We start from the raw sequence: 57,099 nt of genomic DNA on the forward strand, positions 1-57,099 counted from the left end.
AAGGCTTTCGTCGCATCTTCTCCCGGTTCGACAAGCTGGACGTGATGTTCATCGCCTTCATCAATTTTGCGCTCATCGTCGACGGGCTCAGATAGTGTGAACAGGCCCTAGTAACCCAGGCAAAAGGTGTGCATCAAGCCCTCTGCACTCCAGGGGTTCGCCGTGTCTATCACGTTGTACCTCAATACCGATGGGGTTCTCCACCCGCGCACGGTAACGTTCGAGAACGGTCACACACCATGTCTGCGCTGTCCTGGCCATAAACTCTTCGAAAACGCCGAACACCTTGACCGGCTGCTCCTGGCGTACCCCGACATGCGTATCGTGCTCCATAGCTGGTGGCCGCTTGTAGTCGGCTATAAGCACGCCGTTCACTGCATGCCGCCCTTGATACGGTCGCGAGTAATCGGTTCAACCGTTCCCGGAAATCGATTGCACACCTTGCATTCCAAGTCGCTGTCTTCGCGCAGGGAATGGCTGCGTCGAGATTTGAGAAGACGCATGCCGCCCTATCCAGTCGTCCTGGATTCCGACTGGGCACAGGTCCTGCCCGAAACCGCGGAAGTCAGCTTGATAGTAACTGGCGGCAACGGGATAGCAGACCCAATGGTCCTTGACCGGTTAGCTCGACTGCTGTGCGCCGCCGACTCAACGGGCGTCACTTATTCACCACTGTAACTCAAAGCATTTTTTCGGTGGGCATCATGGACAAAAATCAACGCATCCACGTCTTTATCAATTTCGAAGGTGTACTGGTTCCACGGGGCGCGGGCTTCCCGCCCGACTCTTCGTCTGATGAGGAAGGAAAAGCCTATTGGTGTTGGGCCGGGCAGTTTACGAAGCTCGCGCAGCAGTATGATGCCTCGCTCGTTCTACGGAGCAGTTGGACTTTACGCTGGCCAGTGGACGAAATCATCGGCAGGATGCCACGTGAGTTGATGGAGAGAGTAGAAGGTGCAACAGAACCCATCGCGGAAATTCAAACGTCCGGACTCAGGCGGATTGCCACGCAGTATGAGGTCGTTGCTCGATATGTCCGCGCGAAGAGGTTGAAACTGTGGTGCGTTGTAGATGATAGAGCAGAGGGTTGGCCAGATGCTGAGTTGTGGCGTTTGGTATGTCCAAAACCAAGAGATGGGTTGCGAGACGAGAAGGTTATGCAAGTATTAGCGAGTCTGCTCGAAGCCATTTCCAAGAAGAGCTAAAACTACTCATTGGAGTTGTAAATAGCATTTAAATGCTCGACACCCATTTCCAGTGACTTGATTGTGAGAGGGAGCAAGTCGCAATGAGCCAATATTTCTTCAAGACGTAAACCGGCACGTATCGCCAACGTTCCACAGGAAATCCAATTGCGAATCGTCGGTTCAATTTCCTCTTCTTGCACCGATATGTTGATTCTAGTGCTCCATTCAATATCACGTTCGTGTGTGAATGGAGTGGCGCGCGCGCGCAAGAAGGTGCGTCCAGATACATTTTTTGGTCTTCTATTGAATGAAATTAGCCAATCACGAGCATGCAAGTTAAGAGTTTCAAACAAGTAGGAATTATTCAGGCGGGCCTTAGTTACTGAATTCCCAGCTGCTGCGAGAGTACGTTCCCATTCGTTTTTTAAATCTTCTAGTCTCCGCTCGTCGATAGCGAGATGAAGTGGGCTTGATTGATAAATAATTCGTTCAATCACCAGTGGTGAAATCGAAAAATATTCTGATAATTGTTCGATGCTATAGCCTTCGTCACGCAAACTACGAATGTCATTTATCCAACTTTGGCTGAATATTTTGATGACCGGGTTTTCTGGTTTAAATCTATCATGAGATGAAACATCGGAAAAGTCGAAAACGAAGCCGCAAGAGCATTTTGCAGTCATGACGACTGTTGACGCTTTTCGGCGTGCGGATATTACGCGCGCCGTCCCGTGGTCCGGATTTCGACAACTTTCATTGATGCAATGATATAGAACATCAAAATTCTGCGATGCGATAGAGTTTCGATGCTCGATAGTGTCAAACAGGAATCGTAGCAAAGCATGGTAGAGGGGGTGCGTTTGGCGAGCAGTCCCCAATCTTTGCCAGATATATTCTAAATTTATGCTTCGAGATGACGATATACCCATAGCCGTGAGAAGATTTTCAGAATAAAAATCAAAAAAAACTTCAGAAACTCTTTGCAGGGGAAAGAAGTTCGTTGATGTGGAAAGGCCTAGTTCGAAAGCTCGAAAGAGGTAGTATTCTCCGAAAGGGATGTTCGGCGGTTGAAGTTCTCCAGTCAGCATGCCGGAAAGCAATTTAGAGATTGCCGTTGCTTGCATGAATTCAATCTCGGTGAATTCTTGTGAAATTGAGGTGATGTTTATTTTCACATCGGTAGCGTCATTCCAAACATAAGTGCTGTGATTGTGGTAATACGCGCTTGTGTTGTGCAGTGCGGTATCATGTATGGGGCAGATGAGCAACCCCGGAAGTTGATGTGTGCGATGCCAGTATGCTTCGCCGTATTCACGTATTTCCTTTGCGTAGCATTCTAGGCATATTCTTAAATACACGGGGTGCGCGACTGAGCTTATAGCCTTCAATCCGGAATGAACGGATGTAGACTCATTGCTTAACATTCGTTCTAAATATTTATTCTTTCTACTATCTGATAATGGCCAGGAAAAGAATGGAAATAAAGTAAGTTGCTGTGCAAGCTCGGTGCCGCTCAATGCCCAAATATCGAACGTGGCCGCGCTAGTATGGTTTAGGTACCTGGGGAGGTCGGTGACTGCGAGTCCACTTCGACCCGTCAGCATTTTCATTAGAGCCGTTCTGCTTATCGGGTGGAGATAGCTGACATAACGAGCGATGACGCTGTACAACAACTCGTCCGGGTAGGGCTTCGGTGGGGCTAACGTCATGACCGTTGCCCACGCGGTCCATGCCATGTCCTCGAGCCTTGGGTGGCGTCCGAGCTCCGTCCTTCTCTTGCGCGCTTTTGCCTGGCAAGCATAAGCTTATGTACCTTGTGAACGAGCGTCGACGAACGGAGGTTCGGGTCCTGCGTATATATCGTTTGCAAGTCAATTATGGCCTGTTTGTCAGAGTTTAGGTTTTTTTCTATAAATAATTTGGCGTCTTCGTATTGCGCTTTGCTGTGGCATTTTGCGCGATACTCTTCTCCCGCATCGGGAATGTCCGGTGTGCTCCGACTGCTTTTATGCAGCCCAGTCTGGCCTTGGTCCAATAGGTCCGTATATTTTGCCATTGCTACCGTGTCATTGGTGCGAAGTGCTTGAAGTGCCGGCGCAACCATAAATAATTTTTCTTCGGCTATCTCCCTGAGGAGGTCAGGCGTGATTCGGTCGATATCATTTTCAATCGCGCGACGTTGAGTAAGTATAAAGAGAGAAACAGCAATTCCAAAAATTCCCTGGGAAAGGTCGTGCATCAAATAGGAAAGTTCCCCAGTAAATTTCGTATACTTACTGGTCCATTGATATATCCAAAGTGCACTAATGAAATTTTCCCAGTTCCCATTTAGGTCGCACGGTTCCCAAAAAATGGCGCCGTTCTTTCCAGCTCGACGCAGGCCGTACACCGTGTCGGCTACCATGCTCTTCATGGAAGGGGTTCCAACAAAGAATATAGGTACCTGTGCTGTATTGTTCAATTCGACAAAGCAGTTCACAACGGCTAGCTGATGAATACCTTTTTGAACTAATCCGTTTTGTATTTCATCTATGACAATAATCCCGATTAAATGAATACCGATTACCTTAATAAGTTTGTCCTTCAGTCTTTCAACTGTGGGATTGCTCCCCATTAGCGATAAATAGTCCGGGCCACCTGCTTTGTGTATCGCTCGGAATACCGACTTTAGCGTTCCTTTCAACTGCCCGTCGTGAGCGCACTGGACGTAGATACAGGGAAAATGAAGGGTGCCATCCGGAAGAACGATTTTAACTGGGAGAAATTCAAGAGCTCTCTTAATTGTTCGACTTTTTCCTAATCCAGATATTCCCAAAAGACAAGCCATTGGTGAGCCAAAAGGGGCCGACTCGGGGCCTTCGAGCGGTCGATTGACCTCGGTGCCTATACTAAACTCATCGTCGGTGCGACGGCGAAGCCACTGAACGCGTCCCTTGCCGCGCGTGACGCCCATTTGCTCACGGTATTGATAACCGGCAACGAGGCAGGTATATATTGTGTCAATAACCTCGTAGTGATGCTCCATCGTTTGGAAAAATGTTTCAATGGTGTTAAGTAATGCAATCCGAGACGATTTTGGAAGGCGTCTTTCGGACTCCTTGTATTCGGGGTAGACGGAGATTAATGTTTCGTAGCTCTCTGAATCGAGTAGACATGGCAACTCTTCGAGTATCGAACTCTCACCCACTTCGAGGCCGAGGACTTCAGCTACACTAGGTATCTTGTCATTCATCATGATGGATTTTCGAGATGAGTGCGTTGATTTTTGCCTGAATCTTTGCGGACTTTCGGTTTTTAGAATCCGTTAGTAAGGACATCCTTGAAATTTTCGATGGTTGTGTCCCACGCGATTGGATTGCTGCAGGAGCAGTTGATTGGCGTCCGGCCGTATACGCTTGTTCGGCACTTTTTACGTCTCTCATATGCTTCACTATTGGTTGACGAAGCCCGGAGCTTGCGAGAACAACCCCTGTTTGCCTTTCTGCCTCGGACTGAATTTCTTGTTGAGCTAACATGCCGGCAACACGACCTGCTTGTGTACGGGAACGGCCTTTTGCTGCGTTATCTCTCATTCGGTACTCGAGTTCACATCGCTCAGAAAGGGCAAAATTTGCGTTTCCCGGGTGCTTAATCTTGCAGGGTTCGTAATTGCGGTGGCCTACCGGAACATAGAGGTCGCCGAGGCGGTTGATGTTGCACCTGCCTTTAAGGTGCCAAATGCCTTTTTGTCTGGCCCTAGCGGGCCAGCCTTCGCTGTGGCAAGTGGGGCTCGTATATTCGTTGCCACCATACTCAATACCATGTTCGGTGATTGCCACGTCGACTTCCGGGTAGACACACATCCGGACTTCATCGGGCGAACGATAGGACAATTCGCCGCTGACATTTGCGATACCCCAATGCCAGAGCATGTAAGGGATGGCAGGAAGACCTTCTCCGACCATCTCGGGTGGCGGTTCGTAGCCGGCGATTACTCGACAAGTGTTGTGCTCAATTACTGCCAGGATGACTGCACAAGTGAACTGGTCCAGGTCGAGTGCCGCGCTTTTGCGAGGGTCAGGAACACCTCGTTCTCCCCAGTTTCTTTCGACGTATCCTGGCAGGAATGGACCGAAGGGGGATTCATATATCCCAAAGCGGCGCTCCACTATGGGCTTTAAGTCGGGCCGGCCACCGGGTGCATTGTCGATTCTTACACGTAGGTAATCTACGATGTCTTTTCCTAGCTGAATACTTAAAAGCTCCGCCTTGTCTGCGAGCAAGCAAGCGGGAAGGTGAGCTGATGGCCATTGAAATCTGTCGATTTCGATGCCATACCTATGACAATATTCAACCTTATCTTCTACGCAATTGACTAACGCCATCATCGCCGCAATCCACGAAGGAGGCTCAAGGCCTACGTGTATGCCTACAATTAGGCGACTCCATGTGTCTACTACGAAATATATTGTGGGTCTACATACGACAAAACGACGGTCGATGCGACTAATGATGTATATGTTCGCAACAGTGGCATCGATTTGAAAGCGCTCGCCAGGACCGTGGGCGATATCGGTGGCCCTTCCCTCAAGGCCCCGAAGCATTAGTTCCCATTCCTTTTCTGTTGCTCGACTTCGCTTACGAGTAGCTAAGGGGTAGTTTGTATTGATGTAGTGCTGAAGCTGCCGAACTGTGGGGCGGCAAGCCGAGTCAATCTCAATAGCTTCAAGAGTTCCATCATTTGCGACAATCTTAGTCGTGTAGTAGAGACCGACTATGTAGTCGATGGCTTGCTGATAAGTCACCTTCTTCTTTTTTAAATGCAGATAGTAGTCAGCTGCCACCTGTAGATGTCGTCGAGTCTCCTCATTCGAGACCTGACCGAGGTTCTCCTCTATTGCATAGCGCCGCGGTCCACCAAGTCGCCTATCGCCCTTCGAGTTGCGTGGCTTCCCTGGTCCTCCGCAATTATCGAGGTCAGACTGTACAGCCGCCTTATTGAGACCGTTCCTCCAGTAGAGCTTGAGGATTTTTGTGATGTGCTGTCTGCTCACGCAAAATTCGCGCGCGAGCTTGTCGATATTGTGGGTTCTTTTTATGCCATAGAGAATCGAAAAATACTCTTCCGTTTCGACAATGTCTTCTATGAGCTTCCATCTGGCATCATCTACGCTTTGCTTGTCCTTGAGTTTTGTGTCCGCATCAACTGCAACGGAACCCGTGTCTGTAGGAGAATCTGTCTTGTAGTAATTGGGAAGATGTACTACTCGACAGCTTAGACCGCTGTAGTCGACTTTGAATTTCCCGGATTTTATCGCCGCCGTAACCTTGCTTCGTTCCAGACTTATTGGCCATTGGTCGGCGACATCGATGCGCTCCAAAACTGTGTGTAGTGATACACCGCCTCTGAATACCACGACATAGCGATAACCGGTCTCCGTTTCGCGGAGCACCAAGTTTTCTGCGATAGGGTATTCGTCTGTACTCCAATCACGCATGTGACTTACTTCTGAGATAGGCTAGAGCTCTGTACGGCGTTTGTGATGTCGCACCGGAGGGAAAGTGGCATTCCAACGGCAGCTTCGTAAGTGAACTTTCGATTGCGATATTGCGCCTCAGGCATGTTGCCCTGGTCGCTAAAGTTCCCATCGGGAAAAAGACGCGTGCGGACTTTCCCTGCAGGTTGGTTACATTCAAATCTGTAGAGAGGCGCTTCGTTGCCAATAGTGCTCGAAGAATTCCGAGATATGTACCCGCTGGAGACTTGCTGAGGCGGTCGCACTCCCCGCAGACCTTGGAGGCGGGGGTGTTTGGGTATTTCAGGAACGATACTAGGAGAAGGTCAGTGTGCTCCGGTGTAATTATTAAGCGCCGGTTGTAGCCATGTAGCCACTCAAGATTGTCGCCGTACGTACCCCTTAGTTCCTTGTCAATCCAAATATCCCACGGCACGCCGTTCAACTTGTTGACTTCTTCTTCGAGGCGGAGCTTCTCCTGGGTTCTTTCATTCCCAAACGCATCGATTGGTTTTACGGCTATGGCTTGCTTGTAGGTTTGCCCGTGAATGAAGAATTTTGCGACGATGTCAGTTGTGATGACAATGGGAATCTTGTGAATTGCATCTTCGGGGTGCTTAATTCCGAGCCTGGCCGCTACTGCTAGCGTTTGCAAGCGGTCCCGAAATGGAAACTGTTCAACAAGGCCGACGCATGCATCGTCGTACCATAGGTGGAGGGCCGCATACCACTCGTTCGTGGACAAGAAGTGCATATTGCGCAGGCCGAATTTCTCTTCACCACATACCCGCGTCACTTTGCCATGCGAAGGAACATCGGCGACCGTGTACCAGGGCTTGTATGTCTCCCTTTCGCCTAAGCCACGGCCTTCCTTCAGCCATCTCGCTATCTTTGCCTCATCTAGCGCATATTTGTATCTGCGTTGAGGAACGTAGAAGGGAGGTAGCCCGAGAGGGGAGACAATCAAGACTCGTTTTGCAGAAGTAGCCATGACCAGCGCCTGGTACGTTAGTTTTTAGTTAACTAACCAGAGTTAACTAACTTGGATGTGCTCTCATTAGTGAGTCAATAGTTAAGGATTTCATATCCGACATTTTTTTGTTAATCCAGGAAATGCATGATAGAGGGCATTTTTGATTTGCAAAGGTCTGTAACACTTTTATGCGTAGAGCGAAGGGAGGTGTGCTGGATAGAGACCTATTAGTTGGTGAGCATGGCGGTCAGATGGTTGTTGCTGACTTGGTACGTCGATGACGTATGCGGATTGAAAATTGGGGTTATCCCAATGCATAACTTCATCTTCGTATACTGAGAAATGCGACAAAATGGGGAAGCCGCGCGGATTTGATGCTATACGGGTGCCCTTTATTTCGTAGTCGCAGCTCCACTGAACATGGCCGTGTATCCAGAGACTGCAGCGACCAAACAGCCACTCAAGATTTGAGGCGTACGCTGGGTTCAGCGGATGCCCAGCGAAAGCCGGCTCCAAGCTGTTGATGTGGGGGGCGTGATGCGTGATGACAACGGTGGAACCATTGAATGGCTGCGCTAATACAAGGTCGAGCCACTCGACGGCCTTTGCGTGCTCGCGGAGGGCATCCCGCGTTTGAAACGGTCTGGTGCCTACATATATTGTTCGGTAGTCCCATATTTGGGTGCTGGCGATGCGTTTGGATTGCTTGTCGTGCCCGTAAAGGTTGAAGTCCGTCCAAAGGGTTGTGCCGACGAAGCGGACATCCCTATATTCAAAGACTCCGCGTTGAAGTAGGACGACGTTCGAATTTGTCTTCTGGGCGTTCGCGTGCCTGAACAGGTCCTGTTGAATGCGGAAATCCGTGCCGTAGAACTCTCTGTTGCCGGGTACGTAGATGACCGGCACAGGCCAGTTCGAGAGCGCCTCTAGGGCTTGGCATCCCCTGTGAATGTTTCCAGCCAACACAAGCACCTCGGCTTCGGCGGCTGGAGTGATGCCCAGAAGAGTGCCACCAAGCGATTCAACTACGTCCAGATGTAGGTCAGACGCTACTTGGATTTTCATTTCCGTCTCCTCGGAGATAACCCCTCACGTCGTGAAGTGCCGGAAGCGAAAGATGACGCCATGCACGGGTCGGGGGAGTGCAACGAACGACGCACGGGCGAAGTTCGTAAATCGAACAGCAGCGGAGACGAGTGAAGGAAGGTCGCTAGATAGAGCCTGCAGCGCTAGGCGTTAGGCGTAAGCGGAGAGTCGACGACGGAAAGGCAGGGATGTGAGGACTCTCGAAGGCTACGAGTTGCTCCAACTCGTGGTCCGCCGAGGGTGCCTGTCTGGGAGGCCAGGCGTCTGGTCACCTTGGGAGAGTACCCAAGGCTTGGGAGAGAACCCCACGACTATAGGGCAATTTGGCCGCGGCATACAAGAGCTCTAGAAGTGCCCTATGATGCCCAAGTTCGTTTTGGTAACGACTTTATGTGTAAGTAACGACTTTATTGTTCGCGGACACCCACATCACTTGGTGTAACGCCCTGTAAACGGGCGCTACCGTCGCATCATTGCGATTTCAAATGAGAACGATTATCCTTTCTGCTTGCAATCACATTTGTGACTGAAATGTCACAACACGTGCGCGGCCCCGTCGCCCCATCCACAGCAATGACCGAATCCGAGCCGGCTTCCGGCCAACAGCGTCGGGCCTTCTGGCTCAAGCATCTCCATCAGTGGCACTGGATCAGTTCCGCGATCTGCCTGATCGGGATGCTGCTGTTCGCGGCGACCGGCTTCACGCTCAACCATGCGTCCCAGATCGAGGCTTCGCCGAGTGTCGTGACGAGACAGGCTACCGCGCCTGCCAGCGTGCTTTCGGCGCTGAAATCCGCCATGCCGGCTGCCTCGGGCAGCGGCCGCGACGCCAAGAGCCCGGTGCCGCCGGCGCTGGCCGAATGGCTGTCGCACGAACTCGATATCGACGCAAACGGGCGCGAGGCGGAATGGTCCGCCGATGAAGTCTATGTGTCGCTGCCCCGGCCGGGCGGCGATGCCTGGGTCAGCCTCGTGCTCGATACCGGCGAGACCCAGTACGAGAAGACCACGCGTGGCGCCATTTCCTATCTGAACGACCTGCACAAGGGCCGCAACACTGGCCGGGCCTGGAGCCTGTTCCTGGATGTGTTCGCGCTGGCCTGCCTGGTGTTCAGCGTGACTGGCCTGTTTCTGCTCAAGCTGCATGCCGCCGGCCGCGTGGCCACGTGGCCGCTGGTCGGGCTGGGTCTGGTGGTGCCGCTGCTGCTGGCGATCCTGTTCATCCACTGACCGGTCCCGGCTTCCGTCTTTCGAACTTTCCTGCATTCTCCTGACGAGGTTTTCCGATATGCGCCGACTGCTCACCGTCACCCTCTCTGGCATGGCCGCCGTCCCGCTGGCCGGCCCGGCCTTCGCGGCCGACATGAACGTGAAGGTGGAAATCCCGCGACTGAACGTGGCGGAATACCACCGCCCCTATGTCGCGGTCTGGGTGGAGCGCGCCGACCAGAGCCCGGCGGCGACGCTGGCGGTCTGGTACGACGTCAAGAACAAGGAAGGCACCAAGTGGCTCAAGGACATGCGCCAGTGGTGGCGCAAGGCCGGACGCGACCTGCAGATGCCCGCTGACGGCATTTCCGGCGCCACGCGTGCGCCGGGCGAGCACACGCTCACTTTCACGGATGGCAAGGCCCCGCTGGGCAAGCTGCCTGCCGGCAACTACCAGCTCGTGGTCGAGGCCGCGCGTGAAGTTGGCGGCCGCGAACTGCTGCGCGTGCCGTTCACGTGGCCGCCGCAATCGGCCCAGACCGCCCGCGCCAAGGGCGAACACGAGCTCGGCGGGGTGACCGTCGACCTGAAGCCCTGATGTCCTTGATGCCCCTTGACGCCACTGCCGCATTGATTACAACCGGAGACCGACGATGAAGACTTTCCGATCGCGCCTTTCCACGCGCCTGGCCGTACTGGCGCTGGCGACCCTGGCCCCGCTGGCCGCCCATGCGCACCGCCAGTGGCTGCTGCCGTCGGCCACGGTGCTGTCCGGCAATGACACCTGGGTGACCGTGGACGCCGCCGTCTCCAACGACCTGTTCTACTTCGAACACGTGCCGCTGCGGCTGGACAACCTGGTCGTGACCGGCCCGGACGGCAGCGCCGTCAAGGCAGAGAACGCCAGCACCGGCCGCTACCGCAGCACCTTCGACCTGCACCTGACCCAGCCCGGCACCTATCGCGTGGCCGTGGTCAACCAGGGCCTGTTCGCCAGCTACAAGGAAAACGGCCAGACCAAGCGCTGGCGCGGCACGGCTGATGCGTTCGCGAAGGAAGTGCCCGCTAACGCGCAGGAGCTGCAGGTGACGCAGGCCGAAGGCCGCGTCGAATCGTTCGTCACGAACGGCAAGCCGAGCAGCAAGGGCCTGGCCGCCAGCGGCCGTGGCCTGGAACTGGCGCCGATCACGCACCCGAACGACCTCGTGTCCGGCGACACGGCCAGCTTCCGCCTGCTGCTCGACGGCAAGCCGGCGTCCAACCTGAAGGTCGCCGTGGTGCCGGGCGGCATCCGCTACCGCGACCAGCTTCAGGAGTTCAGCGCTACCACCGACGCCGACGGCAAGTTCAGCGTCAAGTGGCCGGCCCCGGGCATGTACTGGATGGAAGCCGAAGTGCGCGACGAGAAGACCTCGGTCAAGGCCGCCAAGACCCGCCGCGCGACCTACGCGGTGACGGTTGAAGTGCTGCCGCAATAAGGCAACTGAAGGTACCGTCCGCTTGAACCGCGTCCTGATCCCGCCGACACTGTCCGCGCCGCCGGTTCCGCCCGGCGCGCAGACTCTCGCGCAGCGCTGGAGTGGCGAGACCATGGGCACGACGTGGTCGGTCGTGGCCATGCTGGCGCCGGAGGCCGATGCCGACTCGCTGGAGCAGGGCATCCGCGCCGTGCTCGACAGCGTGATCGCGCAGATGAGCAATTGGGCGGCCGATTCGGACGTCAGCCGATTCAACCGCGCCGCGGCGGGCACGTGGGTCGCGCTGCCGGCCGATTGCCTGCGCGTGCTTGCGTGCGCGTTGCAGGTGGCGCGCGACAGCGGCGGCGCCTATGACCCCAGCGCCGGGCCGCTGGTCGACCTGTGGGGCTTTGGCCCTGCGCCGCGACGCAGTGCGCCGCCGGCGCCTGAGCAGGTCACTCAGACTCGGCAGCAATGCGGCTGGGATCGTATCGAACTCGATAGCGACGGAGGCCGCGCGTTGCAGCCGGGTGGCGTATCGCTCGACTTCTGCGCGATTGCCAAGGGCTTTGCGGTAGATGCCGTCGCGCAATACCTCTACGCCGAGGGCGTGGCGCACCACCTGACCGAAATCGGCGGCGAACTGCGCGGCCACGGCGTCAAGCCGGACGGCTTGCCATGGTGGGTCCAGCTGGAAACGCCGCCTGATGGCGCAGTCGCGGCGCAGGAGCAGACCCTGGTCGCCATGTACGGCCTGTCCGTGGCAACGTCGGGTGACTACCGGCGCTTCTTCGACAGCGAAGGCCGCCGCTACGCGCACACGATCGACCCGCGCACCGGTTATCCGGCCAGCCACGCGCTCGCTTCGGTGACCGTGCTGCACACCGAATGCATGATGGCCGATGCGCTTTCCACCGCGCTGACCGTGCTAGGCCCGCAGGCTGGCATGGAGCACGCGCGCCGGCATGGCATTGCCGCGCGCTTCCTCGTGCGCACGCCGGGCGGCTTTGATGAACATCTTTCCCCGGCCTTCGCCGCGATGCTGGCATGAACCGATTCACCGCATGCTGGCTGGCTGCCGTGGCAGGCGTCTGCGTGGCCATGCTGAGCCCGTCGCGCGCCGGCATGGCAGCCGGCGTGCTGCTGGCCTATGTGGGCTTCTGCGGCGCGGTGTTCGACCACCACCGTCGCCGGCGTGCCCGGGTTTCGTCGCTTGCCGGCAGCGGCCCCGATCAGGAAGGGGCGACGCTGGTGGCTTACGCGAGCCAGACCGGCTTTGCCGAGCAACTGGCCATGCAGACCGCCACCGCGCTGCAGGGCGCTGGCATGCCGGTGCATTTGCTCTCGTTCGAAGAACTCGATGCGCGCCGCCTCGCCAACTTCCGGCAGGCGCTGTTCGTGGTCAGCACGACCGGCGAAGGCGATGCGCCGGACAGTGCCTCGGGTTTTGCGCGCCGCCTGCTCGCTGGTGGCGGCCACGATGCGCTGCGCCAGCTTCGCTATGGCGTGCTGGCGCTAGGCGACAGCAGCTACGCACGCTTTTGCGCGTTTGGCCATGCGCTGTCGGACTGGCTGCAGCGCCACCATGCAAAGCCGTTGTTCGATCTGATCGAGGTCGACAACGGTGATGCGGGCGCGCTGCGCCACTGGCAGAACCATCTGTCCGCGCTCAGCGGCGGCGCGGAGATCGCCGACTGGGAGCGACCGCGTTATGAGCTCTGGCAGCTCGCGGCGCGCGAACACCTGAACCCCGGCAGCCAGGGTGCTCCGGCGTTTCACCTTGTGCTCAGGCCCGAGGGCGCCGTGCCGGGCTGGCAGCCCGGCGACATTGCTGAAGTCGGGCCGTGCCACGATCCGGCCGATATCGGCCGCTTGCTGAGCCAGCTGAACATGGACGGCGCCGCGCCGGTGCGCTGCGATGCGCAGACGGCGACGCTGGCCGAAGCGCTGGCCACGCGGCTGCTGCTGCCCGATGCGCATCTGGCCACGATGCGGGCCTTGCCGCCGCAGCAGCTTGTCGATGCGTTGTCACCGTTGCCGCATCGGGAGTATTCGATTGCCTCGCTGCCGCGCGATGGTCAGCTCGAACTGCTGGTGCGACAGACCCGGCATGCCGACGGCAGGCTGGGTCTCGCTTCAGGCTGGCTGACGAGTCATGCGCCGGTGGGCGCGCGCATTGCGCTGCGTATTCGCACCAATCGCAGCTTTCATCCGCCCGCTGATGATCGTCCGTTAGTGCTGATTGGCAATGGCACCGGCCTGGCCGGCCTGCGCGGCCATCTGAAGGCGCGTGCGCTGGCGGGGCGGCATCGCAACTGGCTGTTCTTCGGGGAGCGGTCGGCGCGGCATGATGGATTTTTTGCCGATGAACTCGAGGCCTGGCAGGCGGATGGCGTGCTGGAGCGGGTCGATCTTGTTTATTCTCGCGACGGCAATGCCTTGCGATATGTGCAGGACGCGCTTCGGGAGCGCGCATCGGCGCTGCGGGAATGGGTTGAGGCTGGCGCGGCGATTTACGTTTGCGGCAGCCTGCAAGGGATGGCCGGCGGCGTCAATGACGCGCTGGTCGATGTGCTTGGCGAAGCCGGATTGCGCCGGCTCACCGAGCAGGGTCGCTATCGCCGCGACGTCTACTAGATCCGCCAGCTCTGTCTATCCGACGTACCCGAGGATGCTGACGAACTGGCATGCACTGCCGGCCAGCACGAACAGGTGCCAGATGCCGTGGAAGTGCTTCACCTTTTCGTCGAACAGGAAGAAGCCGATTCCGGCCGTATAGAGCGCTCCGCCCGCTACCAGCCACCAAAGCCCGGCCGCAGGCAACGCCGCAGCCAGCGGCTGAAACGCAATCACCACCAGCCACCCCATCACCACATAGATCAGCAGAGACAGCACGCGCGTGCGGCGCCCGATCCAAAGCTCCTGCACGATGCCGATCACAGCGAGCCCCCAGTTGATCCCGAATAACGTCCACCCCCAGGGCCCACGCAACGTAACCAGCGCAAACGGCGTATAGCTCCCCGCAATCAACAGGTAGATTGCGCAATGATCGAGCCGCTGGAATACATCCTTGGCCGGCCCGCGCAAGCTGTGATACAGCGTGGAAATCGTATAGAGCAGAACCAGCGTGGTCCCGTAGACCACTGAACTGACCACCTTCCACGCGTCGTGGTAGAGGGCCGAGGATGTCACCAGCACCGCCATGCCGGCGGCTGCCAGGATGGCACCGGCCAGGTGGCTGTAACCGTTGAATCGTTCGCCGCGATACATGCGCCGTCCTCCGGAAGAACTCAGTCGGTGCGCGATCCGCATTGCGATTGCGGATGCGCGTAGCCATATTCTGGCACGGCCGCCACAAGTGACCGCCGCAAGGCCCTGTCGCGAGTCATGGCTTCGTTGCCGCGGCGCGACGTATCGCAGCCTATCCATCTGCGAAAGCGGGCGTTCCCTGAACAGGTGCTGCAATCCTGTTTGCACGGCCGTGCTGGTCTTTCACCCGTACGGGTTGCCCTCCGAAATGTCGTGCGGAATGCGCATCCCGCAGTGTCTTCTGTACGCCCTTGCAATTCGCGGGCGCATCGCCTTACATGAAACGTTCTCCGCGAACGACGAGGCACATCATGTACGGACTTACCCAACTTGGTGTCGTTCATACGCTGATCAGCCTCGTCGCGCTGGCGTGCGGCGTGCTGTCGTTATGCCGCAGCGGCGTGATCCGCGTCTATACGCCGCTTGGCCGCGGCTATGTCTGGATGACCGTGCTGACCTGCCTGACGGGCTTCGGCATCTTCCAGCATGGCGGGTTTGGCGCGCCGCACGTGCTTGGCATCATTACCCTGCTGGTCCTCGCGCTTGCTGCGTATGCCGCGCGTGGCGTGTTCGGAAGGGCGGGCCAGTATGTGGAAGTGATCGCGCTGTCGCTGACGGTGTTCTTCCATTTCATTCCCGGCGTGACGGAGACCACCACGCGGCTGCCGCTGGGCGCGCCGCTGCTGCCGAACGCCGACGCGCCGGAACTCAAGGCCATCGTCGGCATGCTGTTCCTTGTATTCCTTGTCGGCGCCACACTGCAGTACCGCTACCTGCGCCGTCAGGCCAGCGGCGCGCCGTCCGTGCTGCCCGGCAAGGTCGCCTGAGACCCTGGCCGCCGCGCGCGGCCTCCATTTACCAGGAGCGTCGATCATGAGCACCGTGACCACCAAGGACGGTACGGAAATTTTCTACAAGGACTGGGGCAAGGGCCGGCCCGTCGTGTTTTCGCACGGATGGCCGCTGACTGCCGATGCGTGGGATCCGCAGATGCTGTTCCTCGCGCAGAAGGGCTTCCGCGTGATTGCGCATGACCGCCGCAGCCACGGGCGTTCCACGCAGACATCGGCGGGCAACGAGATGGACACCTACGCCGATGACCTCGCGACGCTGCTGGACAAGCTCGACATCAAGAACGCCACCATGGTCGGCCACTCCACCGGCGGAGGCGAGGTCGCGCACTACATCGGCCGGCATGGCACCGCGCGCGTGTCACAGGCCGTGCTGATCGGCGCCGTGCCGCCGCTGATGCTGAAGACCGATGCCAATCCGGGTGGCCTGCCGCTTGAAGTGTTCGACGGCATCCGCAAGGGCGTGGTGGACAACCGCTCGCAGTTCTACCTCGACCTCGCCACGCCGTTCTACGGCTACAACCGTTCCGGTGCCAAGGCCTCGCAAGGGGTCATCCAGGAGTTCTGGCGGCAGGGCATGGCGGGCGGCGTGCTGGGCCAGTACGAATGCATCCGCCAGTTCTCGGAAGTCGACTACACCGAAGACCTGAAGAAGTTCGACGTGCCCACGCTGGTGCTGCATGGCGACGACGACCAGATCGTGCCGATCGATGCGTCGGCGAAGATGACCGCGAAGATCGTGAAGAACGCCACGCTCAAGATCTATCCGGGCGCGTCGCACGGCATGTGCACGGTCAACGCCGATCAGGTGAATGCAGACCTGCTAGCCTTCCTGAATCAGTGACGGGGAGCTTCGTTGGCGCCGGCGGTGATATCAGTCCGCCGGCGCGGCGAGCGCGGCGTCCAGCATTGCGATCGCCAGGCCGATCAGCAGCGCGACGGCGGATGCGATAAACCAGCGCACGGTCTGGCGATACTCGGTGACGGCATCGTCCTCGATGCGCAGCGCGCGGAACAGCGCGACGATCTGCAGCACCACCGCGCCGACCAGAGAAAGCGCGGCGAACAGCGCGCGCGCATTCCATTGCCCGGGGCTCTCGAAGCCCCAGAAGCGCCAGAAGGCCAGCGAGAAGCCGAGCAACACGGTGATTGCCGTGATGATGCCCTGCCGATAGCCCGCAGGTACGACCTGCGGCGGGGGCGGTGGGTCGGGACGCGGAATCTCGGGAGAGGCCACCTGGTGTGCGTTCAGGATGGGTGTGCCGGCACTTCCACCATGGCCAGCGTCGCAACCAGCCCGCCCACGACGTGGCTGCGATGTCCCTTGCCCGCCGTGTCTTCGAGCAACAGCGCACTGCCCGGCACCAGGGAACGGCGCTCGCCGTCGGAGGCCTGGAATTCCATCTCGCCGTCCAGCATGATGATCCACATGCGTCGTGGTGTGGGATGCAGGTCTCCGACCCAGCCGGCTGGAACCACCAGGAACCCTTGCCGCGCGGCCTCGTTCATGGGAGATACCCAGAATGCAGGCGCCGGCGGCGCAAAGTTGCGCTCGGTCATCTCCATCGACAACGCGCCGAAATGCGATTCGCCAGCCTCATCGGCATACAGTCGCCCGAAGGCCAGCGTGGAGTGGCTGTGGGCATGATGCGCGGCATCGGGCATGGTATGCCTCCCGCATGGGGCGTCATGCCCCGCGTAGTGTCTTGTCAGTCTAGGTCGTCGGAGCGGGGGCGTCGAGAGATAGGTTCTTTGCTCGATTGCGGGGGGTGGCGTTCTTGGCATGCGCTGCTGTTTTGCCGGCGTAGCCGGCGGGGCTTCTCGTTGGGGTGGTTATCGCTCTTCGCTGGCGCTGCTGTTTCGCCGGCGTAGCCGGCGACCTCCTTTTGTCCGAGCGACAAAAGGAGGCAAAAGCGCGTTTACGTGGTCAAACAAGGGCTCAATGCGATTGTTGCATCAGAGGACCGCTGGATTGCCTGCCGCGTAGATGATTAGGATGGCACAGCGCGTACGAGCGAACCCGGATTACGGAGTGGTCCCTACTAATAACCTCATCGCGGGGACGCCTACGGCTGCGCTACGCGCGGGTCGGAGTAAGACCGCTGAAGTCTAGTCCTAACCTCGCCTCGGTGACGATGCCTTGGGCGCATTGCATGCGCGTAGAGACAGGAAATTAGGAACTGGAACTGGAACGGGGGACTAGGGCGCCAGCGACGCTGATGAGCTTGCACCCAGACGACGACGCGCGCGCAGCGCAGCCGAAGGCGTCCCACCACTGACCTTGCTGAAACGCTGTACCCGAGTCCGTCTTGGGGATTGTCCAAAAGCCGTGCCGCGCGAGGCACAGGTTCTGACTCACATGGCGTAGCAGGGTCGAACGGCTGGCCACCATCGCAGGCGTCCAAAGCCGTTGGAACCACTGCCGCCGTGGAATTGATGGCCAGCGGCAACGACGCGCTTTTCTGCCTACTCTTTTGTCGCTCGGACAAAAGAGTAGGTCGCCGGCTACGCCGGCGAAACAGCGGCGCCAGCCAAGAACGATAACCCGGTCTCAACCAAAGCCCGCCAGCTACGCCAACGAAACAGCGGCGCCTGCCAACAGCGACAACCTCGCAAATTCGACGAACAACCAGAGAAATTCAACCTGCGACCACTCAAAACGCCACGCGCGCCGTCACACTGACACTCCGCGGATCACCAGGCTGCAAATAATTCTCATACTGGAATCCCCAATACTGCCGGTTGGTCAGGTTGTTCAGGGCCGCGCGCAGCGTCACGTCCTTGCCTGCCACGCGCGTGCTGTAGGTAGCGCCAAGGTTGAACACGGTATAGCCGCCCGCCTGCAGCGTATTGGTCGCGTTGACCTTGATATTGCCCGTGTACTTGCCGTCGATGCCAATACGCAAGCCCGGCACGAACGGCACGCGGTAGCTCACGCGTCCGGCCAGCACCAGGTTCGGCGCCCCGACAACACGGTTGTCGATGTTGGCGTTGCCCTTGTCATAGTAGGTATCGAGGTACATCGCACTGCCGCCGAATTCCCACTGCGGCCCCAGTCGGTACACGCCTGCCAGTTCCAGACCCTGGTAGATCGACAGGCCGTCCTGCACCCTTGTCCGTTCGGTGCCGTTGATACTGTCGTACTCGGCGCCGCGCTCAATGCGGAACAGCGCCGCCGTGGCGCTCCACTTCTGCTGGTCGGCCTTTACGCCAAGCTCATACTGCTTGCTGCGAATCGGGCTGAGCAGCTGCCCTCCGTTGGTATAGCCGCCGACAGTCGGCACGATCGAGCCGGGTTCCAGCGCTTCCACGTAGCTGGCATAGACCGTCGCGGCCGGCACCGGCTTGAACATCAGCGCGAATGTCGGCGTGATCACGCCATTCTTCGTGTAGCTGGAGGTCACCGGCACGTAGCCGTTTTGCTCGTAATTCGTGACACGCAGGCCCGCCAGCACCGACCAGCGCTCCGTGAGCTGCACGGTATCGCTGGCGAAGAACGATTTCTGCGTGATGTCGCTGTTGCGCACCTTGTTGAACGCGGTCGAGCTGAAATACGTGTTGGTGTTGGGCTCGTAGATATTGCCGATGCCGATCTGCTGGCCAAAGCCGTTGTCGTCATAGCGGTCGATCTGCTTCTGCCACGACAGGCCAGCGACGACCTGATGGCCGAACTGGCCGGTGCGGAACTTGCCTTCGAGCATGGCCTGCCACTGGCCCACCTGCTGGTTCTGCGCAGTGTCGTAGCGCGTGTCGGTGTAGTCGCCGGCCTGGTTGAGCATGCCATACAGGCTCTCGTTGCGGCTACGGTTGACCTTGTTGAAGCTGTAGTTGGTGCTGACCGCCCAGTCCGGGTTGACCTGGTAGCGCAGGCCCGTGGTGTAGAGCTGCAGGTTGGTGTTCAGGTGCTGATCGTTGCCGGCAAAGTTGCGGATACGCCCCGACACTGTGGCGGGCAGCGCTGTGTCGCCGTATGTCCAGAAGCTGAACGACGGCATCTGGCCGGTCGAGCGGCGGTCCTGGTAGATCGAGTCGAAGGTCCAGGTCAGGTCCTTGGTCAGGCGCGCATCGAGGGCCAGAGAGACCGTGTCGCGGTTGATGTTGCGCGCGTTGTACGGAGTCCCTTCCTCGTGCGTGTAGTTGAGGCGGTACCCGAACATCTTGTCGGGGCCCGCGCGGCCGCCCAGGTCGACGTGCTCGCTCCAGACATTGGCGGCGCGATAGCCGAGCTCGAACGCGGCGGTGAAGGTCTCCGTCGGCTTCTTCGTGACGTAGTTGACGATGCCGCCAGGCGTGGCAAAGCCGTACATGAAGCCCGGCAGTCCCTTGAGCAACTCTACCTGTTCCATATGCTCGTACGGCAGCGTGATGCCGTAGGCCACGAACGGCAGTCCGTTGATCTTGAAGCCGTTCTGCCAGTCGATCTGCAGGCCGCGCACGCTCAGGTAGCTGGACCAGCTGTTGTAGCCGTTGCTGTTGTCGGTGACAGAGGCGTCCATCGCAAAGACGTCGCCGAGCTTGCTGACCTGGCGGTCGGCCAGGTCCTCGCCCGTGACGATGGTCGTGGAATACGGCGTATCGAGCTGCGTGCGCGAACCCAGCGCGCCGGTGCTCGTTTTCTTGTCGAGCTGCAGGCCGGCATCGTCTACAGCGGTGGCGCTGACGGTGACGGTCGGCAGCGACTGGGCGTTGCCGGCCGCCGGCGCGGCCTCCTGTGCCAGCGTCGTGCCAACGGGGAAGCCGGTCAGGACGGCTAGCTGGGCCAGCGCGGCAAGCTGGCTGCGGCGTGGCATTGCGATCGGGCTCTTTCGGGCACGGGAGGACGGATGGCGCATCGTTCGAACCTAAATGTAAACACAAATGCGAGTGATTCGCATTTGTAAAGATGCGAATGATGCCCAATTGACGGGGCGTGCGTCAAGCGGGCGAACGCTCTTTGTTGATGAAACAAAAATGTGTGACGCAAACGCCGCGCATGCGCCTTTTCGTGACCTTGAGCAAGACGGTGCTAAGGCGTCGCGTGCCAATCGACCGGCGTAGCGAAACAGCGTGACGGGAGTGGCTATGTTGGGCGACTCCGGTCCAATTCGGACGGATCAGGCGAGACACTTTCACGGGAAGCACTGACAAATTTCGAATTCCTATTTCATTTTCGCGTTTTGAGTTGATATGTCCGGAAAAGAAAATCAAAAACAGTGATCAAATTAATTTGATGTTGATTGATATTAATTTATGAATATAACCACATTATATTGATCGTGTAATGGTCATTGATTTATATGTGTTGTGATTATCGATTCGTATTAATAGTATGACCCGTGCAGCGATGGTGCTGCGTGAGAAGGAGATTGCGATGAAGAGCATTTCCCGCGGATGACTGACCTTCACACAGTCCCCGGATACAAGGCATTGCTGGCCGCGCGCTGCACCAGTTCAATCACGCTATGGCTGGACTTCACCCTCATCTTCTCGCTTCTCAGCTATCACTGGCATGCGGACGGGATCACGATTGGCGCAGCGTCTGCGTTGTACGGGTTGCCCGGACTCGTGCTCGGACCTTTCCTGGGTTCGCTGGCCGACCGCCGCAATCCCGTTGTCATGCTGGCTATCAGCTATCTGGCACGCGGCGTCACGTCGGTACTACTGATCGTCGCGCCTGACCTGCAAATCTTCATCCTGCTCGTGTTGATCAAGGGAGTCGCCAACCTCGGTGCCATGCCTGCAGAGCAGGTTCTAATTCGTTCGATGCTGGACAAGGATCAACTCGTGTCAAACGCGAGCGTCATGACGGCGGTGGACCAACTCACAAAGATCTGTGCGCCATTGGCGGCGGCAGGCGTGACCGGACTCTATCGCCCGGCCGCCGGGCTGGGGTTGTCCGCGGCGATGGCAATGGTCGGTATCCTTTGCCTGCCTGCATTGAAGCGGGTGGTGCCTTCTCAGGTGCAGCGAGCGGGAAGCGAGCGCCCCAAGTGGCACTATGGGCCTTTGCTGCGGTTGGCCCGGGAAAATCGAAGGTTTCGCCAGGCTCTTGTATGCGTGCTGTGGCTCACGGCCATTCTCGGCCTGTACGACCCACAGCTTTCGCTTTTCCTGAGGGAGGAAGGCTTGCCGGCAGCGGCCTTCGGCATGATCGTAAGTTGCACTGCAGGCGGTGCATTGGCAGGCGCCTTGTCTTTCCGCACACTGCATCGACGGTATGGCCGGCACTTGCCGTCTGGCGGACTTGTTGTGTTCGGCCTGACCGTGCTGCTGCCAGGTGGTCTCGCCGCAATTGGCATAGCGATTCCGCTCCCGTTCTGGTTTGCACTATGGATTGCAAATGGCTGCGCCTACGGCCTGACCGCCATGAGCTTCGGCGTCACGCTTCAGCAAGAAAGTCCGGTTGAGGTGATCGGCACCGTCAGTGCCGCCGCACGGAGCGCGCAACTTGGCGCACTGGTCGCGGGTCCCCTGCTGGGCGCCGCGATTGGGAAGCTACTCGGTATTCCCCTGATGTTTGTCCTCAGCGGAGGCCTGGCAGTCATGGCCGGTTCGTTCATGCTCTGGGGCGTGCGAAGTGGGAAGGACCTTGTCGTCGGCCAGTCCAGCTCCGCAGAATATCCATGACGCTGTATGCAGCCGAATTGCACCGGCATGCCCGCAATGCTGATGCAGGAAGGCCAGGACGGGCTCCAGCTGCCGCCATCGCCGCGTCCGGCCCCTGACTGTGGAAAGGGCATAGCGTCGTTCGGCAATCGTGAAGGTCACCGACCACAGTCCATCGCTGTCGCACCGAGCGTCGATCTCATAGCGGCAGTGAAGGAGATCCGTCAGGCGATGCAGTTCGGAAACCGTAACCAGGGTCTGGCCGGCGGGTGCGTCCGAGGACGCGGGTGATTCGGGCAATGTCATGACTCCTCCGGGCGGGCGCGGCCGAGGACGGCCTCATGGCGAAAGATGTGTTTGCTGTGCGTCAGTTCGCCCGTGAGGTATCCGACATCTTCCCGAAGGGATCATTGCCTTAAATCATGGTTTGGCAGCCTCCCGGTTCGATTGGGAATTTTCCAGTCGTCAGTGGCTTGGATGGCGTGGTCGGTTGGGAGCGTCCTTCCGAGCACGCCACAAGGATCCCGGATCTAGATTCCCAACTGCCGCGCCGCCAGATCCTTCATGATCTCCTCCGCTCCCCCTCCAATCATCATCACCTTCACCTCGCGGTATAGCCGCTCCACGCGGCTGCCTCGCATATAGCCCATGCCGCCGAGCAACTGCACCGCACGGTCGGCGCAGAACTGGAACGTGCGCGTGGCCATGTTCTTGGCCATGGCGATCTGCGCGACGGGGGCGGCACCATCGTCCAGCCGGGCGGCAAGATCGTCCAGCATCGCGCGCGTGGCTTCGATACGCGTGGCCATGTCGACGAGCTGGTGGCGCACTACCTGGTGGTCGGCCAGTCGCTTGCCGAAGGTGTGGCGATCGCGCGCCCACGCGAGTGCGTCGTGGAAGCACACCTGCGCATAGCCGCAGGCCGCGGCCGCCAGTGCCAGGCGTTCGTGGTTGAAGTTCTTCGTGATCGCGGCGAAGCCTTTGCCTTCCTCGCCGATCAGGTTGTCGACCGGTACGCGGCAGTTGTCGAAGAAGAGCTGCGCGGTGTCGGAGGCCCACCAGCCCATCTTCTTCAGTTCCGTGCGCGACAGGCCCGGCGTATCGCCTTCGATCAGCAGCAATGACACGCCACTGGCGCCCGGACCCCCCGTGCGTACCGCCACCGTGAAGTAGTCGGCCCGCATGCCCGACGTGATGTAGAGCTTGGTGCCGTTGACCACGTAGTGGTCGCCTTCACGACGTGCGGTGGTGGTCAGGTGTGCGACATCGGAGCCAGCGCCGGGTTCGGTGATGGCCAGCGCGGAAATCTTCTCGCCGGACAGGATCTGCGGCAACACGCGCGCCTTCAGCGCTTCGCTGCCGACCGCGGCAATCGGCGGCGCGCCGATGGTGTGTGAGAACAGGCCCGATGCGATGCCGCCGGAGCCACCCCACGCGCGCTCTTCGAACAGGATCATGCGGTAGAACGCGTCGCACGGCGCACCGCCGTAGGCCTCGGGAAAGCCGGGCTGCAGCAGGCCCGCTTCGGCGGCCTTGCGGTACAGCTCGCGCGGAAAGCTGCCGGCTTCGTCCCAGGCTTCGGCGTGCGGTGCGACTTCCTTCTCGAAGAAGCGGCGGACCGAGGCGCGGAATGCTTCGTGGTCGGCGGTGTAGTAGCGGGGGTTGGGTGGTTGCAGAACCATGTTTGCGGGCATTGTCGGCTTACTCCGCGGCAGGTGCCAGGCAGTCGGGCAGCTCGTAGAGCGGGAAGCCGTTGAATGGCTCGGAGCGCTGGTGCGCGGGCAGGGCCCACGTATGCTTGGCGTTGGGCACGCCGCCGTCGACGCGCAGCGTCGAGCCCGTGATGAACGCCGCTGCCGGGGACAGCAGGAAGGCCACCGCCGCGGAGACTTCCGCCTCCGTGCCCAGCCGCTGCAGCGGCACCTTGCGCGCGAGCTGGCGAATCTTCTCCTGGAACGCGGGCGGATAGGTGTCGAAGCCGCTGGAAGCGATCCAGCCCGGGGCTACCGCATTGACGCGCACGCCGGACGCGGCCCATTCGCACGCGGCGGTTTCCGTGAACGACAACATGCCCGCGCGCGCCGCGCCAGAATGCCCCATGCCCGGCATGCCGTTCCACATGTCGGCGATGATGTTGACGATGGCGCCACCGTTGGCTTCCATCCACTGCGTATAGCACTCGCGCGCGACCAGGAAGCCGCCGGTCAGGTTGTTGCGCACCACGGCTTCCCAGCCCTTGAGGCTGATATCGCGCAGCGGCGAAGGGAACTGCCCGCCAGCATTGTTGAAGAGGCCGTCGATGCGGCCATGCACGGCCAGCACGTTGATGATGGTCTGGCGGACCTGCTCCTCGTCGCGGATGTCGCACACATGCAGCGAGATGCGTTGTGCGGCGCCTGGCTCGGCGGCGTCGATCTCTGCGCGTACCTGCTCGAGTTTTTCGATCTTGCGGCCGGCCAGCGCCAGGCTGGCGCCAAGGCTCGCAAGTTCATGCGCGGTGCAGCGTCCGATGCCGCTGCCGCCGCCCGTGACCAGCACGGTGCGCCCGGCAAACAGCTCGCGGTGGAATACGGAACGATATTGCATGCGTGTCTCCGGGTTCAGGGATTGGCGGTCAGGCCAAGCCGTTTGACCAGCTTGCCCTGGCTCTCATAACGCTGGCGCGCAAACGCGGCGTAGCCATTGCTGTCGAGGTAGGCCATCTCCTGGTCGAGCCGGTCCAGCATCTGCTGCATGGCCGGCTCGTACAGGGCCTTGCGGAACGCGTCGTGCAGCACCTGCACAGACTGCGCATCCATGCCACGAGGCCCCGCGATGCCGAACGGCGAGGTCGAGACCATGTCGAGTCCCACATCGCGCAGCGTGGGCACAGCAGGCCAGCGGCGTGAATGCGCCGCCGTCCACAGCACGAGCCAGCGTGCCTTGCCGCTGTCGACGTACGGGCCGATGCCGCCCGCAGTCACGCCAAGGTCGATATGCCCGCCCATCATCGCGGCAATGATCTCGGACTCGCCCTTGTACGGCACGTGGTTCAGGCGGATGCCCAGCTTCTGGCTGATTTCCTCCATGGTCACGTGCATGGTGCTGTTGGTGCCCGTGGTGCCGTAGCTGATCTTGCCGGGATTGCGCCGCGCTTCCTCCACCATGTCCTGCCACGATTTCCACGGCGCGTCGACGCGTGTCGCCACGCCGAGCGAATAGCCGGTCAGGTGGATGACATAGGTGAAGTCCTGCATCGGATCGAACTGCGTCTTCTGCAGGTGGGGCAGTCGGAACACGGGCTCCGGCATGATCGTCAGCGTGTAGCCGTCGGGCTTGGCGCGCGCCACGTAATTGGCGCCCAGCACACCGGCGGCGCCGGGACGGTTCTCGACAACGACGGGCTGGCCCAGATGTTTGCTCGCGCCATCGGCGAGCGTGCGCACGAGCGTGTCGGTGGCGCCGCCGGCCGCGAACGGCACGACCAGCGTCACCGGCCGCGCCGGGAATCCCGCCGCCCGCGCGCGGCCGGCCGCCAGCGTGCCCAGCGGCGCAAGGATGCCGAGCGCCACCAGCGAGAGGCTGGTACGGCGTCGGTCGTTGATGACTTCAGTTTTCTCAGCCTGCACGGTGCGCTCCTCAGGGCTATTGCTCGTTCTGGTTCAGAAGGATCAAGGCATCCAGTGCCACCGCGCCCTGTCCTTCCTGGCGCACCAGCAGCGGATTCACTTCCATTTCGCTGAGCCGGTCGCCGAGTGCCATGGCGGCGTCGGACAGCGCGGCAATCGCGGACGCTGCGGCTTCGATGTCGGCGGCGGGTTTGCCGCGGAAGCCGGTCATCAGGCGGTAGCCGCGCAGGCTGGACAGCATCTCGTGCGCCATGGTGCGGTCCACCGGCAGCAGGCGGTGTGCGACGTCGTGGAAGATCTCGGTGAAGATGCCGCCCAGGCCCACGGTCATTGCCGGGCCAAACACCGGATCGCGCGTCACGCCGACGATCAGCTCGCAGACGCCGCTGGCCATTTTCTGCACCAGCACGCCGCGTTGCTCGGCCTGCGGCACTGCTTTCACGGCGTTGGCGACGACCTCGGCCGATGCTGTGCGTACCTGCTGCGCATCCGCCAGGCCGAGGCGTACGCCGCCCACTTCGGTCTTGTGCGCGATGTCCGGGCTCAGCACCTTGATCACTACCGGGTAGCCGATGCTGTCTGCAGCCTTGGCGGCCTCGTCCGGTGTGGCGGCCATGGCCTCGGCGCCGATCGGCACGCCAAAACCTGCCAGCCACTGCTTGGCCTGGTATTCATCGGTGGAAGCAGCAGGCAAGTAGCCGGCGGCGCCCGTCGAGGCCTGGGCGCGCAGATCCATCCAGTGCGCGGTTGGCGCGGCGGTCCCGAGCCAGCCCACGTACGTGCCAAGTGCCTGCGCGGCACGTGCGACGTCCGGGAACAGCGCGACGCCGGCCTCGGCCAGCCGCTGGCGGCTGGTTGGTTCGCCGGTCGTGGCCACCACGATCAGGCGGTTGGTCTTCGCGGCGACCTCGATCAGTTCATCGGCGACGCGGTCGAGCAGGTAGGCCGTTGCGTAGAGGAAGATGACATCGGTATCGTCATCGGCGGCCAGGTTGTCCAGGACCGCATAAGCGAGCCCGTTGCGGTTGAAGAGCTGGCCCGTCATGTCGACCGGGTTGGCGACGCCACCGATTTCAGGCACGGCGGTCTGCAGACGCTGTTGCATCGCCTCCGACAGGCGCGGCACTTCAAGGCCCGCCGCGCTGAGCAGGTCAGCCGACAACGCGCCCATGGCGCCCGACACCGATGCCACCACCACGCGGCGCCCGGCGCTGCGCTGGCGGAAGCCCGACAGGTAGGCAAGATCGGTCAGGTGCGCCGGGTCGCGTGCCTGCATGGCGCCGAGCTGCGCGAATGCCGCGCGGTAGATGGCCTGGTTGCCGGCCAGCACCGCCGTGTGCGATTGCGTGGCGCTGGAGCCGGCCTCGCTTTCGCCGGCCTTGAGCACGATCAGCGGCTTGCCCGCGGCACGCAGGCGCGCGGCGGCGTCGATGAAGCGCGGGCCGTTGCGCAGGCCTTCGACGTAGCCGACCACGGCGCCGGTCTGCGCGTCATCGGCCAGGTAGTCGAGGTAATCGGCATAGTCGAGGCAGGCCTCGTTGCCGGTGTTGATGAACTGGTGGAAGCCGACGTCCATCTGGCGGCCCGTGGCGTAGACGATCGCGCAGACATTGCCGCTCTGCGTCAGCAGGCTGACGTGGCCAGGGCCGTCCTGCGGCGGGAAGGCCCGGAACGTCGTGGCGAACGCGGTGATGGCGCGCGTGGTCAGATTGGCCAGGCCCATGCAGTTGGGGCCGGCGATGGCCATGCCGGTTTCGCGGGCAAAGGCGGTCAGTTCGGCCTGAAGGGCGATGCCGGCCTCGCCGGCTTCGGCAAAGCCCGAGGCATAGAGGATGGCTGCGCGGATGCCGACTGCGTGGCAGCGGCGCAGCTGCGGCAGCACGTCGTCGGCGCCGAGCGCGAGTACGGCCACATCGGGCGTCTTCGGCAGCGACTCGACATCGGGATAGCACGCCAGTCCGGCGATTTCCGCGTAGCGCGGATTGACCGGATAGACCGTGCCCCGGTAGCCAAGGCGCTGCAGATGGTCCAGCGCCACGCCGCCGATGCGGCTGGTATCGCGCGACGCGCCGATGATGGCAATGGAAGCCGGTTCAAGCAGCTGGGACAGGGCGGCGCGGTCTGTTCGGGGCGCCGTAGCGGTAATGGTCATCATGATCTCCTTCCTTCCTGTGCCGGAAGGTGGAGCGATTCAAGCCCATGGCGGCAGGGTGCGGCAAGCAAGGCGCCGCAGACTGTGCACATTGTGAACGGAGGCCGAGCGATGGCGAGGGGCTTGTTGCACTGCAATGTGGCTTGGGCGATACCTTCCGGGACGCGCGGCGGTGTATCTTTCAAGGTATCTGACCTTGAGGTCCGCGCGGGCAGCCGGTGCCCGCGCGGCGCAGCGGAGAGACCCAATGCACGAGCACTGCAATGCGAGCGTGTCGCTCTCGGTAGCCCGGCATGCCCGCCCCGGGCATGCTTGGCGCGCGGTCTGGCGACGCGCGGCCTCGCTGGTGACAACGCTCTTTTGCGCCGGTGTGCTGGCCGGTTGTGCGAGCCTGCCGGCGTCGGCCGAACGTACGCCTTCGACGGCGCCAACCGATACCAGCGACACGCCACTCGGCAAGGCGCTCGCGCCCAGGCTGGCGCAGCATCCGGGCGATTCGCTGTTCTATCCGCTGTCGTCCGGCCCCGATGCGCTGGCCGCACGCCTGGCCATGGCGCGCGCGGCGCAGCGCAGCCTGGACCTGCAGACCTATATCTTCGAGCCCACCGGCACCGGCGCTGCCGTGCTCGGCGACATCATCGACGCCGCCGACCGCGGGGTGCGCGTACGCCTGTTGCTGGACGACATGCACACCAGCGGCCTGGACAAGGTGCTGGCCGCGATCGATTCGCATCCCAATATCGAGGTCAGGCTGTTCAACCCGTTCGCGAACCGTGGCGCGCGCTGGCTCGAAATGCTGTGGAGCTTCAGCCGGCTTGACCGCCGCATGCACAACAAGTCGATGACGGTGGACAACCAGATCTCGCTGGTTGGCGGGCGCAATGTAGGCGATGCCTATTTCTCCGCGCGTGCCGACATGGACTTCAGCGATCTGGATGTGCTTGTTGCAGGGCCGGTCGTGCCGCAGGTGTCGGCGGTGTTCGACGCGTACTGGAACGATCCCTCGTCCTACCCCGTCGTGGCGCTGATTCCTGAAAGCAAGGAAGCGCCCGAAGAAATGCACGCGTTTCGCAAGCGCCTCGAAGCGAGCGGCGACCAGGCGCGCGCCAGCCCCTATGTGCAGGAACTGCTCGATTCCGGCCTGGCGAAGGGTATCGAAAGCGGCCACATGCCCGGCTACACGGGCAAGGCCACCGTGGTGTCGGACAGCGCATCCAAGGCCACCGGGAAGACCGAGGGCGATGGCTATGCCACGATGCGGCTGGAGCGCATGATCAGTGCCGCGAAGAACGAAGTGGTGCTGGTGTCTCCGTACTTTGTGCCGGACGATGACGGTGAGGCGTGGCTTGTCGCGCTTGCCCGGCGCGGCATTCGCGTGCGCATCCTGACCAATTCGTTTGCCGCAAACGATGTGAGCGCCGTGCACGCCGGCTATATGCCTCACCGCGAGGCACTGGTGGCGGCAGGCATCGAGCTGTACGAGCTAAAGCCGAGTGCCTACGCGGAACTCGCGCAGCGCGGCAAGCCGGCCAAGTCGGGATCGGGATCGGGATCGGGTGCAGGTGCAGGATCGGGAGCTGGAGCTGGAGCGAGTGCGAGTGCGAGTGCGAGTGCGAGTGCGAGTGCGAGTGCGAGTGCGGGTGCGAGCTCGGGAGCGGGAGCGGGTGCGAGTTCGGGCTCGGGCTCGGGCTCGGGCTCGGGGTTGGGCTCGGGCTCAGGCTCAGGGTCAAGAGTGACTTCGGGTTCGAGTTCGGGTTCGCGTTCGTGGCTGGCGTCGAGCCGCGCGAGCCTGCATGCCAAGAACTACATCGTCGACCAGCACCTGGTGTTCATCGGCTCGCTCAACATGGACCCGCGTTCGGCCAAGCTGAATACCGAGATGGGCATCGTGCTGGACAGCGCGCCACTGGCCCAGCGCATCCTCAGGGGCATGAACGATGGCCTGCTCGACATCGCTTACCGGGTCGAACTGCGCGCGAACCCGGACGGGAGCTCGCGTCACCTGACCTGGGTCACGCGCGAGAAGGGCCAGTTGACGACCTATGACAGCGAGCCGGGCATGGGCCCGCTGCAACACCTTGGCATCGGCTTCCTGCGCGTGCTCCCCATCAAAGAAGAGCTGTAAAAGCGCGTAAGCGGGAGACCGATGCTGCACAGCGTCTTACGCGAATCTCCGATCGGCGGTAATGTGCCGGCTGCGCCCCGGAAAACCACTGACGGCCGCGTGCACTGCCCCGGCAGTACCGCAGCGGCCTGCACGCAAGGAGATCCATGAAAGCCGCTGTCCTGCATCAACCCAAGTCACCGCTGGTCATCGAAGACGTTGCCATCGGCAAGCCTGGCCCGCACGAAGTCCTGATCCGGACCGCCGCTGTCGGCGTGTGCCATTCGGACCTGCACTTCCTGGATGGCGCCTACCCGTATCCCATGCCCGCCGTGCTCGGCCACGAAGCCGCCGGCGTGGTGGAGCAGGTCGGCGAACTGGTGCGCACGGTCCGGCCCGGCGACCACGTGATTACCTGCCTGTCGGCCTATTGCGGCCATTGCGAGCACTGCCTGACCGGGCACCTGTCACTGTGCACCGAACCCGATACGCGCCGCAGCGAAGAGGAGGCGCCGCGCCTGACGGCGCACCACGGCGGCCTGATGAACCAGTTCCTCAACCTGTCCGCGTTCGCCGAACAGATGCTCGTGCACGAGCACGCACTGGTCGCCATCCGCCGCGACATGCCGCTTGACCGCGCCGCACTGATCGGCTGTGCCGTCACCACTGGCTTCGGCGCCGTCGTGCATACCGCGCGTGTGCAGCCCGGCGAAACCGTGGCGGTCATTGGCTGCGGTGGCATCGGGCTGGCCACCATCAACGGTGCGGCCATCGCGGGCGCGGGCCGCATCATCGCCATCGACCGCGTGCCGGGCAAGCTGGAGTTGGCGCGGCAATTTGGCGCGACTGATGTCGTTCAGGCCGGCGACGATACCGTCGACGCAGTCCGCGCGCTGACCGGCGGTGGTGTGCACCATGCGTTCGAAGCGATCGGCCTCAAGCAGACCGCCGAGCAGGCCTTCGCGATGCTGCGCCGCGGCGGCACGGCCACCATCATCGGCATGATCGCGCCGGGCGTGAAGATCGAACTCAAGGGCAGCGACTTCCTTGGCGAGAAGAAGATCCAGGGTTCGCTGATGGGGTCCAACCGCTTCCCGGTGGACATGCCGCGCATGGTGGATTTCTACATGGCGGGGCGGCTGAAGCTCGACGAACTGATTTCGCGGCGCCTGCCGCTCGAAGAGATCAACAGCGCGTTCGATGAGCTGCGCCGCGGGGAGCTGGCGCGGTCTGTGGTGGTGTTTGGGGATTGAGGGGGTGGCTTGAGGTTTGATCCGGGCCGCAGCTGCTTGCCGGTGCGGCCGGGTCGAATCCAGAGACTTATGACCGCATTCGATTCAGTTCATCGATACGCTGTTGGTAGGTGCGCAGCAGGCACGCTTTATCGCTGCAAAGATTGCGGGAATCGCGAAGCCATGCGCGTTGATCCGCGCGCAGCCGCGCCTTGTTCGCCGATGTCTTCAGCTTCTGGTCATAGACCATTGCCAGCTTCCTATCGACGCGCGTCAGTTCTGCATCTCCACAAATCAGCTGTGCCTGCGTGGAGACGAGCTTGCTGCAATCGAAACTATGGGCCAAAGCATCCTTGGCCTCTGGCTGAATCTCCGCCAGTCCCGGTCTGCATAGTCCTTGCAGCGATTTGCAGGCGACATCGCGCCCGACCCATGCCATGTCTCGCGCACCATATTCCTTGACGAAGCGATTGATGCCGGCATGGCTGACGCCCCGTTGCATCGCGTTCGCCGCGATGATCTCATTGCAGAGCGAGTCCGAAGCGTAAGTCTTGCCATCGCGCCGGTAGCAACTGTGAAAGCCAAGCAAGCCGGTGCCAACGACACTGCGGCGTTCTCCGGATGCGAACAGGATGGAAGCGCAGGCGGAAGCGCACCTGGCATTGCTTGGAACGGTCGTGTAGACGCGTACCGTGTCCATGGCATCGATCAGCCGGAACGCGGCCTCGACATTTCCGCCGGGGCTGTTCAACGCAAGGATCACGAGTCCTTCTTCATCACGGTCAGCCAGTTTGGCCGCCGCCAGAAACTTCTTTGCATCCCCTTCCTGAATCTTGCCTTCCCCAATCAGCATCTTTCTCTTGAGTTGGGGTTGGTAGTAGACGGTGAAGTCCATGGCGGATGCTGTACCGGGAAGCATCAGCACAGCGAAGCAGATGCAGCAAAGCCACGGGTGGATCCGGCCTGGCACCGCCGCGTTCCCGGCTCCCAGGCGCCCTGTGTTGTGCATACGCTTCTCCCGCTGAATGTGAAAAGCATAGCCTCGGATCTGTGGCCGATTGCCTTGCGCGTCAGGCTTGCACCGCCTCCCGCTTTCGCGCGGCCGGACGTCTGGTCTCCGGCACGCCCAGTGTCTGCTCCAGCACGTCCAGGAACACCCGTACGCTGGCTGGCATCAGCTTTCGCGCCGGCATCAGCACGTAGACCTTGAGCGGTGATGATGCGTACGCCGGCAGCACGCGCACGAGTTGGCCCTGCTGCACCTGCTCCTGCACAAAGCGCGGCGACAGCCGGGCGACACCCAGCCCGTCGATGGCGGCTTTCAGGCGCAGTTCAGCGTTATGCGTGCAGATGCGCGGCTCGACATCCAGACGTGCCGTTTCGATGTCCTCGCGCAGGAATTCCCAGCAGTGATCGTCGGCGTTGCCGAGCGTGGGCCAGCCGGCCAGGTCCTGCGGGGTACGCGGCAGGCCGCGGTCGCGGATCAGCGCAGGCGCCGCATAGAAGCCGCGCTCGATCAGCACGACACGCTTGCTGGCGAACGAGGTGTCCTGGAGCCGCGTGTTGGTCATGACGAAGGCGAGGTCATAGCCATGGCGGATCAGGTCGGGCTGGTCCCAGCTGACGTCGACGTGCACGCGCAGGCGCGGATGCAGGCGCATCAGGCGGCTGAGGCCCTCGGACAGATGCTGCGAACCGACTTCATACGGGGTGGAGATGCGCAGCACGCCGTTGACCTCGTCGCTGACGGAGGCGGCCTCGGCGTTGATTTCGTGCAGTTCGGCGAACAGCGGCGCCACGCGGTCGTAAAGCCGCTGGCCGCGCTCGGTCACGCGCACGCGCCGCGTGGTGCGTTCAAACAGCCGCACCCCAAGCTGGCTTTCCAGCCGGGCCACCGCCGCGCTGGCCGAGGACTTCGGCACTTCCGCCAGTTCGGCCCCCTGGGTAAAGCCACCGCCTTCCACTACGCGGCAGAAAATTTCCCAGTCCTTCCATTCGATCGTTTTCATGCAGTGCCCCGGCATCAGCGGCGCTCTCGCGGATGGGTCCGTCAGCTTCGGGCTGCGGTAGCGGGCGCGCTTGCGGCTGGATTGTCCCACAGTGTGGACAATGGTGGTGGCGGCCGATGTGTGGCTCGATCGGCACTGCGGGATTTACATCCTATATTTACGTCGTGAATCGTCTCCGACATGGAGCCATACGCCATGAGTCAGCCATTCCCCGCGATTCCCCATCTCAGCGGCAACTTCGCGCCCATCCTCATGGAGTGCGACGCCCATGACCTGCCTGTCACGGGCGAACTCCCGCGCGCCCTGCATGGCACGCTCTACCGCAACGGCCCGAACCCGCAGTTCGCGCCGCGCGACGCGTACTACCACTGGTTTATCGGCGACGGCATGGTGCACGCGTTCCATATCGAAGATGGCCGCGTGCGCTACCGCAACCGCTGGGTGCGCACCCACAAGTTTGACCTGGAACGCTCCGCCGGAAAGGCGCTGTTCGGAAGCTGGGGCAACCCGGCCACGACCGATCCATCGGTGAGCGGCCAGGAGAACGGCGTGGCCAACACGAACATCGTCTGGCACGCCGGGCGCTTGCTTGCGCTGGAAGAGGCGGACCTGCCGGTGGAGCTGGATGCCTGCGACCTGACCACGCGCGGCAACTGCACCTATGGCGGCAAACTGTCCGGCGCCATGACCGCGCACCCGAAGATCGATCCCATTACCGGCGAACTGGTGTTCTTCGCTTACGCGGCAGACGGACGCTTTACCAACGGTATGCGCTACGGCGTGGTCGACGGTGACGGCCGGCTTGTGCGCCTGGAACACTTCGACGCACCGTTCAGCAGCATGATCCACGACTTCATGGTGACATCGCGACATGTGCTGTTCCCCGTGCTGCCGCTGACCGGCAGCATGGCACGGGCCACGCGCGGCGAGCCGGCCTATGCGTGGGAGCCGCAGCTTGGCGCGCACATCGGCATCCTGCCGCGCCATGGCGACGTGACGCAGATGCGCTGGTTTCGCGGCGAAGCCTGCTACGTCTTCCACGTCATGAACGCGTGGGAAGAGGGCGATCGGATCCTTGCGGATGTCATGCAGTACGACGAGCCGCCGCTGTTCAATCCGAACGCCGGTGGACCGGGCAGCCGTGCGCGCCTGTGCCGCTGGACCTTCGATCTCGACGCCGGTACCGACACGTTCCGGCGCACGTGGCTCGATGACATGCCCGGTGAATTTCCGCGTATCGACGATCGCTTCGCCACGCTGCCGTATCGCCATGGCTACTTTGCCTCGCGCCAGCGCGAAGGGTCGTTGCCAGGTACTTATGACACGCTGGTCCACCTGGATCTGACCACGGGTCGGCGCACGGTACACGCGCTGTCGGAAGGGGACGCGATCTCCGAGCCGGTATTCGTGCCGCGTAGCCCGGACAGCGCGGAAGGTGATGGCTGGCTGCTCGCGACGGTGTTCCGGGGGGCGGAGCAGCGCAGCGATCTCGTGGTGTATGAAGCGGATGATATCGGCAGCGGGCCGATTGCCGTGGTGCAGTTGTCGCATCGCGTGCCGTTCGGCTTCCACGGCAACTGGCGACCCGCGAACTGAGTGGCAGGCATGTCCGGCGCGGATGCCGGACACCGAACCAACGCTTCAGTAAGGCTGGTCGCCGGGGCGGATATCGAAAGCCAGGGTCTCGGCGATATCCAACATTTCCTCATCGTCCTCGCTGCGCGTGATCCAGCCGCCGTAGGCATCGCCGCCGGTATCCCAGTTCCACAGCGTGTAGCCGGCCACGCGCAACTGCCGGTGGGCCAGTTCCATCAGCTCGGGCACGCTGGTGCTTTCCAGGAAGTCCTCGTCCTCGGGGTCTTCGCTGCCCCAGTCGATCTCAAGGTCCAGCCGCTCGCACAGCTGGTTCATGCAGCCGATGAAGGACTGGCAGTCCTTCCAGTCCACATAGAAGCCGGACTGCCAGTCGATGACCTCGCGGATCACCCACAGCAGTTCCTGGCCCTCGGTGTCGTCTTCCTCCGCGTCGAGCAGCGCGTCTTCGAACAGCGCGCGCTGGGCATCGGTCTGCGCGGTGTCGCCAAGGTTGATCAGCGCAAAGAAGTGCTGGATGGCGTCCTGGATGTGGTCGTCCAATGGTGTGACCATGTTCGTTCTCCTTATAGGGTATGTCAGTGTTGCCGGGCCCTTCAGGCCGCGATGCCGCCGATCTCGCGCTGGCCGCGCGGTGTCACCCGCAGCGCGCGCGACGCGGGCGTCGCCTCGATCCAGCCGCGATCAAGCAGGTTGCCGAGCAGCGCGGCACCGAGTGCGCCACCGAGATGCGGCTTGCGTTCGCTCCAGTCGGGGCAGGTGCAGGCGAACTGACGCCGCTTGCGGCGCGCGGCCTCGACGTCCACGCCAAGCCGCAACATGGCCTGCGCGCCGTCGCCGCTGAGGTCCACGGCATTGCCGTCCACCAGCAGCCAGCCCGCGTGTGTCATGCGCTCGAACAGGCCCACGGCGAGTTCTCCGGCCAGGTGATCGTAGCAGGTGCGCGCCTGCCGCAACGCGGGCGGCGCCGTGCGCGACACCGGCACATCGCGCAGCCGCGGTGGCCGGCTCGCGAGCGAGGCGGAAGCCAGCGCTTCAATCGCCACGCCGATCTCGGGCGTGGCCAGCCGATAGTAGCGATTGCGCCCGCGCGTCTCCACGGCGAGCAGCCCGCCTTCGCTGAGCCGGGTCAGGTGTCCGCTCGCGGACGAGGCAGACAGGCCAGCGATCAGCGCCAGTTCACCGGCGGGACGAGCACTGCCGTCCATCAGCGCCCATAGCATGGCCGCGCGGCCGGGGTCGGCCAGCAGGCTGGCCAGCTGGCTGATGCCTGGGGTGTATTCCATGATTCATTGAGGGATGAATGATGGAATGGAGTATAGAGGGGATTGCGGCCAGTGGGTCCTCAGACATTAAAATCCTGTTTTCCCATTAAAGCGCCGCTGGAAACATTAGAGCGCGTTCATATGCACCAGTGGTCTTTCCAAATGTATGGTCTCGCCCCTTAGCCGCGCATAAATCCCTTAGCCAAGCCCTTTCGCCGGCCTCGCTCTCTCCGGCGTGCCTTGACCCAAGATGGACTCGGACATTAAAGTCCCTTCATACACATAAGTGTCCTTTTTCGGCGTCTTGATTACCCACTAAGTCGTTAATATCTAACAATGTAGCTCATCTCGCGATCGTCGAAGGCCGGCCAAGATCTTCCTAGCTATCACTTAGGGGAAATCGACGCCCACTTCGTCAAGGTGGTGGGCACCCCGCAAACTTTCACAAGTCAAGACCTTTCGCCTCGCGAAGGTAGCGGCTGCGCGAGGACGCGTTTTGCCAAACATATTGTTAAGAAACAACGCCATTGAAAAAATGAACTCCATCACCATTTGACGGCTGCGGCAAGATAGGCGTTGTCACGCCCGCTGGAGGATGAACATGGGGGAAGTATTGCATTACAGCTGCGAATCGCAATAGCGCCAAAGATTCTCGCGCTTCGGAATTCAAGGTGTGGGAATGGAGGTCCGATAGGGATAATGTGTATAAATGGTTCCATTTGGGAAAAAATCACTGCACGACGTGGCGAAATTGCTGGCCACGGTAAATGAAGTGATATCTGCTAGGGAAAATAGGGGGGCGGGCAAACCACAATTAAGCGGGGTGCGGCCATCGAGATTGAGTTGCGCATTGCAAAAAATGATGAGAATTTAAATATTACTGATTTTCCGGAATCTTAATTAGGCTAAAAATCAAAGCACTTGATTGAGTGCGTTGATTGTGAATATATATTATATTGAGAATATGACTTCACTGAAAAATAGAAAAAAGGGGGTGGGGCCCCATAGCGGACTTCGGCGACAGCAATCGGAGCAGCCGCCGAGCGGTGCCTTTCCACGCGGGGTCGCAGATATTCTCCTCAGCGCGCTTCCGCCACTGACGCGAGCAGTCCGAGTATTGACGGCGCGCGACCCGCTGGCAGCCGCTGCACAAGAAGATCATCCATGGTATAGCGTCCTCGCGGCATTTGGCGTGGCCCTCACGCTGGCCATGGTGGTAATAATGTCCAGCGACGGCGCACCTTTCGTAGACCCGTGGAAGTCTCTCTGGGAACTCAAGCTGAAGTTTAACGTCCGGCCTTCTTATAACTGGGAGATTTTGCTGCGTGCTGCAGGGTGCGTGGTCGGCGCGTGGGTCATCTGCTATTGGGTGAGCCAGCTGGCTGGAAAGCAACTCGACGACGAACCCAGGGGTACGAGAAGCAAGGCGATAAAATTGGGGGGCTATGCCGCGCTTTGTGTGGCTTATGCATATACAGCTGTATTGCTATTGGTCTGTGCGCTGGGATGGCTACTATTTGCGTTTAAGGTCACCGTTTTTGTCTTTGGATGGTTGATAGCGTCGACAATGGTCTTTGCGCCAATCGCTGTCTGCGCCTTAGAGAGGATCCTTCGACGCACGCCGTTGGGCAGGAAGTCCCGTATTCTATTTTCGGTAGCGGTGGGGATTGTCCCCGTCTCGAGTTGCTTTGTTGGAGCAACGTTTGCCATGGACAGTCTGGATGCAGGTCAGCAAAAATACGGGCAGTCTGTGAACGAGAGCCGGCGCCATCCCATCCCAATGGTGGTGCAAGCCTGCGGGAAGGCGTCAGCGAATATCGTATGCGCTGTCACGTTGTATCCAGGTGAGTGGCAGGACTACGAACTTATTGGCGACTGGGCCGTTGAAGATGCTCCCGCGACGAACAACACTCCAAAATCGCGCCTTGAGTGGCAGCCAAGTAGCGATTCGGATCGCCAGTTTGCGCTCGTCAAGGTGGAATCACGCAAGGATGTGACTATCGAAATCCATGTGCCCGTGTCGACCGCCTGCAAACCGACAGGGTTGGCAGTCACCAAGGACATTCATTTCTTTGCCGCGCAGGGTCGAGTGCTTGGTGAGCAGCACGATGCTCCGAAACAAGTGCGTCTGCGAATTGATAACGCCGAATTGGGCTTTGTCAAAATGATGGAGCGGGCTTGCGCATCTAAAGGCTCTCCCTAGCGCACTTGACAGCAGGCCCCACCCTGCTCCTTTGGTCAGCTAACTCCGCTTTGAAGAAATCCCACGCGTGGAGGGCACGCTCTGTCCTTCATCGGTGACGCAGAAGTAGCCGCCGCGAACGTTCGCCGTCCGTACTCTGCGATGTAAATTCCGGTCAGCAGCGATTCCCAACTGCCGTTGTCTAGCCCGCGTCGCTGTGACACGATGCGCGCAGCACGGCTTTAGCTTGGTGCGGCGAAGATGAAGATGCCCTCGGCCACTTTCGTCCTGTTTCGTGCGTACAAGTCGAAAGCATTCTAATGTCGGCGCCAAAAAGTGAAGCAAAGGGGTTTTTGGCTTTGACGCCGACAGCGTGCCTAGGGAAATCAAGGGGTTAGGGTGTGCATTCGAAAGATCTTTAATGTGCGAGGGCACAGTGGGCCTCGGACAATCATGGTCTTAAATGGGGGACACGCCATTCGAGGCGTCCGGCGCCACTGCGCCGGACGTAGTGCATACGTCAATATCCGCGTGCTGGATCGATGATGTTGTCCGGCAATTCGTCGGCAGAAACTCGAATAATATTCTCCGCAATCTGTCTTGCCGCTGATGACGGAATCGCCACCGACGCCAGGTGGGGCGTGATCAGCACATTGGGCATGCTCCACAGCGGATTGCCGGCAGGCAAAGGTTCGCGCTCGAATACGTCCAACGTTGCCCCGCCGATATGGCCGCTTTGGAGCAGCTCCGTCAGCGCCGTCTGATCGACCAGGGCGCCTCGCGCAACGTTGATGAAGGCCGCGCCCCGCGGCAGCCGCTCGAGTCGCGATCGATCCAGGATGCCAGCCGTCTGCGGCGTGAGCGGCAGCATCACGACGACAATGTCCGCCTGCCCGAGCACGGTATCGAGCGTTTCGAGTCCTGAAAAACATTCCACGCCTTCGATCTGCGCAGGGCTGCGAGACCAGCCGATCATCTTGAATCCCTGGCGCTGCAGTTCGTGAGCCGCTTTCGCACCCAACTGACCGAGCCCCAGAACCGCCACGCGGATGTCCTGCGGAGAACGTGGATGACGGTAGGCCCACTCGCCCCGCCGCTGCGCCTGCTCGAAGTACGGGATGTCCCTGGCGTGCCGCAGCACAGCGAACAGCACGTATCCCGCCATCATGCGCGCCATCTGCGGGTCTGTGAGTCGTGTAATCGGAATGCCTGAGGGAAGATCCTGCCGTTGAACCAGTGAATCCACACCCGCCCCCAGATTGACGATCAGGCGCAGGTTGGTCATCCCGGCAAAAAAGTTCTCCGGCGGCTTCCAGGCGAGCGCGTAGTGAATGTCTGCCGGCTCGGTGATTTCGCTGGAGTGGATGACCTTCAGCTTCGGTAGCTGGGCCTGGAGCGCGCGCTTCCACGTGTCGAAATCGTCGAATGCACTGTAGAAGGCCAGGGCGCCCGAGGGGGTGTCTTCAGTCATTGGCATCTTGACAACTGCATTGGGAAAATTGGTAAAGGCGGCAACGGGATGACACGTTGCTGCCATGGCGCGTGCGCATGGAAAATCAGAGTGCCGCTTTGCCTTTCTGCACGAGCCGCGTGACGGCCTCGATGGCCAGTTCGTAGCCATCGCCCCCCAGCCCGGCGATCACGCCATCCGCCGCCTTGGAAATGTAGGAGTGGTGGCGAAAGGGCTCGCGCTTCCAGATGTTGCTCATATGGGCTTCAATGATCTTGCCGGGGAAAGCCAGCAAGGCATCGAGGATCGGAATCGACGAGTAGGTCAGGCCGGCCGCATTGATGATGATGCCGTCCGCCACGCCGCGCGCTTCCTGGATCCAGTCGACCAACTGTCCCTCGTAGTTCGACTGCAAGAAGCGCAGGTCGGCATTCAGGGACGCCGCCTTTTGCTCGCATCGTGACTGCAGGACCGGAAAGCTGTCGCTGCCGTAAGTCTTGTTGGCATCCAGGCCATAAAGATTGGCGTTAGGGCCGTTCAGAAACCAGATGGTGATTTTTTTGCTCATGCTCCAGCCTCAGTGTTCAAGCTTCATGGGGACGCGTAGCCTGCATGGCAGGCAGGCTTTGGAACGCCTCATTCCAGCGTGCCGCGTTGCCGTATTGGGCCCGCCAATCCAGTTCGGGAAACCGGAAGTCCAGATACCCGAGCCCGCAGCCGATGGTGATTTCTCCGATGGTCGGCTGTCTTTCCACCAGTTCCGATGCGATGGCATCGATGGATTCGAGGCAGGCGGTGACTTTCGTCAGCAGCGCTTCGCGCCACGTGGGCCATTGGACTTCCTCGGGCCGCGCCGTCCGTTCGTAGCGCGCGAGCAGCGCGGCGTCGAGCAGGCCATCACCGAGCGCCTGGCGGGTCAGAGCCGTCCACCGCGCGGGGCCGGAGGCGGGAAAGATGCCGGCGCCGTCTGCCCGGCTGGCCAGGTACTCGCAAATCACTCGGCTGTCATAGAGGGCGTGGCCATCCTCCAGGATCAGCGTCGGCACCTTGGCGAGCGGGTTGTGGGCCGCGATGCGCGGGTCGCGCCGCACCGGATGCGCGGCGCTGTCCAGCAACTCGATGGATTCGGCCTGCCCCGTCAGGTGTGCGCAGACCATGACCTTGCGCACGAATGGCGAGGTCGGAGCGAAAAGAAGTTTCAGCATGCTTGATTTGGAGAACAGGCTTTCAGGGGATCAGGACCAGTTTGCCGAAGACCTTGCCGCTTTCCAGCATCTGGTGGGATTCGACTGCCGCCGCAAGCGGGAAAGTAGCGTGAATGCGCGGCTTGACCCGTCCGTTTTTCAGCAGCGGGATGACATGGCGCGCAATGCTCTGGGCCATGCGGGTCTTCTCGAAATGGCTCTGCGGGCGCATGGTGGACGAGTGCAGGCTTACCTGGCGTTGCATCAGCGTCAGCAGTTCGACATTGACCGCCGATCCCTGCATGAAGGACAGGCTGACATGGCGGCCGCCAAAGGCCATGGCGGCAAGATTGCGGCGGACATAGTCGCCGCCGACGATGTCGAGGACCACGTCGACCCCGCGCCCATCGGTGTACTGCAGGCAGGCCTCGGTGAAATCAGTGGTCGGCCAGCAGATCGTCGCATCGGCGCCCATGGCGCGCAGTTCGGGAAAGCGGCTTTCGTCGTTGTCCGTGACGATGACGGTTGCGCCAGCGGCATGCGCCAGGCGGATCGCAAGCGTGCCGATACCGCCGGCTGCACCATGGACCAGGACGGTTTCGCCCATGGCAAGGCGGCCCAGTTCGAACAGGTTGTGCCACACGGTGAACAGCCCCTCGGGCAAGGCGGCTGCTTCGACATCGGAAAGCGTTCCCGGAGCGATGAAGGATTGATCGACCGGTGCCGTACACCACGGCGCATAGCCGCCGCCGGGCACCAGGCTCATCAGCCGCTGCCCCATCAGCTTGCTGTCCACTCCGGGGCCGCAGGCAACCACTTCGCCGCAGACTTCCAGTCCGAGCACGTCGGTAATGCCGGGCGCGGGTTTCGCGATACCTTGGCGCTGCATGATGTCAGGCCGGTTCACGCCGGCGGCGAGCACTCTCAGCAGGACTTCGCCAGCCCCGGGTTCGGGCATGGGGCGCTCGGCCAGTGTCAATACCCTGGCGTCGCCGGGTTCACGGGCGATGATGGCTTGCATGGAGCGGGGGAGACTGGTCATGGATAGGTTCTCTCATGCTGCGTTGTCAGACGCGTTGTGTTGTGCCTTCGCGTTGGGGTGCTGCTTCGGTTCTTACGTCCGCTTCTTGGGGCTGAAAATGCTGACGCCCTCACCAGGTAGCGAAAGTCCCGCGACCGAGCCGATGGGCCATTGCTGCATGGCGCTCAAGCCTGCGCTGCGCACTGTGACGACCTGACGCGCCGCCGTCGGAATGTCCACGTCGATAAACGTATTGATGTGGTCGCCCTGGTAGACGTGGTTGATCACCGTGCCACTCAACACCGATTGGGGATGCAGGTGCTCAAGCCTGATGTGCTCCGGCCGTACATAGACGTCCAGCCTTTCCCCGTCGTGCGATGCATCGGCCAGGCGGGCATGCGGGAAGCTGATGAGCCCCGAGCCCAGACGCAGTTGCACATCCGTTGCCGTCTGCCCGTGATAATGCCCCGGCAGGATGTTGACGTCGCCCAGGAAGGACGCCACAAACGGGCACTGCGGGTTCTGATACAGATCGGCTGGCGGCGCGATCTGCCGAATGCTGCCGTTCGACATCACCGCGATCCGGTCGGACATGGCCAGCGCTTCGCCCTGGTCGTGGGTCACGAACACGGTGGTCAGTCCCAGGCGACGCTGGATCTCCCGGATCTCGACCTGCATGGAGCCGCGCAGGTTCTTGTCCAGGGCCGAGAACGGCTCGTCCAGCAGCAGTACCTTGGGGTGGATCACCAGCGCCCGCGCCAGCGCGACGCGTTGCTGCTGGCCGCCCGAGAGTTCGCGGGGCTTGCGATGCCCGAGGCCACCGAGCTTCACCAGCTCCATGACCTCCTTCACACGCTGTGCGATTTCGTCCTTGCCCACGCCCCGCATGCGCAGGCCATAGCCGATATTGCGCTCGACGGTCATGTGGGGAAACAGCGCGTAGTTCTGGAAGACGATGCCGATCTGCCGCTTGTGCGGCGGCTCGCAAGTCACCGGCTGACCATCGATGAAGATCTCGCCGGTGTCGGCCTCCGCAAAGCCGGCGATGAGGTTGAGGAGTGTCGTCTTGCCGCAGCCGGACGGGCCGAGCAGGGTGAGGAATTCTCCGCGTCGTATCTTCAGAGAGAGCTCGTGCAGCACGGTGTGATCGTGATACTTCTTGACCACCCGTTCCAGGCTGACGGCGGTATCGGGCAGTGCTTGCTGGGCGGCAGGCCCGGAGTTGGCTACGTTCATAGGTGTACGGAGAGTGAGGAGTATGCCGTGCTCCAGGCTTGGAGCCCGATGACATCGAGGCCGAGCTGGTACTGGCAAGCAGCATAAGACAAACAGTCAGCACCGGGCCTTTGCCGAAACTGATGCGATTCCTCGGAAAAAACGAAATGCCCGATCCCCGGCGCTGGCGGCGCTGATGCAATCGCCCGGAATGCCTTGTGATGCGCGGATGCGCAGGGGCGGTAAGGCACGCTTCGGCCAGCGCTTTAATTTTTCCTAAGCCATGAGTTTGAAAAACGTGATTTCCAAACGGTGAGGGCTTTATCAAACTGGCCTCCATCGATGAGCGATGTCTCCAGGGCGCCAGTACGCCTTGTTGTCGATGCTTCCGTGCCGGTGCGACTGACCGGGGCGATCATTCTTGGGAAAATCAAATGTCAGTGGAAAAAATCAACACCGTGGTGGTCGGTGCTGGCCAGGCAGGCATCGCGATGAGTGAGCATCTCACGCACATGGGTGTGGAGCATGTCGTGCTGGAACGCAGCCGAATCGCGGAGCGCTGGCGTTCGGAGCGTTGGGATTCGCTGGTCGCGAATGGGCCGGCCTGGCATGACCGCTTTCCGGGGATGAAATTCGAGGGCATTTCGCCGGAGACCTTTCCGCCGAAAGAACGCATGGCCCAGTATTTCGAAGCCTATGCCGCGATGCTGAAGGCACCAGTGCGCACCGGTATCGAAGTCAAGCGCGTGGAACGGCATCAAGGGCGTCCCGGGTTCAGGGTGACGACCTCCGACGGTGTGATCGAGGCAGACAACGTCGTGGCTGCAACCGGCCCGTTCCAGACACCGGCTTATCCAAAGATCGTGCCTGAGAGCGCTCATATCCAGCAGCTGCATTCCTCGACCTACAAGAATCCCGGTCAACTGGCGAAAGGCGCGGTGCTTGTGGTGGGCGCGGGCGCTTCTGGCTCGCAGATCGCCGAAGAGCTGCGCCAGGCCGGCAAGACGGTCTATCTCTCGGTCGGCGAGCACTACCGCCCGCCGCGCTCATACCGTGGTCGTGACTACTGCTGGTGGCTGGGCGCCCTCGGCCTGTGGGATGAAGTGAAGATCCGGCCCAAGAAGGCGCACGTCGCTTTTGCCGTGAGCGGCTACGAGGGCGGCAAGACAGTCGATTTCCGACGCCTGGCACACGCAGGCATCCAGCTGGTCGGGCTGACTCAATCCTACAAGGATGGCGTCATGACGTTCGAGCCTGGCCTGCCCGAGAACATCGCAGAAGGCGACCGCGCCTACTTCGACGTGCTGCGCGAAGCGGATGCCTATATCGAAGAGAATGGCCTGCCGTTTCCGCCGGAACCTGACGCCTGGGAACTGCTGTCGGACCCGGAGTGCCTCAGGAACCCGATCCTCAGTCTCGACCTGGCCGAAGCCGGCATCACATCGATTCTCTGGGCGACCGGCTTCAAGTTCGATTTCAACTGGCTGAACGTGAAGAATGCCTTCGACGAGAAGGGCGATCCGTTCCACAAGCGCGGCATTTCCGCAGAAGGAGGTATCTATTTCCTGGGCCTTCCGAATCTGGTCAACCGGGCATCATCCTTCATCTATGGCGTCTGGCACGATGCGAAATACATCGCCGACCATATCGTGCTGCAGAACGGCTATATGACGTACGAGCGGTCTTGAGCGTGTCTTGAACCTGCTCTTGAGCCCGCAAGGTGATTGTCATGCGTACCGGGTGACACGGACGAGCTGCCGGATCGGGCGATCCGGCAGCTTTTTCTTTTTCTTCAGAGAGTTTCCATGGCCGAGATGACGTGCATTGAAGACCTGCGCAAGCTGGCGAAAAAGCGCGTGCCGCGCATGTTCTATGACTATGTCGACGGCGGATCGTGGACCGAATATACCTACCGTGCCAACGAGGCGGATTTTCAGCGTATCGAATTCCGCCAGCGCGTGGCAGTCGACATTACCGAGCGCAGCACCGCCAGCACCATGGTGGGCCAGCCAGTCAGCATGCCGGTGGCGATCGCGCCTACCGGACTGACCGGCATGCAGCACGCCGATGGTGAAATCCTGGCCGCGCGCGCGGCGAAGCAGCACGGCATTCCGTTCACCTTGTCCACCATGAGCATCTGCCCGATCGAGGCGGTGGCGGAAGCGACCGGGCGCCATCCGTTCTGGTTCCAGCTGTACGTGCTGCGTGACCGGACGTTTGTCGAAAGCTTGATTGACCGTGCCAGGATCGCCAATTGCTCCGCGCTCGTGGTCACGATGGACCTGCAGGTCTTCGGCCAGCGGCATAAGGACAAGAAAAATGGCTTGTCCACGCCGCCCAAACCGACCCTGCGCAACCTCATCAACATGGCGAGCAAGCCGCGCTGGTGCATCGGCATGCTGGGTACCAAACACCGTCAGTTTGGCAATATCGTCGGGCATGCAAAGGGCGTCGACAATATCGGCTCGCTGGTGGAGTGGACGCGGGAACAGTTCGATCCGCGCCTGTCCTGGCAGGATGTCGAATGGATCAGGAAGCGGTGGGAGGGGAAGCTGATCGTCAAGGGCATCCAGGACCCGGAGGATGCACGGCTGGCAGTGGAAAGCGGTGCCGATGCCATCGTCGTGTCAAACCATGGCGGGCGCCAGCTGGACGGCGCCGCGTCGTCGATCTCCACATTGCCGCGCATCGTGGCAGCCGTTGGCGATCGGATGGAGGTCCATATGGATGGCGGCATCCGCTCCGGCCAGGACGTACTGAAGGCCATCGCGCTCGGGGCGCGCGGCACGTATATCGGCCGCGCGATGATGTATGGTCTGGGCGCCCTCGGAGAACAAGGCGTGACTACGGCCCTGAACATCATCCACAACGAGCTGGATCTCTCCATGGCGTTCTGCGGCAAAACGGATATCCAGTCCGTCGACCGCAGCATCCTGCTGATGAACTAAGGGACGCCTTCACAAGTTTTCCGGCGTCCGGGTGTGCATCATGCAGTGGCCTCTCGTTGGCAGAGAAACTCTACGAGACCAGCCAGCATGCGGTCACAGGCTTCGATCTGCGCCAGCTCCACATACTCGTCGGCCTTGTGTGCGACCTCGATGCTCCCTGGCCCGCAAATGAGCACGGGTGTTTCGTTCCAGCTCTGCTGGAATAATCCCCCCTCGCTGCCATAGTCCACCTTGGCGCATGGGGTGCCCGGGGGGAGCAGCGAGGCGAGGAGGCCGACAGCGGGCGAATCCTCGCGGGTGTCGAGGCTGGGATAGCTGTTTGTCATCTCGATATCAGGCAAGGGCGCCTCGGGATTCAGTGCCTCATTGCTGACGCGTTGGGCCAGGCGTTCCAGGACGCGCTTCAGTATCTCCTCGGGTCGATCCTCAGAGACATTGCGGATCTCGAAGCGGACTTCGCATTCGCTGGGCACGATGTTCAAGGCGCGGCCGCCGTGAATGACGCCGGCGTGGACCGTGCTGTAGGGCACGCCGTAGCCCTCGTCGCGCGGGCCGCTTTCCGCCAGCTCGCGCTGCACATCCCGCAACGATGCGACCAGGTCGCTGGCCATGTGGATGGCGTTGAAGAACCTGGGCGCCAGGCCCGAGTGGCCGGCCTGGCCGCAGCAGACTGCCCGGTAGGCGGCCTTGCCCTTGTGGCCGGTGCCGATCCGCATCAGCGTCGGCTCGCCAACGATGCAAAGGTAGGGGGCGGGGAGGCGGGTCTCCAGCCGGCGCAGCAGGTGGCGCACGCCAACGCAGCCGATTTCCTCATCGAAGGACAGCGCCAGCTGCAAGGGACGCTGGAGCGGCTGCCGGGCGGCAGCAACCATGGCGGTGACGGCGCAGGCCACGAAGCCTTTCATGTCGGCGGTGCCGCGGCCGTAGATGCGGCCATCGCGGTGCGTTGCCTCAAAAGGGGGCGAAGTCCAGGGCTGGCCTTCCACTGGCACCACATCGGTATGACCGGAGAGCAGGACGCCCGGAATGCCCACCGGGCCGACCGTTGCGAACAGATTGGAGCGGCTGGGGTCCTCCGGGTCGGGTGCGAGCATCGACTCGATGCCCGCTTCGGCCAGGATGTCCCGAACCTTGTGGATCAGCGCGATATTTGGCGTGAGGGAAACCGATGCGAAAGAAACGAGCGTTTCCAGGAGTGCGACGCTTGCGGAAGAGGTTCGATTTTCCATCACTGGATTTTGTGTTGGGGTTTCAGGGCGCTGCGATACGGGGATCGAAGAAGCTCGGCGCGCTCATCCCCGGAATGTATTGGTCGGAGATATACGCGCGGCAGCGTTCCATGAAGATCCGCGTCAATCTGGACTGTCTCATTGGCTTGTAAGTCGCCAGGCCAAGCAGCATGGGCCGATGGGTACCGGCAAGGCGGATTCGCACCATGCGCTTTCCATCCAGCGATTGATTGGATTTGGGGCGCACATTGAAGAGCGCGTAGCCCACGCCGTTGGCGACCAGGGACCGGACCGCTTCCGTGGACTGCGATCGCGCCGCGATGTTCGGCGTCACGCCAGCCTGCTCGAACAGAGAGGCGAAGTAGTCCCGGCTCATCGGCATATCGAGCAGGACATAGGGTTCGGGCGCCAGCTCTTCGAAGGAGACCACCTTCTGCTGCGCCAGCGGATGGACCTCGCTCACCAGCACATAGGGCGGCATCGTCGCCAGGCTCTCGAACTGGATGTCGTCGCTCAGGTGCAGGTCATAGGTGATCGCCAGGTCGATCTCGAGCGCATGGAGCTTGTGCATCAAGACCTCCTGGTCACCTTCGACCATGTGCACGTCAACCTTCTTGAAGGCGCGGGAAAACCCGAATATGACCTCGGGCGCGATCATGGCCGTGAGCGACTGGAAGCTTCCTACGCGTAACGTGCCCTGGATGACGTCGCTCGAATCCGAGGCGATTTCATAGAGTCTTGACGATCGTCCGAGCATATCTTCGCAGTGCTGCAGAACCAGCGTGCCGACGGGGGTCAGGCCGATGCCCTTGGAAGGATGGCGTACGAACAGCTGCGCGCCGAGCTCGGTCTCGATATGCGCGATCGCTGCGGAAATCGAGGGAGAAGAGATATGGATCTGCGTCGACGCAGCGGCGATGCTGCCATGTTTCGCCGTTGCAACGAAATACTCCATCTGGCGCAGAGAAATGCGATTGAGCATGTCGAGATCAGGAAAAAGGGGAGCGGTCCAGTGTACTGGAGAAGGTCTGCCCTTTCGAGCGCCGGCCACCGTGGCCGGCGCTGTCGCGCGGTCATTGTGCCGCTCGGCTCACAGGTCTCCGGGAACGCCGAAACTGGGCGCCGCACGCGGATCGAGCGCCCGCTTCACATAGTCCTTCAGCTGCGGGGCGTAAACCTGCCATGCTGCATACAGTGCCTCGACCGGACCGTTCTCCACCCAGTCCAGGCGCAGGTCTACGACGGGCCAGTTCTGTGTGTCATACACCAACAGGCCCGCCGAATGGACCGGACCTTCCTCGCCGCCTGCTGCCTGCCCGGCGAGCATCGCCTGCATCAGTCGTTCCGCCAGCGCCCCTTCGGTCTCCTCGAACGCCGCCAGCATGGCCCGGGGCACGTCGCGCGTCGCCAGCATGTTGCCCGCGCATGCGGCATGGGCTCCGACCACGCTTGCCAGGGTGCCCAGCGCCTTGGCGCCAGTGAAGACCACCGGCGGGTTGTGGGCGTCGATGGCCATGAGCTGGCGATACTCGATATGGGGGCGCTTCTGCAGTTCGGCGAGGGCACGTTCCGGTGTGAGGCCGCTGGCCATCAGGTCCAGGGCGAGGGGGCCGAGATCCGGGTCGGTGATATTCTGGCTCGCGGCCGCGCCAACCCCTTTGCGCCCGCGGATGCAGCGCGCGGCAACCGCAGGCGACGACGATGCCACGGCGGCGCCGAATTGCCCCGTGGCGGGGCACCTTGCAATGATGGAAAAGGTCATGGCAACTCAGTCCGGGATGACAGCGGTGGCGTCGATCTCGACCAGCCACTCGGGGCGGGCCAGGGCCGATACGACGATGCCGGTCGACACCGGGAAAACACCCTTCAGCCAGCGGCCCACGACACGATAGACCGCCTCGCGATAGCGCGGGTCGATGATGTAGATCGTGATCTTGCAGATGTCCTGTAGCTCGCCGCCGGCTTCCTCGAGCAGCATCGCGATGTTGGCCATGGCCTGCTCCGCCTGTCCGGCGACATCGCCGATGCACACGCTCTCCGAGGTGTCGAGGTTCTGGCCGATCTGCCCTCGCAGGAAAATGGTCGTGCCTCTGGCGACAACGGCCTGGCACAGGTCGTTGTCCAGATTCTGTTCGGGGTAGGTGACCTTCGTGTTGAAGGTGCGGATGCGGGTATGTTTCATGGTCGCTTGGGGTCGATTCGGCAGGTGGCGGGACGCAAGGGGCGATGCGCCCCCGAGTGCATAGTCATGTGCGGCGCCTGGCGGTGCCATTCTTATTTTCCGGCTGTCCGTTTAGGAATTTCCGAATACCACCGGACAGCGGGCCGCCGCTAACCTGTTCCAGAAGGCGGAACACCCCCCACACCCCATCAGGAATTGTGAGGCACCGCTACGAAAAAGCCGACTTGGCTGCACGGTTCGCTTTTCACATCATAGTTTCGTCGTTCGAAGCCATTGCGTCGGCGTCGCAGCAGCGAATGACGGCACTGAATATTTGCGGCGGGGTTTCTCTTGCGTCGACCAGTTGCAGGCCTTGCTCCGCTGCTGGCCAGCAACGCTTGGTGCTCGTCCAGCGTATTTCCAGTTTTATCAGATGGTTATCTTTTCGATTGGGGGTATTGAATGATGATCCGCAAGCTTTTGGCACTTTGCGCGCTTTCCGTCACGCTTGGCAGTACGGCTGCCTCTGCCCAGGAAGCCTTGGTCGTGAGTACCTGGGGCGGCAGCTTCCGCGACCTCATCGACGAAAGCATTGGCAAGGAATTCACGCGGCAAACCGGGGTGCCGGTCAAGTACATCACAGGCGGCACCATCGACCGCCTGAACAAGGCGAAGCTTGCCTCCAAGCCCGAGAGCGACGTTACCTTCACGACTTCCCACGTCGGCTGGCTTTACGCCAACGGCAATCTGTTTGAAACGCTGGATACGAGCAAGATTCCGAATTACAAGCATCTTGTCGACCGTGCCAGGATCAGCCCGTATCACATCGGCAGCTGGGCCTATGTCTATACCATCGGTTATCGCGCTGATCTGGTGCCGCCCAGCGTGAAGTTCGACAGCTGGAACGACTTGTGGAGCCCGGCCTTGAAAGGCAAGGTTGGCGTACCGGACTTCGATCCGAGCCATGTGGTCGCGGTTTCGGCCATGCTGTCGGGCGCGGATGCGAAAACCTGGGAAAAGGGCCAGGACAAGCTGAAGGCGCTCAAGCCCAACTTCAAGGCGTTCTATACCAATGATGCCAATGCGCAGCAGTTGATCGCCACGGGCGAAACTCCCGTTCAGGTCATCTTGTCGATCAACGCCTATCACATGATCAGCCAGGGTGTGCCCATCACGTTGGTCACGCCCAAGGAAGGCGCGGTGCTCGGCATCGATACCATGGCGATCACGAAGGGCTCTACCAAGGCTGATCTGGCTTACAAGTTCATCAACATCGCCCTGTCCCCGGAGGTCCAGTCGAAAATCGTGGCCTTGAAGAAGGCGAGCCCGGTCATCGACAACGCCAAGGTCTCGCCTGAAGACGCAAAGCTGCCCGGCGTCTTTACGACGAAGGAGCAGTGGGATAAAGCCATTCTGGTGGACCACAAACTGCGCGCCGAGAAGACGGCTGAATGGCGGAAGTGGTTCACCGAGAACGTCATGAACTGAACCCGATAGCAGGGTATGGGGGGAGGATCGCGGCGGCGGCAATGTACCGCGCCAATCCTCCCTCGCCGACTGAACGTTTGGAATAAGGTTGAAGAATGCGCCCCCCCGATCTTCGAGCCTGGCTGGTCTCTCCAGCAGTACTTGTCGCGTTGTGCATTGCCGTATCGTTGATGGCGGTCCTGCAGTTCAGCTTCCGGGCGTATGTGCCCGGATCGCTCGATGTCGGCGCGTTCACGTTCGCCAACTTCGGCGACTTGACCAAGTCGATCTATCTCGACGCGTTCTCCAACACCTTGTGGCTGAGCGTGGAGACGACGGTGTGTTCGCTGCTAGTAGCTTACCCGCTGGCCTATGCCCTGGTGCGTGTCAGGAGCCGGGGGCTCAAGTCGTTCATCCTCGTGGTGTCCATTACGCCGCTGTTTCTGGGTGAAATCGTCCGCACCTATTCCTGGATCGCTGTCCTGGGCAGCAACGGCTTCATCAACGGCACGCTGCGAAAGCTGGGCCTGATCGAATGGCCACTGGAACTGATGTTCACGCACCTGGGCGTACTGGTCGCGCTGGTGCACGTGACGATCCCCGTCGTGGTCCTCATGCTCGCCACGGCAATCTCGCATATCGACCGAAACTACGAAAAAGCCGCCCAGAGCCTGGGGGCCGGCCCGGTCAGGACCTTTCTCACGGTCACGCTTCCGCTTTCGATTCCGGGCATTCTGGCTGGCATCACGACGGCGTTCGCCTGGACCTTCAGCGCCTTTGCGACGCCGCAGATGATTGGCGGAGGTCGCGTGCCAACGGTTTCGACGCTGGTGTACCAGCTTGGCTTCGCCTCCATGAACTTCCCGCTCGCGGCCAGCCTGAGTGTCATGGGCTTGCTGCTGACGGCCGCCGCGCTCTACGCCCTGGGGCTGTTCACCAAGCGACTGAAAGCCGTTGGAGAACACTGATATGAGAATCAAAAGTGCTTTGCCTTTGCCGCTGCGGGTCGCGGGCCCGCTGCTCGTTGCCATCCTGCTTGCATTCGTGCTGCTGCCTGTCGTGGTGGTGACGATCGCCGCCTTCAACGAAAAGGCGATCATCACGTTCCCGCCGGAATCGTATTCGCTGACATGGTTCGCACGCGTCTTCAGCTATCCGGATTTTCGGGATGGATTCCGCGCCAGCCTCGTCATCACCGGATGGTCATCGTTCATTGCGCTGGTAGTCGGAACCTGCCTGTCGATTGCCGTCAAACGGCTGGAGTTTCCCGGCAGGCAGACGCTGCTGGCCATCCTGCATTCTCCGCTCGTGGTACCGCACTTCACGCTGGGGCTGGGTCTGCTGATCCTGGTGTCACAGGCCTCCATAGACCGCTCATATGGCGTCGTGATTCTGTGTCACGTGATGCTGGTGCTGCCGTTTGTGCTGAAGAGCGTCTATGTCTCAATGGAAAACCTGGACGCAAGGCTGGAACAGGCGGCAGCAAGCCTCGGCGGGTCGCCGCTGAAGGTGCTTTTCACGATTACGATTCCGCTGCTCGCGCCCGGGCTGTTTGGCGGCTGGCTGTTTGCGGCGATCATGTCGTTCAGTGAATTCACCGCATCGCTTTTTGTCACAACGCAAGACACGCAGACACTGCCGGTTTCCATGTACAACTATGTCCGGGAGTTTGCCGACCCGACGCTGGCTGCGCTATCAGTCGTCTATATTGCCGTGACGGCTTGCGTACTTGCCTTTGCGAACTATTTTCTGGGCTTGGGAAAGATCCTCAATATCGAGGAAGGGCATTGACCGGCATGCGTTGCTGAAGGCCGTGCTAGCGAGATAGACCGCTGGCACGGCAACAGTGCCGCTAGCGAGATGTCAGCCTCGCTTCATTACAAGCCAGGCACTTGCCGGCGCGCGCCAGATCAAAGTTGCTTGGCTTCAGCCCAGCGAGGTCGAACTGATGCGCGATTCGCTGCTCCATCACGGCATCGCAAACCTCAAAAATCGTCTTGCATACCGTGCAATAGAGATGCCGGTGCCTTGGCTTGTCGGCAATCTCGTACAACGTTTGTGCGCGATTGGCATTGAGCGGCACCAGCACGCGCGACAACACCCCCGCATTGTTGAGGTCGTAGATGGCGGTCTTGAACGTGGAGATAGCCGCGGTTGCGTCGCGCCTGACCAGTGCTGCGCACATGCGCTCTGCAGACATGTGGTGATCCGGGTTGTCGTGCAGAATTCTCAGGACCATCAGTCTCGCTTCCGTCTGCGGAAGATTGCTTCGGGCAAGGAGATCCTTTAGCGGGCCATCGGCGTCACTACGCGTTGCCATGTTGTGGTTCTCTGGCGGATCTGAGGCAAACGATGCGCCGGGGTGACCATGCAGAGGGTTACCAGGCCGCGGTACCTTCATTGTCCGAGTTCGTGAAGCGATGTAAGCATGTAGCGTTCGCTGTGCTTGCGGCGAAGCGTGCAGCCGGGGGCGAGCAATCTTGTTCGTTACCATCACAAATTCCCCCGGCGGACTCATCGCATTCAGTCTTTCAGTTCGCTACAGACGATTGCCAGGTATCCGGCACGGTGGTCGGCGCCCCGATGCGAACTGTCACCGATGTCGTGGTGCGGTGTCGGATGGCTTCGTACTGCGCGCCGTTGAATGTGCCTGATCGCTTCTCCAGGTGGATGGCCTGCAGGATGTACTGGCCCTTCCATGGCAGCGAGACGACCAGCTTGCCTTCCTTGTCCGACTTCACTTCGCGGACCCAGGCGTTCGGCGCGACGATGCGTACCTCGGTATCCGGCAGCGGCGTTCGATCAAACAGGACGCTGAATTCTCCGGGCTTGCCCGTTGGCACGATGTCGAGCGGCAAGCTGTCGGCGGAAGCGATGTTCCGCGCTTCGGGACCGATGAAGCGCGCGTAGAACATGGGTTTGACAACGCCGATATGCTGGCGCGACCAGTCCTTTACCGCGTAGCCCGCCTCTGTCGCCACAACCGTCGACGTGGCGGCAGGCACGCCAAAACTGAATCCATTGGCAGTCCGCTTTGCTGGCACATTCACTTGCGTGCCGTCGCGGCTGAAGACTCGCAGTTCCGGGCCTGGCATTTCGTCGAGCCGCCCGGGTGAGCGCTCCCTGAGCCCTTCCTCGTACTCGCCGAAGTACAAGTGTCCGCCATCCTTGTCCTGCTGCAGCCAGAGATAGTGCGCCTTGACGGGCGCCACCAGTGCAAGGCCGGCAACGAACAGGATGCTCCTGCAAAGGCGTAGTGGTCGAAGCGTCATGGCGTCCTCACTGGAAGCGGTAGCGGGCGGTCAGCATCGCGCTGCGCGTGTCGCCGGGCAGTGCGCCTACGAACGTGGGCGAGACATAGTAGGTCTTGTCCGTCAGGTTCTTCAGGTTCAGGGTCACGTCCCAGGTCTTCTGACGGTAGTAGACGGCGGCGTCGAACACGACATACGACGGAACACGGTAGAGGTTCAGGCTGTCGGCATAGCTGTCGCCCTTGTAGGTCACGCCGAAGCCGACACCCCAGCCATGAAGCGCCTGTTGCTGGAAGTCATAGGTGGTCCACAGTCGGCCGCCGGTGCGAGCCACACCTGGGGGACGCGTGCCGGCGATGCTGCGGTTGGTCACACCCATTGCAGCGTTGGAGGCGACCGTATTGGATTCGACTTCAACGTCCTGCCACGCGAAGTTGGCGAGTACGGTCCAGCCGGCCATCGGCTGTGCCGTGACTTCGAGTTCGACGCCGCGGCTGTGGTCACGACCATCCGGCGTCGGGCTCAACGCGCCCGGCAACGTGATGTAGTAGTTCTTGCGCTCGGTGTCGAACAGTGCCACGTTGGTTTGCAGGCGGCCATCGAGCCAGTCTGCCTTGAAGCCGATTTCCTTGAGCAGCGAGCTTTCCGGCTGGGTGCTCAGCGCGGCGGGCTCAGTGGAGACGTTGATGAACTTGCTCGTCGAAACGCCGGTGTAGAACGAAAGCGAACGGGTCGGCTGCCAGACGGCACCCAGGGAACCGGAGGTGAGGTTCTGCGTATCGCCGATACTGCGGAAGGCGCCGCTCTGCGTGCCGATATCGCTGAACTTTACGCGGTCCGTGCGGACGGCTCCGCGGACCTTGAAGTGTTCGCCAAACGCCATCTGGTCCTGCAGGTAGACACCGATGTCTTCCTGCTTCAGCACTCGGTTGAAGCCCTGGGAGACGACCGGCGACAACCCGGCCAGCGTGGTTTCCGGGACGACCGGCGCATTGATGTTCAGGATATTCGGCAGGTTGTAGCCGGTACGCACGGTATCGATATGCGTGTCGGTATATTCAAGTCCGAACAGAACCGTGTGGTCGACCGGACCTGTACGCGTCTTCCAGGTCAGTTCGTTCTGCGCCATGATGAAGTGGCCGTCGTCGACCTGGGTGCGCGCGGTTCGCCCGGTCATCTGGTTCAGCGAGTTGCCGCCGTTGCCACCGGCGTTGCGGGTCATGTCGAGCGAGCGCTCGTCGTAGATGAAGGCCGTCCGCATGCTCAGCGCCGGGTCGATGCGCCAGTCATGACTGACCGTCACGCGGTCGACGGTCTGCCGCGTATCGTTGAACGGGCTGTAGTAGCGAGAGTCGCGCGGTGCACCGGCAATCTTGCCCTGGTTGTTGAAGATGATGCCGTAGTTGTCCGGCACGATCCGGATGTCGCGATGGTCGTAGTCGATCGTCAGCGTCTTGTTGGTGTCGTAGGCCCAGCTGAGTGATGGCGAGATCTCCTTGATGTCGCGGGAGAGCCCCCGGTATCCATCGCTCTTTTCGACGTCGGCGATCAGGCGCGTGCTGAGGTTCGACGCGACTGGGCCGCCCACGTCCACATAGGTTCCCCAAGTGCCAAAGCTGCCGCCGAACGCACCCACCTCCGCGCCGAACGTCGAGCGCGGCGGCTTGGTGACGATATTCACGGTGCCGCCGGGCTGTCCGGAACCGTACAAGGCTGAGCCGGGCCCCTTGAGGACTTCGAGTCGCTCGACGTCGTACATCGTGCGGTAGTAGCCGTTCTGGCTCGGGCCATCCGGATACCCGTCGCGCAGGAAGCGCATGGCGAGACCGCGGATCGTGTAGTTGTTGGCGAAGCCATAGCCGCCGGCGAGTTGAGGCTGTACACCCGCGGAGTTCTGCAATGCGTAGTTGAGGTCAACGGCGCCCTGTTCACGCAGCACTTCCTCCGGGATGACGGTGATGGCTGCCGGGATGTCGCGCAGGGGTGTGTCGGTTTTCGTGCCCGTTGTCACGGTGTCGTTCAGGCTGCCAGGTCTTGCCTGTGTTGCCGTGGCCGTCACCGCCGGCAGCACATGTTCGGAATTGGGGGGGGCTGTCGACTGCGCGCGCGCAGCGGGGGGTAGGCCGGCGAGCAGCGCGGAGGCCAGGGCGGCGAGAGCATGGGGACGCGGCACGAAGCCGGGACGGGCAGGGCGAGGCATAGGAACGAAAGACCGGAACGGAAATAGGTGGATGGATCGGCGCTGTTGGCCGGCGCTGGCTTCTGTCGGTGCCCCTCGTGTTGCCGAGGGCCATGTGAAGGCTAATGCGAACCATTTGCGATTGGGCGATCACATACCGCGCTCCCGGGCAGTTGTCCCATGGCTCCAGGACATTTGTCGGGGTCGAACATCGCTTCCACGCCGCGTTTTTGCGACACAGGACAAATGTCCTGCCACCTTAAAGTGAATAGTGGAGCATATTCATGGGGGGGTTTCCCCCTTTCGGGGCTACCGGGTTAAGTGAGAATCAGTTACATTTACCGCCTATCTCGGGACGTTGGGCCGCCTCTGTGCCCACCGGCTGCTGTCCGGCAGTGCTATGACGATCAAACTTCCACTTCTTCTGGCGGTGTTTCCGGCCTACCAGGCCTGGGATCTCTACCAGCTCGCCGTGTCTGCGGTTCCGACGTATCACTGGGTGACGGAAGCAGCTGCTACGGCTGCATTCATCGCCATCCTGTATCTGGTCATTCGCGACCGGAAGCAGGCCTGCCAAGCGTTCGACACGCTGAAGAAGTCGGCGGATGCTTCGGCGCGCGCGTTGATTGAGCGCAACGAGGGTGCACAACAGTCGACCAGGGACTTCCTGCAATCGATGCAGGACCAGTTCGATGCG

General features: G+C 61.1%; 49 protein-coding genes and 1 pseudogene (1 of these 50 only partly in view). 21 read left to right on the top strand and 29 right to left on the bottom strand.

Annotated features, from left to right (window positions below; all coding sequences use genetic code 11):
- From KHO41_RS32485 to KHO41_RS32495, 3 genes and pseudogenes are all read left to right on the top strand, one after another.
- Positions 1–95 (top strand): annotated as a pseudogene (locus tag KHO41_RS32485) (IS5-like element ISCARN85 family transposase); the annotation flags it as partial.
- A 67-nt stretch (positions 96–162) separates the two neighbouring features.
- Positions 163–678, top strand: coding sequence for an HAD domain-containing protein (locus tag KHO41_RS42020; protein ID WP_211957346.1), 516 nt, complete (start codon positions 163–165; stop codon positions 676–678).
- A gap of 26 nt (positions 679–704) precedes the next feature.
- Positions 705–1,205: an HAD domain-containing protein gene (locus KHO41_RS32495; RefSeq protein ID WP_211957347.1), complete on the top strand. Its 501-nt coding sequence runs from the start codon at positions 705–707 to the stop codon at positions 1,203–1,205.
- Positions 1,206–1,207: 2 nt separating this feature from the next.
- Here KHO41_RS32495 and KHO41_RS32500 read toward each other — a convergent pair whose 3' ends face one another.
- The 5 genes from KHO41_RS32500 to KHO41_RS32520 form a co-directional block, all read right to left on the bottom strand.
- Positions 1,208–2,923, bottom strand: coding sequence for a TnsD family Tn7-like transposition protein (locus KHO41_RS32500; RefSeq protein WP_211957348.1), 1,716 nt, complete (start codon positions 2,921–2,923; stop codon positions 1,208–1,210).
- Complete coding sequence (locus KHO41_RS32505; protein ID WP_211957349.1) at positions 2,893–4,422, bottom strand: ATP-binding protein; 1,530 nt, start codon at positions 4,420–4,422, stop codon at positions 2,893–2,895. The genes KHO41_RS32500 and KHO41_RS32505 overlap by 31 nt, the downstream gene beginning before the upstream one ends.
- Entirely contained in the window at positions 4,412–6,664 is a 2,253-nt protein-coding gene (locus KHO41_RS32510) for a DDE-type integrase/transposase/recombinase (RefSeq protein ID WP_211957350.1), read from the bottom strand. Before KHO41_RS32510 ends, KHO41_RS32505 begins: the two co-directional genes overlap by 11 nt.
- Positions 6,657–7,673: a TnsA endonuclease C-terminal domain-containing protein gene (locus KHO41_RS32515; RefSeq protein WP_211957351.1), complete on the bottom strand. Its 1,017-nt coding sequence runs from the start codon at positions 7,671–7,673 to the stop codon at positions 6,657–6,659. The genes KHO41_RS32510 and KHO41_RS32515 overlap by 8 nt, the downstream gene beginning before the upstream one ends.
- Positions 7,674–7,841: 168 nt before the next feature.
- Positions 7,842–8,720 carry a metallophosphoesterase gene (locus KHO41_RS32520; protein ID WP_211957352.1) on the bottom strand — a complete coding sequence of 293 codons (879 nt, stop codon included), beginning with the start codon at positions 8,718–8,720 and terminating at the stop codon, positions 7,842–7,844.
- A gap of 594 nt (positions 8,721–9,314) precedes the next feature.
- Here KHO41_RS32520 and KHO41_RS32525 point away from each other — a divergent pair.
- Genes KHO41_RS32525 through KHO41_RS32545 form a run of 5 tightly spaced genes read left to right on the top strand, consistent with a single transcriptional unit; the run spans position 9,315 to position 14,044 of the window.
- A complete protein-coding gene (locus KHO41_RS32525) occupies positions 9,315–9,971 on the top strand; it encodes a PepSY-associated TM helix domain-containing protein (RefSeq protein ID WP_211957353.1) in 657 nt (218 codons plus the stop codon).
- Positions 9,972–10,029: 58 nt separating this feature from the next.
- On the top strand, positions 10,030–10,548 hold the full coding sequence (locus KHO41_RS32530; protein ID WP_211957354.1) for a DUF2271 domain-containing protein: 519 nt from the start codon (positions 10,030–10,032) through the stop codon (positions 10,546–10,548).
- Positions 10,549–10,603: 55 nt separating this feature from the next.
- Entirely contained in the window at positions 10,604–11,428 is an 825-nt protein-coding gene (locus tag KHO41_RS32535) for a DUF4198 domain-containing protein (RefSeq protein WP_211957355.1), read from the top strand.
- A 22-nt stretch (positions 11,429–11,450) separates the two neighbouring features.
- Positions 11,451–12,458: an FAD:protein FMN transferase gene (locus KHO41_RS32540; RefSeq protein ID WP_211957356.1), complete on the top strand. Its 1,008-nt coding sequence runs from the start codon at positions 11,451–11,453 to the stop codon at positions 12,456–12,458.
- A complete protein-coding gene (locus tag KHO41_RS32545) occupies positions 12,455–14,044 on the top strand; it encodes a sulfite reductase subunit alpha (RefSeq protein WP_211957357.1) in 1,590 nt (529 codons plus the stop codon). The genes KHO41_RS32540 and KHO41_RS32545 overlap by 4 nt, the downstream gene beginning before the upstream one ends.
- Positions 14,045–14,059: 15 nt before the next feature.
- On the opposite strand, the gene trhA is transcribed toward KHO41_RS32545, so the two are convergent.
- Positions 14,060–14,677 carry a PAQR family membrane homeostasis protein TrhA gene (gene trhA / locus KHO41_RS32550; RefSeq protein WP_211957358.1) on the bottom strand — a complete coding sequence of 206 codons (618 nt, stop codon included), beginning with the start codon at positions 14,675–14,677 and terminating at the stop codon, positions 14,060–14,062.
- Positions 14,678–15,027: 350 nt separating this feature from the next.
- On the opposite strand from trhA, the gene KHO41_RS32555 reads away from it, so the two are divergent.
- Both KHO41_RS32555 and KHO41_RS32560 read left to right on the top strand, forming a co-directional pair.
- On the top strand, positions 15,028–15,543 hold the full coding sequence (locus KHO41_RS32555; protein WP_211957359.1) for a hypothetical protein: 516 nt from the start codon (positions 15,028–15,030) through the stop codon (positions 15,541–15,543).
- 46 nt (positions 15,544–15,589) lie between these two features.
- Positions 15,590–16,411 (top strand): alpha/beta fold hydrolase, encoded by an 822-nt coding sequence (locus KHO41_RS32560; protein WP_211957360.1) that lies wholly within the window; start codon positions 15,590–15,592, stop codon positions 16,409–16,411.
- Positions 16,412–16,441: 30 nt separating this feature from the next.
- On the opposite strand, the gene KHO41_RS32565 is transcribed toward KHO41_RS32560, so the two are convergent.
- The 3 genes from KHO41_RS32565 to KHO41_RS32575 form a co-directional block, all read right to left on the bottom strand.
- Positions 16,442–16,804 carry a hypothetical protein gene (locus KHO41_RS32565; protein WP_244874143.1) on the bottom strand — a complete coding sequence of 121 codons (363 nt, stop codon included), beginning with the start codon at positions 16,802–16,804 and terminating at the stop codon, positions 16,442–16,444.
- An 11-nt stretch (positions 16,805–16,815) separates the two neighbouring features.
- Entirely contained in the window at positions 16,816–17,232 is a 417-nt protein-coding gene (locus tag KHO41_RS32570; RefSeq protein WP_211957361.1) for a cupin domain-containing protein, read from the bottom strand.
- 989 nt (positions 17,233–18,221) lie between these two features.
- Positions 18,222–20,357 carry a TonB-dependent siderophore receptor gene (locus tag KHO41_RS32575; protein WP_211957362.1) on the bottom strand — a complete coding sequence of 712 codons (2,136 nt, stop codon included), beginning with the start codon at positions 20,355–20,357 and terminating at the stop codon, positions 18,222–18,224.
- Between the two features lie 580 nt (positions 20,358–20,937).
- Here KHO41_RS32575 and KHO41_RS32580 point away from each other — a divergent pair.
- A complete protein-coding gene (locus tag KHO41_RS32580) occupies positions 20,938–22,173 on the top strand; it encodes an MFS transporter (RefSeq protein ID WP_211957363.1) in 1,236 nt (411 codons plus the stop codon).
- Positions 22,174–22,682: 509 nt separating this feature from the next.
- Here the strand turns inward: KHO41_RS32580 and KHO41_RS32585 are convergent.
- Genes KHO41_RS32585 through KHO41_RS32600 form a run of 4 tightly spaced genes read right to left on the bottom strand, consistent with a single transcriptional unit; the run spans position 22,683 to position 27,912 of the window.
- Positions 22,683–23,834 carry an acyl-CoA dehydrogenase family protein gene (locus KHO41_RS32585; RefSeq protein WP_244874144.1) on the bottom strand — a complete coding sequence of 384 codons (1,152 nt, stop codon included), beginning with the start codon at positions 23,832–23,834 and terminating at the stop codon, positions 22,683–22,685.
- A gap of 19 nt (positions 23,835–23,853) precedes the next feature.
- Complete coding sequence (locus tag KHO41_RS32590; protein WP_211957365.1) at positions 23,854–24,738, bottom strand: SDR family oxidoreductase; 885 nt, start codon at positions 24,736–24,738, stop codon at positions 23,854–23,856.
- Positions 24,739–24,752: 14 nt separating this feature from the next.
- Positions 24,753–25,760 carry a tripartite tricarboxylate transporter substrate binding protein gene (locus KHO41_RS32595; RefSeq protein ID WP_211957366.1) on the bottom strand — a complete coding sequence of 336 codons (1,008 nt, stop codon included), beginning with the start codon at positions 25,758–25,760 and terminating at the stop codon, positions 24,753–24,755.
- A gap of 16 nt (positions 25,761–25,776) precedes the next feature.
- Positions 25,777–27,912 (bottom strand): acetate--CoA ligase family protein, encoded by a 2,136-nt coding sequence (locus KHO41_RS32600; protein WP_211957396.1) that lies wholly within the window; start codon positions 27,910–27,912, stop codon positions 25,777–25,779.
- Between the two features lie 247 nt (positions 27,913–28,159).
- Between KHO41_RS32600 and KHO41_RS32605 the strand changes: the two genes are divergently transcribed.
- Both KHO41_RS32605 and KHO41_RS32610 read left to right on the top strand, forming a co-directional pair.
- On the top strand, positions 28,160–30,037 hold the full coding sequence (locus tag KHO41_RS32605; RefSeq protein WP_211957367.1) for a phospholipase D family protein: 1,878 nt from the start codon (positions 28,160–28,162) through the stop codon (positions 30,035–30,037).
- 146 nt (positions 30,038–30,183) lie between these two features.
- Positions 30,184–31,269 (top strand): Zn-dependent alcohol dehydrogenase, encoded by a 1,086-nt coding sequence (locus KHO41_RS32610; RefSeq protein WP_211957368.1) that lies wholly within the window; start codon positions 30,184–30,186, stop codon positions 31,267–31,269.
- A 67-nt stretch (positions 31,270–31,336) separates the two neighbouring features.
- Here the strand turns inward: KHO41_RS32610 and KHO41_RS32615 are convergent, their stop codons facing one another.
- Together KHO41_RS32615 and KHO41_RS32620 are read right to left on the bottom strand one after the other, a co-directional pair.
- Positions 31,337–32,143, bottom strand: coding sequence for a lysozyme inhibitor LprI family protein (locus tag KHO41_RS32615; protein WP_244874145.1), 807 nt, complete (start codon positions 32,141–32,143; stop codon positions 31,337–31,339).
- Positions 32,144–32,318: 175 nt separating this feature from the next.
- Entirely contained in the window at positions 32,319–33,257 is a 939-nt protein-coding gene (locus KHO41_RS32620) for a LysR family transcriptional regulator (RefSeq protein WP_211957370.1), read from the bottom strand.
- 195 nt (positions 33,258–33,452) lie between these two features.
- Between KHO41_RS32620 and KHO41_RS32625 the strand changes: the two genes are divergently transcribed.
- On the top strand, positions 33,453–34,853 hold the full coding sequence (locus KHO41_RS32625) for a carotenoid oxygenase family protein (protein ID WP_211957371.1): 1,401 nt from the start codon (positions 33,453–33,455) through the stop codon (positions 34,851–34,853).
- Positions 34,854–34,898: 45 nt separating this feature from the next.
- On the opposite strand, the gene KHO41_RS32630 is transcribed toward KHO41_RS32625, so the two are convergent.
- Positions 34,899–35,405: a DUF6630 family protein gene (locus KHO41_RS32630; RefSeq protein WP_211957372.1), complete on the bottom strand. Its 507-nt coding sequence runs from the start codon at positions 35,403–35,405 to the stop codon at positions 34,899–34,901.
- Between the two features lie 41 nt (positions 35,406–35,446).
- On the bottom strand, positions 35,447–36,136 hold the full coding sequence (locus KHO41_RS32635; RefSeq protein WP_211957373.1) for an ArsR/SmtB family transcription factor: 690 nt from the start codon (positions 36,134–36,136) through the stop codon (positions 35,447–35,449).
- Between the two features lie 1,096 nt (positions 36,137–37,232).
- Here KHO41_RS32635 and KHO41_RS32640 point away from each other — a divergent pair.
- Positions 37,233–38,318 carry a 6TM ABC transporter family protein gene (locus KHO41_RS32640; RefSeq protein WP_211957374.1) on the top strand — a complete coding sequence of 362 codons (1,086 nt, stop codon included), beginning with the start codon at positions 37,233–37,235 and terminating at the stop codon, positions 38,316–38,318.
- Positions 38,319–38,817: 499 nt separating this feature from the next.
- Here KHO41_RS32640 and KHO41_RS32645 read toward each other — a convergent pair whose 3' ends face one another.
- The 5 genes from KHO41_RS32645 to KHO41_RS32665 form a co-directional block, all read right to left on the bottom strand.
- Positions 38,818–39,774, bottom strand: coding sequence for a 2-hydroxyacid dehydrogenase (locus KHO41_RS32645; RefSeq protein ID WP_211957375.1), 957 nt, complete (start codon positions 39,772–39,774; stop codon positions 38,818–38,820).
- Positions 39,775–39,853: 79 nt separating this feature from the next.
- Complete coding sequence (locus tag KHO41_RS32650; RefSeq protein WP_211957376.1) at positions 39,854–40,315, bottom strand: type II 3-dehydroquinate dehydratase; 462 nt, start codon at positions 40,313–40,315, stop codon at positions 39,854–39,856.
- A 16-nt stretch (positions 40,316–40,331) separates the two neighbouring features.
- Complete coding sequence (locus tag KHO41_RS32655) at positions 40,332–40,952, bottom strand: glutathione S-transferase (RefSeq protein ID WP_211957377.1); 621 nt, start codon at positions 40,950–40,952, stop codon at positions 40,332–40,334.
- A 22-nt stretch (positions 40,953–40,974) separates the two neighbouring features.
- Positions 40,975–41,973: an NAD(P)H-quinone oxidoreductase gene (locus KHO41_RS32660; protein WP_244874147.1), complete on the bottom strand. Its 999-nt coding sequence runs from the start codon at positions 41,971–41,973 to the stop codon at positions 40,975–40,977.
- 72 nt (positions 41,974–42,045) lie between these two features.
- Positions 42,046–43,188: an ABC transporter ATP-binding protein gene (locus KHO41_RS32665; protein ID WP_211957378.1), complete on the bottom strand. Its 1,143-nt coding sequence runs from the start codon at positions 43,186–43,188 to the stop codon at positions 42,046–42,048.
- 413 nt (positions 43,189–43,601) lie between these two features.
- On the opposite strand from KHO41_RS32665, the gene KHO41_RS32670 reads away from it, so the two are divergent.
- Complete coding sequence (locus KHO41_RS32670; RefSeq protein ID WP_211957379.1) at positions 43,602–44,855, top strand: flavin-containing monooxygenase; 1,254 nt, start codon at positions 43,602–43,604, stop codon at positions 44,853–44,855.
- 117 nt (positions 44,856–44,972) lie between these two features.
- Positions 44,973–46,115, top strand: coding sequence for an alpha-hydroxy acid oxidase (locus KHO41_RS32675; protein ID WP_211957380.1), 1,143 nt, complete (start codon positions 44,973–44,975; stop codon positions 46,113–46,115).
- A gap of 38 nt (positions 46,116–46,153) precedes the next feature.
- Here the strand turns inward: KHO41_RS32675 and argE are convergent, their stop codons facing one another.
- From argE to KHO41_RS32695, 4 genes are all read right to left on the bottom strand, one after another.
- Entirely contained in the window at positions 46,154–47,344 is a 1,191-nt protein-coding gene (gene argE, locus KHO41_RS32680; protein ID WP_211957381.1) for an acetylornithine deacetylase, read from the bottom strand.
- A gap of 22 nt (positions 47,345–47,366) precedes the next feature.
- Complete coding sequence (locus KHO41_RS32685) at positions 47,367–48,326, bottom strand: LysR family transcriptional regulator (RefSeq protein WP_211957382.1); 960 nt, start codon at positions 48,324–48,326, stop codon at positions 47,367–47,369.
- Positions 48,327–48,434: 108 nt separating this feature from the next.
- Positions 48,435–49,106 (bottom strand): DUF1028 domain-containing protein, encoded by a 672-nt coding sequence (locus KHO41_RS32690; protein WP_211957383.1) that lies wholly within the window; start codon positions 49,104–49,106, stop codon positions 48,435–48,437.
- A gap of 6 nt (positions 49,107–49,112) precedes the next feature.
- Positions 49,113–49,526 (bottom strand): RidA family protein, encoded by a 414-nt coding sequence (locus tag KHO41_RS32695; protein WP_211957384.1) that lies wholly within the window; start codon positions 49,524–49,526, stop codon positions 49,113–49,115.
- A gap of 441 nt (positions 49,527–49,967) precedes the next feature.
- Here KHO41_RS32695 and KHO41_RS32700 point away from each other — a divergent pair, with 441 nt between their 5' ends.
- The 3 genes from KHO41_RS32700 (at position 49,968) to KHO41_RS32710 (ending at position 52,763) form a co-directional block, all read left to right on the top strand.
- The gene (locus KHO41_RS32700; RefSeq protein WP_211957385.1) at positions 49,968–50,993 is read left to right on the top strand and encodes an ABC transporter substrate-binding protein; all 1,026 of its coding nucleotides are present in this window, start codon (positions 49,968–49,970) and stop codon (positions 50,991–50,993) included.
- Positions 50,994–51,088: 95 nt separating this feature from the next.
- On the top strand, positions 51,089–51,940 hold the full coding sequence (locus KHO41_RS32705; protein ID WP_211957386.1) for an ABC transporter permease: 852 nt from the start codon (positions 51,089–51,091) through the stop codon (positions 51,938–51,940).
- Position 51,941: 1 nt separating this feature from the next.
- Complete coding sequence (locus KHO41_RS32710) at positions 51,942–52,763, top strand: ABC transporter permease (RefSeq protein ID WP_211957387.1); 822 nt, start codon at positions 51,942–51,944, stop codon at positions 52,761–52,763.
- 61 nt (positions 52,764–52,824) lie between these two features.
- On the opposite strand, the gene KHO41_RS32715 is transcribed toward KHO41_RS32710, so the two are convergent.
- From KHO41_RS32715 to KHO41_RS32725, 3 genes are all read right to left on the bottom strand, one after another.
- Positions 52,825–53,373: a Fur family transcriptional regulator gene (locus tag KHO41_RS32715; protein WP_211957388.1), complete on the bottom strand. Its 549-nt coding sequence runs from the start codon at positions 53,371–53,373 to the stop codon at positions 52,825–52,827.
- Positions 53,374–53,503: 130 nt separating this feature from the next.
- Complete coding sequence (locus KHO41_RS32720; RefSeq protein WP_211957389.1) at positions 53,504–54,244, bottom strand: hypothetical protein; 741 nt, start codon at positions 54,242–54,244, stop codon at positions 53,504–53,506.
- Positions 54,245–54,251: 7 nt separating this feature from the next.
- Positions 54,252–56,423 carry a TonB-dependent receptor gene (locus KHO41_RS32725; RefSeq protein WP_211957390.1) on the bottom strand — a complete coding sequence of 724 codons (2,172 nt, stop codon included), beginning with the start codon at positions 56,421–56,423 and terminating at the stop codon, positions 54,252–54,254.
- Positions 56,424–56,802: 379 nt separating this feature from the next.
- Between KHO41_RS32725 and KHO41_RS32730 the strand changes: the two genes are divergently transcribed.
- Positions 56,803–57,099 carry the 5' portion of a helix-turn-helix transcriptional regulator gene (locus tag KHO41_RS32730; RefSeq protein ID WP_211957391.1) on the top strand. Its footprint extends 216 nt past the window's final position, so the window shows 297 of its 513 coding nt (coding positions 1–297); its start codon is at positions 56,803–56,805; the stop codon falls past the right edge of the window.

The organism is Cupriavidus numazuensis, from assembly GCF_905397435.1.
Classification (GTDB): domain Bacteria; phylum Pseudomonadota; class Gammaproteobacteria; order Burkholderiales; family Burkholderiaceae; genus Cupriavidus; species Cupriavidus numazuensis.

What these genes read in the sequence shown, in the direction of transcription:
- KHO41_RS32705 (WP_211957386.1), top strand. Translation starts at nt 51,089, where the DNA reads ATGCGCCCCCCCGATCTTCGAGCCTGGCTGGTCTCTCCAGCAGTACTT.
- KHO41_RS32665 (WP_211957378.1), bottom strand. Translation starts at nt 43,188, where the DNA reads ATGAACGTAGCCAACTCCGGGCCTGCCGCCCAGCAAGCACTGCCCGAT.
- KHO41_RS32615 (WP_244874145.1), bottom strand. Translation starts at nt 32,143, where the DNA reads ATGGACTTCACCGTCTACTACCAACCCCAACTCAAGAGAAAGATGCTG.
- KHO41_RS32510 (WP_211957350.1), bottom strand. Translation starts at nt 6,664, where the DNA reads ATGCGTGATTGGAGTACAGACGAATACCCTATCGCAGAAAACTTGGTG.
- KHO41_RS32590 (WP_211957365.1), bottom strand. Translation starts at nt 24,738, where the DNA reads ATGCAATATCGTTCCGTATTCCACCGCGAGCTGTTTGCCGGGCGCACC.
- KHO41_RS32645 (WP_211957375.1), bottom strand. Translation starts at nt 39,774, where the DNA reads ATGCCAATGACTGAAGACACCCCCTCGGGCGCCCTGGCCTTCTACAGT.
- KHO41_RS32725 (WP_211957390.1), bottom strand. Translation starts at nt 56,423, where the DNA reads ATGCCTCGCCCTGCCCGTCCCGGCTTCGTGCCGCGTCCCCATGCTCTC.
- KHO41_RS32495 (WP_211957347.1), top strand. Translation starts at nt 705, where the DNA reads ATGGACAAAAATCAACGCATCCACGTCTTTATCAATTTCGAAGGTGTA.
- KHO41_RS32675 (WP_211957380.1), top strand. Translation starts at nt 44,973, where the DNA reads ATGGCCGAGATGACGTGCATTGAAGACCTGCGCAAGCTGGCGAAAAAG.
- KHO41_RS32570 (WP_211957361.1), bottom strand. Translation starts at nt 17,232, where the DNA reads ATGCCCGATGCCGCGCATCATGCCCACAGCCACTCCACGCTGGCCTTC.
- KHO41_RS32520 (WP_211957352.1), bottom strand. Translation starts at nt 8,720, where the DNA reads ATGAAAATCCAAGTAGCGTCTGACCTACATCTGGACGTAGTTGAATCG.
- KHO41_RS32690 (WP_211957383.1), bottom strand. Translation starts at nt 49,106, where the DNA reads ATGACCTTTTCCATCATTGCAAGGTGCCCCGCCACGGGGCAATTCGGC.
- KHO41_RS32580 (WP_211957363.1), top strand. Translation starts at nt 20,938, where the DNA reads ATGACTGACCTTCACACAGTCCCCGGATACAAGGCATTGCTGGCCGCG.
- KHO41_RS32535 (WP_211957355.1), top strand. Translation starts at nt 10,604, where the DNA reads ATGAAGACTTTCCGATCGCGCCTTTCCACGCGCCTGGCCGTACTGGCG.
- KHO41_RS32605 (WP_211957367.1), top strand. Translation starts at nt 28,160, where the DNA reads ATGCACGAGCACTGCAATGCGAGCGTGTCGCTCTCGGTAGCCCGGCAT.
- KHO41_RS32630 (WP_211957372.1), bottom strand. Translation starts at nt 35,405, where the DNA reads ATGGTCACACCATTGGACGACCACATCCAGGACGCCATCCAGCACTTC.
- trhA (WP_211957358.1), bottom strand. Translation starts at nt 14,677, where the DNA reads ATGTATCGCGGCGAACGATTCAACGGTTACAGCCACCTGGCCGGTGCC.
- KHO41_RS32655 (WP_211957377.1), bottom strand. Translation starts at nt 40,952, where the DNA reads ATGCTGAAACTTCTTTTCGCTCCGACCTCGCCATTCGTGCGCAAGGTC.
- KHO41_RS32610 (WP_211957368.1), top strand. Translation starts at nt 30,184, where the DNA reads ATGAAAGCCGCTGTCCTGCATCAACCCAAGTCACCGCTGGTCATCGAA.
- KHO41_RS32635 (WP_211957373.1), bottom strand. Translation starts at nt 36,136, where the DNA reads ATGGAATACACCCCAGGCATCAGCCAGCTGGCCAGCCTGCTGGCCGAC.
- KHO41_RS32660 (WP_244874147.1), bottom strand. Translation starts at nt 41,973, where the DNA reads ATGACCAGTCTCCCCCGCTCCATGCAAGCCATCATCGCCCGTGAACCC.
- KHO41_RS32585 (WP_244874144.1), bottom strand. Translation starts at nt 23,834, where the DNA reads ATGGTTCTGCAACCACCCAACCCCCGCTACTACACCGCCGACCACGAA.
- KHO41_RS32720 (WP_211957389.1), bottom strand. Translation starts at nt 54,244, where the DNA reads ATGACGCTTCGACCACTACGCCTTTGCAGGAGCATCCTGTTCGTTGCC.
- KHO41_RS32530 (WP_211957354.1), top strand. Translation starts at nt 10,030, where the DNA reads ATGCGCCGACTGCTCACCGTCACCCTCTCTGGCATGGCCGCCGTCCCG.
- KHO41_RS32575 (WP_211957362.1), bottom strand. Translation starts at nt 20,357, where the DNA reads ATGCCACGCCGCAGCCAGCTTGCCGCGCTGGCCCAGCTAGCCGTCCTG.
- KHO41_RS32625 (WP_211957371.1), top strand. Translation starts at nt 33,453, where the DNA reads ATGAGTCAGCCATTCCCCGCGATTCCCCATCTCAGCGGCAACTTCGCG.
- KHO41_RS32685 (WP_211957382.1), bottom strand. Translation starts at nt 48,326, where the DNA reads ATGCTCAATCGCATTTCTCTGCGCCAGATGGAGTATTTCGTTGCAACG.
- KHO41_RS32670 (WP_211957379.1), top strand. Translation starts at nt 43,602, where the DNA reads ATGTCAGTGGAAAAAATCAACACCGTGGTGGTCGGTGCTGGCCAGGCA.
- KHO41_RS32650 (WP_211957376.1), bottom strand. Translation starts at nt 40,315, where the DNA reads ATGAGCAAAAAAATCACCATCTGGTTTCTGAACGGCCCTAACGCCAAT.
- KHO41_RS32710 (WP_211957387.1), top strand. Translation starts at nt 51,942, where the DNA reads ATGAGAATCAAAAGTGCTTTGCCTTTGCCGCTGCGGGTCGCGGGCCCG.
- KHO41_RS32545 (WP_211957357.1), top strand. Translation starts at nt 12,455, where the DNA reads ATGAACCGATTCACCGCATGCTGGCTGGCTGCCGTGGCAGGCGTCTGC.
- KHO41_RS32515 (WP_211957351.1), bottom strand. Translation starts at nt 7,673, where the DNA reads ATGGCTACTTCTGCAAAACGAGTCTTGATTGTCTCCCCTCTCGGGCTA.
- KHO41_RS32500 (WP_211957348.1), bottom strand. Translation starts at nt 2,923, where the DNA reads ATGGCATGGACCGCGTGGGCAACGGTCATGACGTTAGCCCCACCGAAG.
- KHO41_RS32695 (WP_211957384.1), bottom strand. Translation starts at nt 49,526, where the DNA reads ATGAAACATACCCGCATCCGCACCTTCAACACGAAGGTCACCTACCCC.
- KHO41_RS32620 (WP_211957370.1), bottom strand. Translation starts at nt 33,257, where the DNA reads ATGAAAACGATCGAATGGAAGGACTGGGAAATTTTCTGCCGCGTAGTG.
- argE (WP_211957381.1), bottom strand. Translation starts at nt 47,344, where the DNA reads ATGGAAAATCGAACCTCTTCCGCAAGCGTCGCACTCCTGGAAACGCTC.
- KHO41_RS32555 (WP_211957359.1), top strand. Translation starts at nt 15,028, where the DNA reads ATGTACGGACTTACCCAACTTGGTGTCGTTCATACGCTGATCAGCCTC.
- KHO41_RS32715 (WP_211957388.1), bottom strand. Translation starts at nt 53,373, where the DNA reads ATGAAGGTACCGCGGCCTGGTAACCCTCTGCATGGTCACCCCGGCGCA.
- KHO41_RS32600 (WP_211957396.1), bottom strand. Translation starts at nt 27,912, where the DNA reads ATGACCATTACCGCTACGGCGCCCCGAACAGACCGCGCCGCCCTGTCC.
- KHO41_RS32525 (WP_211957353.1), top strand. Translation starts at nt 9,315, where the DNA reads ATGACCGAATCCGAGCCGGCTTCCGGCCAACAGCGTCGGGCCTTCTGG.
- KHO41_RS32560 (WP_211957360.1), top strand. Translation starts at nt 15,590, where the DNA reads ATGAGCACCGTGACCACCAAGGACGGTACGGAAATTTTCTACAAGGAC.
- KHO41_RS32505 (WP_211957349.1), bottom strand. Translation starts at nt 4,422, where the DNA reads ATGATGAATGACAAGATACCTAGTGTAGCTGAAGTCCTCGGCCTCGAA.
- KHO41_RS32700 (WP_211957385.1), top strand. Translation starts at nt 49,968, where the DNA reads ATGATGATCCGCAAGCTTTTGGCACTTTGCGCGCTTTCCGTCACGCTT.